We start from the raw sequence: 57,671 nt of genomic DNA, 5'->3' as shown, positions 1-57,671 counted from the left end.
AGGCCGATGGGGTTATTGTCCTCAATCGAATAAAGCCACACACCTCCTTTCGCGGTGACTATGAGAGCGGGCTGTTGAAAATGATTACGGTTGGAATGGGCCGGGCACCGGGCGCCAACTCCTTCCATAATCTGGGGGCAGGCTTGTTGGGAGCTATGATTCCGCTGATGGCAAAGGTTCTCTTGGACCGTTCACCGATCCTTGGAGGAATAGCTATTGTGGAGAATGCGAATGAGCAGACAGCCCTAATTGAAGGGATTCCGGCCGGGCATTTATTTGCAAGGGAAAAGGAACTGCTGGTTTATGCCAAGGAGCTGATGCCCAAGCTCCCAATGAATCAGGCGGATCTATGCATCATCCGGGAAATGGGCAAAAATTTCAGCGGTACCGGGATGGATACGAATATCATAGGCCGGATGAGGGTCGACGGAATGGCGGAGCCTGACTCGCCTAGATTGACCTATATCGGAGTATTGAGATTATCCGAGGCTTCGAACGGAAATGCCAACGGAATTGGATTAGCAGACTTTACAACGGACCGCCTTTTCAATGCGATTGATCGCAGGGCCACTTATTTCAATGGGTTGACAACCGGCTTTGTTAACCGGGCGGCGATTCCGATGATATTTCCGACAGATTTGGAGCTTCTGGAAGCAGCTATGCAATCTTTGAACTGCAAGGATGTACATGCTTTGCGTATGGTGCTTCTGAAAAATACGCTGCATCTCGACCAAATCTGGGTAACGGAACCGATTTACAGAGAAATTGCCGATATGGCAGTGGTTTCACTAGCGGGAGAGGCTTCAAACATAGCATTTAGTCCAGAGGGAAGCATAATTTGGACGGAGTAGCGAAAAGGGGGTGGAAACATGGAGTTGCGACATATCGATGAGATCCGTACCATTATAGCTACGGGTAGAGTATTTACGGATGAAAGCGATCGGTTCAGCTATGCATTCGATGCCTCGTTTGGTACTTATTTGCCTGATATTGTGATCCAAACCAAAGATGTGAAGGAAATTGCCAATCTTGTCAAGTTTGCTAACCGGGAGCTGATCCCGATCACACCGCGGGGTCAGTCTACTTCGTTGAGCGGTGGCCCTTTGCCAGTAAAAGGGGGTATCGTGCTTGATTTATCTGTGATGAGAGATCTATTGGAAATAGACGAGGAAGACCTGGTAGCGATCGTCTCGCCAGGAGTGTTAACCGCGGAAATTCATAAGGCGGCTGAAAAAAAAGGGCTATTTTATCCCCCTGATCCAAGCAGCTCACATGTTTCCACGATCGGCGGCAATTTGGCGGAAAATTCAGGGGGCCCCCGCGGCTTGAAATACGGGGTGACTAAAGATTATGTGATCGGGCTGGAGGTCATTACACCACAGGGTGAAATAATCCATACAGGCGGCCGAACAGTAAAGAATGTGACAGGCTACGATTTGACCAAGCTGATCGTGGGCTCTGAGGGGACACTTGGGATTATTACAAAAGCGACCCTACGCCTGATTCCGAAACCACCTGCTTCGACTACGGTTATGGCTATATTTGATAATTTGGTCGATGCGGGGCGTGCCATATCGAAGGTATTATCTTCGGGCATTCTCCCTTCCAAAATGGAATTAATGGACCAGGCCTCTATCTTGGCGGTTGAAAACTACGAGCCTACCGGCCTTCCTTTGGACGCAGAGGCTTTGATCCTTATTGAGCTTGACGGCCACCCCGCGGCGGTTAGCGACGAGGCTATGCAGGTGTCGGCCGTATGCAAGGAAATCGGAGCGAGAGAGGTACGCGTCCCTCAAACACAGACCGAGATGGATGAGGTATGGAGAGCGAGAAAGCTTGTATCTCCAGCAATAGCTCGAATTAAACCGACCAAAATTTCGGAGGATATTACGGTGCCGCGCAGCCAAATTCCAGAGATGTGCAGACGGCTGCAAGAAATCAGGCAGAAATATCAGGTGCATCTTGTCGTATTTGGCCACGCCGGGGATGGGAATCTTCATCCCAACATCGTGTGTGACAAATCGGATCATGAGGAAATGTGCCGGGTGGAGCAAGCTGTGACCGAAATTTTCGAAACCGCTGTACAGTTGGGCGGAACCTTGTCGGGAGAGCACGGGATTGGAACGATGAAGTCGCCCTTTATGGAGATGGAGCTAGGAGCAGTGGGGCTAGATATGATGAAACGGATCAAGCAGGCCTGGGATCCGAATCATATTATGAATCCCGGTAAAATATTCCCTGATCCGGGCCAAAAGTTGGTGTTGACTGATGAATGAGCATCTGGAGGCGCTTCGTAAGGAACTTAAATACGACAAAACAAAGGCGTGTGTGCAGTGTGGTTACTGCCTTCCGGCCTGTCCCACCTATGTCACGATGGGCAAAGAAACACACTCTCCACGCGGCAGGATCAATCTGATCAAGATGGTCGGGGAGGGCAAGATTAAGGATCTTTCCGTTCTGGAAGAACCGTTGGATCTTTGCCTCGGCTGTCGCGCCTGCGAAACCGTTTGTCCAACGGGTGTAGAATACGGTTCGCTTCTTGAAGCGGCGAGAGCAGCGATCATTCGACGCAAGAAATCCTCGCTTCCGAGCCGAATCGCACGTAATTTTGTATTCAAAAAGGTATTTCCAAGCCGTAGAGCCATGAATTTGGTCGGAAATGCGATGTGGCTGTACGAAAAAAGCGGAGTTCAGAAGGCAGCCAGAAAATCCGGGTTGACCCACAAGCTGCCTGGCCATTTGGGTGAGTTCGAGGCTATTGCACCTCCTGCCGTATCTCCGTTCGAACGTGCCAGTCTCCCTAAGTTTAGCAAGGCTAAGGGTAAGCTAAAATATAACGTTGCCTTTTTTGTTGGCTGTGTGATGGATGCGATGTTCCGGAGAATTAACGAGCTTTCCGTGAAGCTGCTCGCTGAGGCTGGCTGTGATGTGACGGTTATCGAGAAGCAGACCTGCTGCGGGGCACTCCATGCCCATTCCGGTGAGCTCGATGAGTCCAAGGCGTTGGCCAAAGCCAATATTGCTGCATTTAGTAGGGGAAGCTTCGATTTCATCATTAATAACGCGGGTGGCTGCGGAGCGATTATGGTGGAATATGGCCATTTATTGGAAGACGAGCCGGATTGGGCAGAACGAGCCCGGCAATTCTCAGCGAAGTCGAAGGATTTCTCGCAAGTAATCGCCTTATGCGGCGGCATTCAAGGAGAAGCGCGGCAACCGGAAAGAGTAACTTACCAAAGATCCTGCCATATGACAAATGTCCAGAAAGTAACTCATGAGCCGCTCCAGTTGATTCAAGGCGTGCGCAACGTGGAGCTTATTGAAATGAAGGATGCCGATATGTGCTGCGGCTCAGCGGGCATATATAACATTGTCCATTACGATGCTTCAATGGATATATTGGATCTGAAGATGAAGAGCGTAAAACAAACCTATACAACTACCATTATAACAACGAATCCGGGCTGTTTGCTGCAGATGAAGCTTGGGATTGAACGGGAGCAACTACAAGAAAGCATGCGAGCCGTCCACCTGGTGGAATATTTGGCGGAGGCTGCGGGAATATCGTGAACTAACTAAAATGTTAGTTAGCCCAAAAATGAACAGGTTTGATAGGGAGGAGCTTTATTATGTTATATATAAACGGTGAATGGTCAAAAGCAATTTCCGGTAAAACATTAGCCGTTACCAATCCGGCTACCAAACAGCTGATTAGGTCGGTACCTTCAGCAGGGGCAGAGGAAACCAGGCAAGCTATTGCCGCGGCTAAGCAGGCATTTGCCATCTGGCGAAACCTGACGGGCAAAGAACGTAGCGTCTACCTACAGGCTGCAGCCAACAGCCTTCGGGAGCAAGCGGATGCTTTAGCTGAGCTCATCACCATGGAGATGGGCAAGCCGCTAAAGGAGGCAAAGGGCGAAGTTGGTCTCTCGATCGACTATTTCGAGTGGTATGCGGAAGAAGCAAAACGCATATATGGGGAAACGATCCCCTCCCAGCATAAGGATAAGCGGTTGCTTGTCATTCAACAGCCGGTCGGCGTTGTTGCAGCAGTTACTCCTTGGAACTTTCCGGTAGCCATGTTCGCCCGTAAGATTGCACCGGCCCTTGCGGCAGGCTGTACCATTGTGCTGAAGCCAGCTTCTGCTACACCGCTTTCGGCCATTAAAGTGTTTGAGTCCTTTGTGGCTGCAGGCATTCCCAAGGGAGTCGTTAATCTTGTCATCGGTTCGGCAACAGAAATCGTCGGTGAAATGACTAGCAATCCAGATGTACGAAAAATCACTTTTACAGGATCAACAGAGGTCGGCAAAAAATTAATCCGTGATTCAGCGGATACTGTAAAAAGAATGTCGATGGAGCTCGGAGGCCATGCGCCGTTTATTGTCTTTGATGATGCGGATATTGATGCTGCAGTCGATGGTGCCATTGCCAGTAAATTCCGCAACGCCGGACAAACCTGCGTTTGCTTGAACCGTATTTATGTTGCCGAGAGTATAGCCGATGAGTTCGGTCGTAAGTTTGCCGGGAAGGTTTCACAGCTCAAGATTGGCAATGGTCTGGAAGAGGGAGTCGACATTGGACCCTTGATTGACGAGGAGGCCGTCTTGAAGGTTGAGGATCATGTGCAAGATGCGCTCCAGCACCAAGGCCAGCTGCTGTGCGGTGGAAAGCGGGCGCAGATTTCGTTGGACGGTTACTTTTATGAACCAACCGTCATTAATCATGCCAATGACCAAATGAAAATTGCCCTCGAAGAAACATTCGGGCCTGTGGCTCCAATCTTTACTTTCAAAACGGAGGAGGAGGTCCTAGCCAAAGCCAATCATCCGCAGTACGGCTTGGCTGCTTACTTCTATACTCGAGATTTAGGGCGGGCATTTCGTGTAATGGAACAGATTGAATATGGTATAGTGGGAATTAACGATCCCTTGCCGACGGTTGCCCAGGCACCCTTCGGAGGCGTGAAAGAAAGCGGAATGGGCAAAGAAGGCGGAAAGTCCGGATTAAAGGACTACTTGATCGAAAAATACGTATCCCTGAACATAGGCTAACCGAAAACCGAGCAACAACCAGGATAACTGCAGACTCGATTAAATAGGCGTAGGTGATCTTCATGGAACGTTCTATAAAGAAACAGCTCATTATTTTTTCTTGCCTGTCTTCGATGCTGTCTTTCATATTCAGCGGTATGGATGTCGTTTATACGACTTTTGCCATAAACGACATCCATATCAATACCGAAGAGCTGTCACTGATGAGGTCGTTGCGTTTGCTATTATCCATATTTGTTGTCTTTATTATGGGTAGTACGATTAGCAGGATAGGAAATAAAAGTTCTGTAATGTTTTCAATACTATTGTTGTCCTTTTCAATCATTCTGCTTATTTTATATCCGACTAAACAAATCTTGTTTATCGCATTTCCTTTGTACGGTGCGCTAAGTGCTGCATTAATGGTGAATATGAACGTCATGGCACAAAATACAACCAAGCCTTATCTGGAGCTATCCAATACAACCTACCGGTCTACATTTATCGCCTTTTCCATTATCGGCCCTCTCATAGTGGGTTTGTTATCGAATGTGGACCATAAATGGGTATTCACCTTTTTTAGTTGTATGCTGGGCCTGAGCCTTATCGCTGCCTGGGGGTATCCCTCCGGGGCATTGGCTCGCTCCCCGAACCAGAGGGCCGTTTCCTTGAGCAGTATATTAAAGCAATGGCTCAAGCTATTGAACAACAAGCCGTTTATTTATTTTGCTGTGTTGACCGGGTTCCTCAATCAATTGGGGATGATGAATTTAATTCTAATCCCTTATAAATTAATGAATCATAACCAGGTCACGGAGCAGCAATACAGCTATCTCATTACGCTAAACGCTATTGTCGGATTGATTTTCACTTTGGCGGCAGGCTATTTTTTAAAAAAGTATTTGAATGCCTTTATCGTCATCCCCTATTTTCTATGTATGGCAGGCAATATCGCGATGGGTCTATTTTCGAACCTAATTGTTGTTGCTGTGCTTTTTGTTGTCTCCAATGCCATCTATTTTATGATCATGGCTCCGCATAGCTTATGGATCAGCACCAAGCTGGCGGGTGATATGGGAAATGCTTTTAGCCTGACCAAAATGATTTCGTCATTGATAGGTTTTCTCCTTACCTTAATCCTGTCCTTTGTCCAGCCTTCTTTGGGAATCGATGGTTCGATGGTTGTGTATAGTGTGAGTGGATTGTTTTTCAGCTTCTTTTTGTACCTATTTTTATTCCGGGAAGAGAAGGCAAAACATTTGGCATCGCCTTATAAAGATTGACCCAATCACTTGGTGGGCAGCAAGGCAGCGAAGCCCTTTTTCGCCCGATGAATAGCGCGGAATATCCAGAATGTCGGCAACCATCATACAAAAACACAGAGACCGTTCCCCGCTATATAACCGGGAACGGTCTCTGTATTGAACTTATTACCGTAAGAAATGCTAGGAACCGATTTTTACCCATGCTTGCTTTTCCGACGACTCTACAATAGCATCGCAAATTTTAGCGATCTGATATCCGTCTCTGAAATCAGGGGAGCAATTCGTTCCTTCCATAATGGATTTCACAAAATCATAGCACTCGATAATTTTGGTTTCACTATAACCGAGGCCAAGAGCGGGAATCGGCCACAATCCATCTCCATAAGGATGGGACGGTCCCGTATAAATGGTGCGGAACCCTTTGGTATCGGACGGATCATCCGCAAAACAAACCTGGAGCTCATCTCTACGTTCATAGTTAAAGAAGATCGATCCGCTCTCTCCATGAATTTCGAAGGTGATAAAATTATTCCTTCCATGGGCGTTTCTTGTCGATTCAATACTTCCAATGGCCTCATTATCGAATTTGATCATAAACAGTACTTCATCATCGACATCCACTTTTCCCTTAGGAACGTCCCCGGCAGATTTCACCGTTCCCAAACGGTCCAATCCACCTTGCTGTAAGGGCCGTTCCGGTATCCATGTTCTCATAAGCCCATTGACGCTATCGAACTCGCCAACCAGGTAGCGGGCCATATCAATCACATGCGCCGCAATATCGCCTAGGGCGCCTGAACCGGCTATTTCTTTGCTGAATCTCCATGATAAGGGTGAGTTTGGATCTGCCGACCAATCCTGCAGGTAGGTGCCTCTGAAGTTCAGGATTTTTCCGATGCGGCCTTCCTCGATGAGCTTTTTGGCTAGTGCTATGGCAGGGGTACGGCGATAGTTAAAGGCAACCATATGGCGAACGCCTGCAGCTTCAACGGCCTCCAACATCGCTTTAGCTTCTGCAGAAGTACGGGCCAAAGGCTTTTCACATATAATATGCTTCCCAGCCTTGGCTGCCTCAATAGCCATTTCGGCATGCAAATGGTTTGGAGTAACAATGTCCACGATATCTATTTCTGGATCATGAATGAGCTGTCTCCAATCTGAATATGCTTTTTCATAGCCAAATCTTTGTGCTGCCTCTTGGGCAAGCTCCAGATTGGCATCAGCAATGGCCTTACGGTTAAGCAAAGCAGGAGCCGGCCAGAAAAACATGGGCATGGCCGCATAAGCCAGAGAATGGGCCTTCGCCATAAAACCGCCGCCGATGAGTCCTACATTTAAAGTTTTCATAGTGTTAGTCCTCCCAGACAATAAATTATTTGTTTCGCAATACGGAATCCAGATATTGTTTGCTAATGACGGCCGCATCTTTGGGATGTCCGTCATAAGCGTCGAGCTCAACTGTTATCCAACCATTGTAACCGTTTGCTGTAAGTAAATCGGTCAATTCCTTAAGCGGCAATGCCCCTTTGCCCAAGGGTAGAAAGGAACCGTCGGCATAATCTTTATAATGTACATATTTGATTCTATCGATATATTTGCGGGCTAAATTGATGAGATTGGCTCCCCCTGCGACAAGATGGGCCGTATCCGGACAAAAATGGATGGAGGTATATTCAAAAATTCGTTCTATTTGCTCCGGCGCTTGTCCAATCGTGCCCAAATGCGGATGATAACTGGCTATCAGGCCGTGATCCTCGGCAATTTTGGCAACCCGTTCTAATCCTTTTGCCAGCTCCAAGTAATCCTGATTTACAATACCGCTAGCCCTGATGGCGCCTCCACCAACAACCAAATGCTCCGCTCCAAAGAGCTTGGCCATTTTGGCTGCCTCATTGATTCTCCAAAGCTCGTCATCAAGAATGTCCTTATAAATAAAATTCGCTCCGCTGTAGACAGCTACTAACTCCGTTTGATTTTTATCCAAAAGCTCTTTAAATTTTTCAGGCTCGTTAACGTATTGAACCAAATTTCCGTCAAACAATTCAACTCCGGTATAACCGGCTAAATGAATATCCGTAAGCGCTTCCTCATTCGACCCATTCGTTAAGTAAAAAAGATCCTTTATGGAGGTAACCCCGGCAGGATGCCCGACCACGCCACCCCAAGTATTAGTGTGATATCCCAGCTTCATGGAAAAGCCTCCTTATGCTTCATTTTTGAAATCCTTTAACTCATTTGTGTTCATATCTATTAGTTTCTCGGAAAAAAGTTGTTTTCCTCCTTTTTAGCTTCCAATCACAATCCCGACCGAATCGGTATTCATTAGCATCAGATGGCCAATTGATGTCTTAATTTGCAGAATTTTGTCGGATTTTGGTGACAAAAACAAATAAGATAAGCTATAATTACTATATATCAATTATATTAGGTATATATGACTATTATATAAATTCATAATCGAGAGGCACACTCATTGAAAAATGGGGTCGCAAAACTATAGGGGCTAATTCGTGTTTATGGAATGCCAGCCAGTTGCCAGCTTAAAGGAGTATCCTTTTACACTGGGGACTCTTTTTATTTATATTTATCTGGAGCTCGTTTACCTTGTTTCTAGGGAAATAATATAACATTTTGTTTGGAGCGAAGGCTATGTTTGTAAAATTACAAGAATCTCTACTATCTTTATTTAAGTACAATCCGGATCCCTGCTATCTGACAGATACCAATGGGATCTTCGTTGCTTTTAATGACGCAGCTCTAGAATTAACGGGTTATTCCCAGGAGGAACTCCTTGGGAATTCCTTTGAGCTTCTCATTATTCCCGAACAAATGGGTAAAATAACTTATATTTTCGAACAGATTGTGTCTACGTGTCTTAAAGCTGATTTTGAAATTGCTATTTACAGAAAAGACAGGGAACGTCTGGAGCTTGGAATAACAGCTATGCCGATAAACATAGAAGGACAAATTACAGGTATTATCGGTATAGTAAAAGACCTGACCCAAAGTAAACAACTCGAACAAACCCTTTTCAAGACCCAGATGCAGCTTAAAAACATCTTTGATTCTATTGAAGTGTGTTTGTGGTCGCATGATCTGACAACAGGTCTGATCCAGATATCCCCTGCTTGTGAAGCCATTTACGCTTACTCGCAGGAAGAATTTATGATGGACCCGGACTTATGGAATAAAGTTATTCATCCTGATGACCAGTTGGAAGTAGAAAAGCGCCAAAAAGAGCTTGGACGCGGCAAAAAAATAAAACATGAATACCGGATTTTGCGCAAGGATGGGGGTATTCGATGGATCTATGATTATACCGTACCGATTCTGAATAGGAGTGGAGATATTGTTCGACTCGACGGAGTCATCACCGACATTACAGAACGTAAAAAAACAGAAGAGCGGCTTCACATGCTTGCTTTTCACGATGCGCTGACAAGTCTTCCGAACCGGAGGCTTATTCGGGAACGGATAAAGTTGGCGATTGCGAAGGCAGGGCGTAATAAGAAAAAAGTAATCGTCATGTTTCTCGATCTTGACGGATTCAAGTTTATTAATGATTCGCTTGGTCATTCGGTGGGTGACCGCTTGCTACAAAGGGTCGCTAAACGGATCTCGCGTTGTCTCCAGACAGAGGATAACATTGCTCGCATGGGCGGGGATGAGTTTGTAATTATTTTAGAAGATCTGAATAAATTTGATGTTGAAATTATTGCTCGCAAAATATTGGAGACGCTTGCACAACCATTTAAAATTATAAATCAAGAATTTATCATAACAGCAAGTATAGGAATTAGTTTGTACCCGGATGACGCGAACGATCAGGAACTATTAGTTAAACTTGCTGACCAAGCGATGTATGACGCTAAAGCGAAAGGGAAAAATAGATTTCATTTTTATAACCAACAATTGGACAAGTTTCAGCGACGGTTGAAGCTCGAGCAAGGATTAAGAAAAGCGCTTCAAAATCAAGAATTTATGCTCCACTATCAACCCATTGTTAATGTAACAACCGGGGAAATTATTGGCACTGAAGCACTTATTCCATGGGAACACTCGACATGTTTAATTTCTCCATTAGAGTTCATTCCGATTGCCGAAGAAACGGGGCTTATATCCCCGATTGGAGAGTGGGTACTCCGAAGCGCTTGTGCTCAAAATAAACATTGGCACAATCTTGGTCATACGGCATTGTTTGTTTCCGTCAATTTGTCGGTGCGGCAGCTCGAGCAAGAAAATTTACTCAAGACGATACAAAGTATATTAAGGGAGACAGGACTTGATCCCCGATTTTTGCATATTGAGATAACAGAAAGCACAGCGATGACAAATGGGGTAATACCAGCGTCGCTGACATCAGGGGCAATCGTATGGGTACAATTGGTAATTATCTAATATATCCGTTTTTAATGTTTATTGTTTTAAATCATCCCATCTCACCTTCTAATGGTAATCTTTCCTTCATATTTAATCGGAATGTTCCATATGGATTTACGTGTGTATAAATCAGAGGTGTTAAAGCACGAAAATCTTCTGGTGCCATCATGTCAAACCATTTTTTTTCTGACAAAATATTTTGATACATAATCGTGTTGATGTAAACGAGACAGTTTTGTAATAAATGTAGTGATAATACGGACATTTCTTGATCTTCCATGCGATTTGTAGCGATCTCTCCTCCCTTTCCATAGAAGATAAAACTGTTCGCCGAATTCCAGTTTTCTACTACATTTAAACCTGAATTAATTTCGCGGCGAATTTCTTCGGAGTTAATGTATTCGCAGAGAAAGATGGTCTTTACAGCTTTACCTAACTCTCCAAATGCTTGATATGTCGGATGTTTGAGATTATTTCGTGTAAAACGCTTCAGAATTGCCTCCGTTTCCGCAGTACCTAAACGAAGAGCTGTAGCATATTTCATCATTTGATCGTATTGTTGACGAATCAGTTCCCAGTTTATAGGACGCGTGAGAATAGATTTTAGATTTGGGTAAGCATCCATCATCCCAGCTTCCGGACGATACAACTTTTGAGAATGAATCGCTTTTAAACGAGGCATTAACTTAAAATTTAGTAGATGACAAAAGGCAAAAGCAACCTCACTTTGCCCGTGCGAATCCACATAGTTTTTCTCCACTTCCATATCCGTGCAATGACGCAACAATCCTTCAATCATAGCAGCGATTTCCGAAGATGAACATGATTTTAGTTGTGAATAGATACATGTAGAGTTCTTTTCCACATGCCAATAAATCATGACTCCACGGCCATGATAACGTATATGCCACTCTGTCATCAAATTTTGATCCCATGCACCGAACTTTTTGGAATCCGAAGCACAAGAGGTTGTTCCTTCTCCCTAAATTCCCTGCAATTTGATCTTAAAAATAGCATTAACCACTTCTGCAATGGCGTTTCTGAGATTTTCCTTATGGATAAATTTTCGACGGACATATAATAGATCTTTGTAACTTTCTCCATGATCACCTGCTGTTACCCGTTTTAATCCCGTGTTAGTACCCAAACCATATAAAGATAAAATCAAACGTTTTTGTAATGTCTCTCGATCTAATATTTCTCGATTCGCAACACTCTTAAATTGCTCTGTAAAAGCCACGCGTAAATCCGTTTCTTTTAATATATCCATGAGGCTCGTCATAGACCAGCGTCGCAATATTTCTGTTTTTATTCGTGATAAATTTAATGGTTCTGCTTGAGGCTCTAGTGGACTAACGGAAATCCAACCGTTATTTTTTTCAGTAATGCGCACCTTTGGGTTTTTCGGCATTCCTGCATTTAATTTTTCTAATCCTTGTATCATTTCTTGTTTAAGTTCAGATATAAATGTATCTGCATCCAACGGTTGATTTAATGCCTTATAATTTTCTTCTCTGCGTTCTTCAAAGTCAGTCGGAAGATCCTCATCTGGATTTCGGTACCTATTTGCCCCAGATACCCAAATTTCTTTACAACGAAGTTTATCCCGAAGCATTTGTAGCGCACTGATTTCGTAATTAATACGGTTGATCCGTTCTTTACCTTTTTCATCCTTTTCAATAATAATATCTCTATAATTGGAGCGAATAACGCCTTCGATTGGAATGTTATCCGTTAAAGGAAAATAATGAACACCGGTATCAGCATACTTTTTAATTAATTCCAGTGCTAGGATCAATGGACGGTGAACATCGTTATTGGATTTGAAATCAAGAATACGTAATATATCCGGAACTACACGACGATAATGGCTGCCATACGAAGCTCGGATAACTGTGTGGATTTTTTCGCGATAGGCAAGGCCAGTATGTTTAAATTCTTTGATTAAATCTTTTAAAGTTTGTTCACTGACCACGGGATAAAGTACTTCTTTGATAATGCCTTCTGGATAATCAATGGCAGCTTGTGCTAAGTTGAATAAAATACCATATTTATTGCTTACTTTTTTAAGATCGTTTAGGATTTCTTTCTCTATCTTTTTTTCTGCACGAACACCAATCCGATGAATAATTTGAACAAGGAGATCAACAAGATTGTCCGTAATCTCCATGCTCCGTAGCCAAAAGAAGGCAGATAAAAGCGTATATCGAATTGGGTCTGGATGACGGCGCAATTCGCGAAGATCTTCGGTAGATACTCGCTGTCGGTATTTTTTAAGTATTTTAGGTGGAATGTCTTTAAAGAGATTGTACGGTAGTTCCAAATTACGAATGGTACGCAATTTACTTAATTCCTTTAATACAGTATCGACGCTTGCACGACCAGGATCTGATTTCAACTCATTAAAAGTTATTTGATCATAGCTATCCGGGGTAGGTTCTTCTTCATCTGCTTCTAAATAAGAAATGCTATCAATGAGGGAATCTAACTTTGCTGAAGTCTGGGAGGGCAGTAATTGATATGTGGCTTGAAAAAATGTTTCTTCATATGTATGAATTGCTGACCGTATGAGTCGCTCAATTCGATCTGGAGATGGCGGCACAATCTTTAATTCGCGGAATTGACGGTAGACATTTGCTTTCAAGTGTTCAAAATCCTGGTCATGGTAAAGGACATTTTGGCATAACCATTCGGTTAATTCTTGAACATCTTCTAATGTATCTTCCCGGAATCCATAAAACTCTCGTATTTCTGTGCGATGATATTTAATCATTCGGCCAGACCAATCATATTGTGCATACAATCCAGGCTCAGAAAAAATTTGTTTGGCTATGTATGCAATCACGGCTTTAGGAACTTCGTACTTATGTATCGGAAATCGAGCTTCATTTTGGAAAAATTTCAACAGAACAGCAAAACCAATTCGCGTTTCACCTGTTTTATTTTCGATTAACCTCATTTCATTCGGAAGTATCGTAAAATGCTCAATCAATTCATCCAATTCCCAGTTCCGCTTCAAAAGTATCCCCTCCAATGGTTGGATCTGACAATGATTAAAATACTTTATAAATTCAAGTTAAGCACGACATTATCAAGTTCATCTTGAGTTATACCGATATAAGCTAACGTAACTCGAGGCGACGAATGATTTAACAACTTTTGAATGATCGTAATATCCACACTTTGTTGAAACGCATGATATCCAAAAGTCTTCCGGAGTGTATGAGTCCCAATCTTGTCTTTGATCCCAATTGCTCGCGCTGCTGCATTGATGACAGTATACGCTTGCCATCTTTGAAGCGATGCCAGTCCGTTCGTTGCTTTACGAGACAGAAATAATGGTTCGTGTTGATTGTAACTTCCTCGCTCTACCAAATACTCCTTGATAGCTTTTGCAGCGATTTCGCTAATTGGAAAATCTTTTGTTTTACCCGTTTTTTGTTCGCGGATAGAAATACGATCCAAAACCTTCCCTTTCTCGTCAATCACATCACGTACAAGTAAGTTAAGTAGATCACTAATCCGAAGTCCACAATTAATTCCTAACGTAAACAAACAAAAGTCACGAACACTTGTCGCTTTCAAAATCTTTTTCATTGCATCGATCTGTTTTTTGTCTCGAATCGGTTGTACAAATTCCATAAAGCTTTCACCCTTTCTATAAAATACATAAATATATATTATCATACATTATGTGTGATTGAAACAACGGCACACTTTTTTTAGAATAAAGAAATACTCAAAAACCCAATACTGGCACGGGTTTACGCCATTTCCCCAATCACACACAATGCTATTGTGTGTGATTGGGGTTTCCTTATTTTGGGTTGCGATAAAAATCACTTTTGTTAGACAAATTTTAATTGCGTATGATATATTTATTTAAACAAGAGAATAAATAGGAGATGATTTAAATGGAACATGTCATTAAATCTGAAAGTGAAATACGCACAAGGTATCAGATAACAATACCAGAAGAAATCAGAACAAGGGCAAAGCTAAATATTGGCGATTCATTACTATGGCAGTACGATGAGTTGCGACAAGAAATTATTGTTATGCCCAAACCAAAATCTTTCTCAGACAAATTATGGGGACTTGGTAAAAATATATGGGAGCAAGAATCGACGGATGATTACATTCGCAAGGAGCGTGACGAATGGTAACATCCAACTTTTATACAGGTATTAAAAAAATAGCGTTAGACACCAACATGTTCATTTATGTTTTTGAGCAGCATCTCGAATTTGGTGAGAAAGCCAAAGCGATTTTAGAAGAAGTGGAAAATGGAGTGATTTCGGCAGTAGCCTCTGCGGTTTCCCTAACAGAAATTTTGGTCAAACCCATTCGAGAGGGTAACTTGAATCTGGAAAAGCAATATAAACTTCTTTTTACTCATTTTCCGAACCTAAGTATTATACCTATTGATAATTCCATAGCGGAACGTGCTGCATATTTACGTGGGATATATGGCTTAAAAACTCCAGATGCATTAATTGTAGCTAGTGCGATCGCTGCTGAAGCTGAATTATTTATAACCAATGATTTACGATTGGAACAAGTGAGAGAAATAAAATGTGTGTCTCTTGGACAGGTATAGATTGTAAGTTGGCACTTGAGGTAATACCAGCGTCATGACAGTTATCGATGAAAAAGCCACTTGCCAAGTGGCTTTCAATTTAAAGTATCTACCCGTTAGATCATTTAGGGAGCATATGAATTAATTTTTGTCTCTTCCGATATCTCATAAACAAAACCGCCCTCAGTGCGTTATCAGCGGCGATACTTGCCCAAACAGCGGGAAGACCTAAGCCCAATTTCCAAGCAAAGATATAAACGCCAAGTGTACGAACTCCCCAGATACCTATAGTTGTCACAATCATAGGATATTTGCTGTTTCCTCCTGCTTGGATGGCTGAAGTGTCCACTAAAGCTGATGCTAAAAACGGTTGTGATAGCGTGTCAATAGCAAGGACAATAAGCAACAAGTGAATCACATAACTGTTATCCGTAAACAATGAACCAATCCAAGGTGAGAAGATACAAATCAGGGCAGTTATCAACGTCATGGAAACAGCAGATTGGATATAGCTCCATCGTCTGTAGGATTGTACATCAGAATCATTCTTACTTCCGATTGCCTGTCCTATAGTTACGCTGGCTGCAATAGCAAAACCTGAACCAATGGTTGAAGCGAATACAGTCAATGTGCCTGCAATATTATGTGCGGCATATACATCAACACCCATTCTTACAATTAGACCAAAGTATACAACTTGTCCAAGTCTCATTGATAATCGTTCCACGGATACAGGAATAGCGAATTTCATCATGTTCAACAAGAATGATGCCCGTATTCTAAAGTCTTCTTTAAGTAACGAGATTGCTTCAACGTTCCTTGACTTCCACCACAAACGTAAAGACGCATACAAACGTGCAAGCACCATTGCCCACGCTGCACCTGCTAAGCCAAAGCCAGGGATAAATCCAACTCCAAAAATCAACACGTAGTCAAAAATAACGTGAATCACATTCATCTCTAGTCCAACTTTAAGGGGCGTTCTTGTATCTCCTGTGGCGCGAAATGCTGCCGATTGAGCAGTGAATAATGCTATCAGCGGGGAAATACCCAACACAATACGAAAATAAGGTAAAGCTGTTTTTTGTAGTTCTCCATAGGCCCCCATTACGTGCAAAAGGGGTACAGCAAAAATAACTGACCCCATTGAGAACAAACAACCTATAACAAAAGCAACCACGAAACCATGCCAAACAGCAGAACGTCCTTGTACCATATTTTTAGCGCCAATGGCTCGGGATAAATAAACCGATATTGCGGTTGAAACAGCAGTGAAGACACCAATAAACGTCAAGCTATAAATATTGGTCACTCCAACGGCATTTATGGCAAGTAGTCCGAGCCTCGCTACAAAAAATGAGTCAACCACGCCCAGAAGGCTTTGTAAATAAGCTTCACCAATCGCTGGTAATGCAATGGCAAAGACGCGCTTTGCAGGAATAGGGAACATATTTATCTCTTTTGGACAAACAAACCTTATGTGAAAAATTTATAGCAGACGTTCCCAATCCAAATCGCTAATAAAATCCAAATAATAATGAATAATGTACCTGTTACCCAATTTTTCGGCTTTCCGTTCTTACGAAGTTCCTCCGCTTTTATCCTGCAATCTTCAATAACTGATGCAGGAATCATTTTAAGCGCAATCGTTATTCCAAGGGGAACGATAATTAAATCATCAAGATATCCTAAGACAGGAATAAAATCAGGAATTAAATCTATAGGGCTAAAAGCGTACGCAACAACCAAAATCGTAAATAGCTTCGCATACCACGGTACTCTCGGGTCTTTATAAGCAAGATATAATACAAAAATGTTCCGTTTTATCTCCCATACCTTATTCTTCGCTCTTTCCAGCGCCTTCGCTTCTCCCATAATTACCTCCGATACTTTCGAATTAATCTTTTGTAATTTCCCCTTCAACATTACCTTCCGAAGCATAAACACTTTCTATAAATTCGCCAAATTTTTGTTCGCATTCATCTAACATTTGTTTTGCATGTACTGAATTTGGACAAGAGAAAAAATCTCTTTTCATGATTTTTTTATGCCATCTTTTCAGTTTGCCAAACTCCGCTTCATTCTCTTCAACTTCATGGTAGGTAAACTTTCCTTTCCTTGTTTCTGTCTCTATTTCATTTAAAAAGTTTTTACAGCCTTCCAATAATTCTTCATACTCCGCTATTCGCTGCTTATTAAAAAGCTCAAAAAGCTGTTCTTCTGTTTCTGCCGTAAATTTATTTATCTCAAGAAACAGCGATTCGCCTTCATTTGATTCAATGAGTTTTTTTATGGATTGTATTTTCTTTTTTACTTCCACAGTATCTGGGGCAACACAAACGGACTGCTGAATATAAACGACCCCAAGCGCTTTCAATGTGCGCCAAACTCGCACTCGAATGGTGGATGGTTCATTAGGTGCTTTATAAGAGAAAACAATCCATGAATAGTCCTTATTCAAAGAATGCTAGCCCCCCTTGTTCTATTTGATGATTTCAGATTACCATTCGTAATATAAAAATGCAACGTATGTTTCATTTTTAATTAGGGAATGTTAATTTTATACAAAAGTTTATTATTGAAAGTAGAGGGATATTGATGGCTCATCTAGGTTGGCTTATTACCCGTTATGGTTATATAGGTATTTTTCTGCTTTAGCTCTTGGTATTGTGGGATTGCCTGTGCCGGACGAAGTGCTATTAACCTACGTAGGATACAATGTGTTTCAGGGAAAAATGATGTATCTGCTTGCTTTGGTTAGTGCCTTTTTAGGCGCAGTTACAGGAATTTCAATCAGTTATGCCATCGGTTTAAAATTGGGATTACCATTCCTAAAAAAATTCGGACCCAAAATACATATCACCCAAGGGAGAATTGAATACACACAAAATCTTTTTAAAAAATACGGAAACGTTATGCTCATCGTAGGTTATTTTATTCCGGGAGTTCGACATATCACTGCCTACTTAGCGGGAATATCGCACATGGACCTTCGGAAATTTATGATATTTGCCTACAGCGGAGCATTTTTGTGGAGTATTACGTTCATAAGCCTGGGGCATGAATTGGGGGAACGGTGGTTTATAGTCGAAGAGTATATCCATCGATACGGATTTTATGTCTTTGCTGCTGTTATTCTATTGATATTAGGGGCTGTTTCTTATTTTAAATTTAGGCGCACGCAAATGAAATGGCACCGAATGGGTTTGCCTACAAAAAGATATTTGCTTAAATCCGCTTTGATACTATTCTTTTTCGTTTTCATATTCGACCGGTTTGCAGACGAATTAATCGAACACGAATTAAACAAATTTGATCAAAATATTATCAATTGGGTACAGGGGCTTATTTACCCACAGCTTACAACCATCATGAAGATTTTTACCGTTCTCGGATCCACAACCGCACTGATTCTGTTTCTAATCATTTCGGTTGCGTTGATGATTTGGCAAAAGAAACGATGGGAAGCATTATTTTTGGTCATTGCCATAAGTGGAGGGGCGCTTTTCAACCAATTGCTTAAATGGGTGTTCCATCGCCAGAGACCCACACTACATCGATTAATTGAAGAAACCGGGTATAGTTTCCCAAGCGGACACTCCATGGTTTCTTTTATTTTCTATGGAATGCTGGGGATGTTATTTTATATGTTTTTAGTTTCCAGTTTACCAAAAGTGATCATTACTTTAATCTCAATTGCCCTGATTTTGATGATCGGTATCAGCCGCATTTATCTTGGTGTTCATTATCCAAGTGACGTTTTAGCTGGATTTGCAGCAGGAGGAGCGTGGCTTGTGATTTGTCTAATGGGATTAAGACTTGTCCTAGAGTATAGAGGAACAAGCAACAAGGGGTAGTAAGTACCAGCGTTAGCTGACATTATCTATACTAGCAAATTCCATACTATTCATAGTACACAAGGTAAACTCTGTTCCTTCACTTGCTAAATTTCTAAGTATTCCTGTCATATCAACTACATTCTGTAAAATAACTGCATTAGCAACGAGATCAAGGTACTTAATACGTTTTTCTTGTTCTTCCGGATCTTTTACTTTGTTGTGGTTGCGGTAATCTGTTCATGCAATAGTATGTCCGAAATGCGGGTGGGGATTTATTTTTACGGCAGCTTAACTGTATATTCAATTGTCAATCCATGTTACGTTAATAAACGAAATCAACTTGGACAAGGTATTAAAGGAAGTATTTTACACATACTAACTACGAATCTAAAACAATTACAACTAATATGCGAAAAGGAGTAAGATTTTTATATGATTCGAGCTACGCAAGACAGAACGAATTTGCTAATGAATCACAACATTCCGTTTTCACAAAATAAATTGTTGCATTTGCTTATCGTTACATTTGCTATATTTTGGGGTATTTTGGCTATTTCACCGATTGACCGCATGCAATGGCTTATAGAAAATTTACTTCCTGTTGGGACTATTATAGCCCTTGCTTTATCTTATAAAAAATTCGCTTTTTCCAATTTGTCATACTTATACTTATTGATATTTATCTTTCTTTGCCTTCATACTTATGCAGGACATTATTCATACGAAAAAACTCCATTTGACATGTGGTTGAAGTCCTCGTTTCACACTCAAAGAAGCTTCTATGATTGTATCGTTCACTTTACGTTCGGACTTTTTTGGACTTATGTTTTCCGGGAGATATTAATTCGGGTAGCAGTGCAGCATCGTTTCTGGTCTTACACTATTCCTGTGGCGATCGCTCTCAGCTTTAGCTCAACATTTGAAATCATTGAAATGTTAGCCGCTATTCTGGCAGGGGGGCAGGCTGCTGGCGAGAAATATGTTGGACTGCAAGGAGACGTATTTGACACTCAGAAAGATATGGGACTTGCTCTAATTGGAGGAATGATTTCAATGGGCATACTTGCATGGATTGCTTGGAGAAAAAAGAGCAGGGTGGTCACTCATGAACGGGTTATTTGAAGTTTTATTGAGAACATTAGCAGCATTTATCCTAATTATGATCATTACCAGGATGTTAGGCAAACAGACCATTTTTCAAATGACTTATCATGATTTTGTTGCTGCAATTACGTTAGGAGCGATCACAGGAAATTTGGCTTTTAACACAAAGTTAAATCATTGGAGCATTGTAGTCTCCTTATTGCTATTCAGCGGAATTGCATATCTGGTAACAATAATATCGTTAAAGAGCAGGAAATCACGGAAATGGTTATCAGGTAAACCAACGGTACTCATTGAAAACGGAAAAATTCTTGAAAACAATTTAAAGAAGCAGCGCCTAACATTAGATACGTTAATTCAAGAATTAAGGGAGAAAGACATATTTGATATTCAGGAAGTCGAATTTGCTGTTCTAGAATTAAACGGAAGAGTATCCGTATTAAAAAAACCTGAATTCAGACAGGTTCTTATTAAGGACATACCTAAATTTACCGGACAAATTCAATCGAAAACGACATTTCCAGTAGAACTTATTATGGACGGGGTAGTGGTGAAAGGAAATTTAGAACAAAATCAAATAAGCGATAGTTGGATACATAACGAATTGAAAAAAAGAAAGTTAACTTTGTCAGAGGTTTGCTATGCGGTAAAGGGTACGGATAGTAAATTGTATTTTGATTTATACACTGACAAAATAAAAAATCCAATTGATAAGGAGTAATTACAAAAAAACCACAGGAATGGTCATACCCCTGTCAAGTAGACAAAAGAAAAAAACCAAGCAGCCAGAAGCGTGCCGATACTCAATCGGGCCGCGCTGTTTGAGTTTTGCTTGAAACCGCTGGTAATTGTAAATGTAGATGTATTCCTTAATTGCTTGATGAATTTCGGATTCTGACTTACGAGATGCGAAAAGAAGGATTCGATACAGGTGGCGCTTTCCAGGCAGGTTGCTTTGCGAAAGTGGCTGCCTTTGACGCTGAATGCTTCCAATCGTTTGTTGTATACCTGAGACGTGTATTGGAAGCCTTGATCCGAATGGAGCACGGCTTCAGAGACGTCTCTTTTTCTTGTCCACTGATCAATCGTATCCAGCACAAGTTGAATATTGTTACGTTCGGATAATTGTCAAGCCACAATCTCGTTATTAAACAGATCCTGGATCGCTGACAGGTAATAAAAGCGTGTGCCACGGCCGTCATCATTCGAGGATAGCTAAAATAGGGATGAGCAAGGCCTAATAGGCGTTGGACAATCACATCATGCCCCATATGGTGAGCCCATCCGCATCCCTCTTCATTGATGGTAATAAGGGCATAACGGCAACTGTAATCTGAAAGAGCAAAATCATCATTTCTTCTATGCCCTCCATGTCACTTCCAAAATCATCAATCACAATAGCGACATTTTGAACGAAATATAGATCGTTTTCTGCAGCTGATTTTATGTTCGGCAACAAAACAGTCAAAGCAACAATGCAAAAGAAAATCTTTTTTTCATGTTTCACCTCTGTCATGAAATCATTTCAATGAAATCAATTTTCCAGGGTTCCTTCACCGATGTTCTTTTCATTTTAAATGTAATGGTGATTCGTTCTTCATGCTGACCTTTTCGATAAATGCTTGATTCAATCGGGATATCCAAAGTCAATAAACCAGAAGTATCCTTTTTGTCATAATTCGATTTTTTTTTAATTCCTGTGATTCGGTCTTTCTCTTGAAGAAAATATTCAATCTGATTATGTTTTGCATGTGTAAAGCTCATTTTGATGATTTGCGATTCCTTATGGTTTAAGGCAAGTAAAAATGTATCAACAATATCAAATGGCGATGCGTTATCCAAATACTCACCGATTTTTCCGGCAGCTTTTCGTACCATTAACTGATGTTCAGGATCTACGCTGCCTGAAACATGAGTGGAGCTCCCCAAAAAATGGATGCAGAAATGTCCTGAGAAACCATTATTCGGAATGCCATCTCCACCATGAGGCATACCATGCATAGATGCGGCCAAGGAGTTGATTTTCAGTTTGCACCAATATAGCCTTTCGCTTCCAACTCCATTTTCCGTTATAAATTTGCTTCATAACGGCTGTATCTTCTTTTGTTAAGGGCTGTACATCAGCGTGATTCTTACCGGCTCTTCTTTGCACGTTAAACACAAACCCTGTTTCCATATCGATGACTTTAAATGTAGCTTTCTTCGTATCAGATCTGAAGCTTTTTCCCATTCAATCATTTTTCCAAAATGTTTCAAGCGCAAATGTTCGATATACCTCACAAGTTCCGTTTTAATTCGTTCATTGATTTCAATCATTTCATCCGTCTTTTCATCAAACAAATTACCTTTCCGATCCACCATAAAGGTTGAATTTGCATTGTTATTTATTAGGGTTAAATAAGTATCTGAAACAGGAATAGCTTGAACAGGTTTGCGAACTTCTGTTTGAGCAATATCATCAATGGTTTTATTGTTCATAATCATAAGCTGGGTTTCCATTTCCGAATCATCGGAAGATCTTATAGCTAATATGGCTTTATTCATGCTATTCGCATGTACGTTCTGATCAAATGAAATGAAAGAAACAAACAACGTAATAATGATTAAAAAATACGTACGAGTTTTGTACATTTTGATTTCCTCCAAATTATTATTCGAACTCATTTTTTGCTTAAATAGGGAAAACAAATACAGGAAAATTAAAGCAGAATAATGGTTCAAAAATAGGGGGATTATATACTTACTGGTTTGGATTGGAGGGGTTATATTGCGAATATTTTGCTATCCAATTATCGTGATGCCAACAGACGAAAAGATAATTGCTTTAACTTTTGATGATGGTCCTACGGATACCCCGGAAATTCTAAAATTTTTAAGGATATATGAAGCTAAAGCGACATTTTTTGTCATTGGTAAGCGTGTTGAAGAATATCCAGATTTAATTAAAAGGGAAATTATCGAAGGTCATGAAATTGCAAATCATACATATAGCCATAGGTATTTCAACAAGAAAATGCCAGTGGATAGAATCGAAGATGAAATTCTAAAAGCGGAACAAATGATTTTAAATGTTACGGGAGAAAAACCGAATCTATTTCGCCCTCCGGGTGGGTATTACGGGGAAAATCTTGTCGATGCTACAAAAAAATCCAGGTATCAAGTGGTGATGTGGTCATGGCATCAAGATACGGAGAATTGGGATACACCCGATTGAGCAAAATCATTAATAAAATATTGAAAAATGCCCGAAATGGAGACATTTATCCTGTTCCATGGCTATGTTGAAGGAAAAACACAAACTATTGATGCTTTGAAACAAATCCTTCCTGAATTAAGAGAAAGAGGTTATAAATTTGTTACGGTATCAGAGTTGCTTAAACATCGGAAATCAATTACTGTTGAAAATTAGATTTTGCAAGGAGCAAGGGAAGATGAAGAAGTACAGCCGGATAACTTTTATAACTTTGTTTCTTCTTATTTTGCACATAACAAACGTAGATGCTCACGAGCACCAGATAAAAAAGAACCGCAGAGAGAGGTTTCTATTCAGATTAATCCCTTGAAAAATGAATTGACTATACTGATCGATCAAGTTCCTTATAAAAAATACCCGATAGCATCAGGAACACCAGAAACTCCGTCTCCTGTCGGAGACTTCAAAGTAATCAATAAATATAAAAATTGGGGATCAGGATTTGGAACCCGGTGGATCGGTCTTAACGTGCCTTGGGGAACTTACGGCATTCATGGTACCAATAAACCTCATTCCATTGGACAAGACGCAAGTCATGGCTGTATTCGGATGTTAAATCGGCACATTGAAGAAATATATGATTTGGTTAATGTCGGAGCAAAAGTAACAATTCTCGGACATGTCCTTAGGGAACCGCTTTGGGACCCCCGACGTCTCGCCAAGGGAGATAGTGGCGGCGATGTACAATTAATCCAGAGCCGCTTAAAGAGCGCAGGTTTTTATAAAGGAAAATGCAATGGGCGGTTTGAATCACTTACCGAACAAGCCCTTAAGGCATACGAAAAAGCAAATCATTTACCAATAGACGGGGTTGTAAGCATTCATGACTACATTTCATTAGGATTGGTGGAGTAAATTGATCGAGGATGGGTGAAAGAAGAACAGGAGTAGCGTACTGGAGCTGTCATTTTAGAAAAAACTCCATAAAATACCTTTGGAAAATCAAGGTTTTTATAAGGATATGTTCAAAGGTCTTGAACAATCATTATTTTGCGGTGCATTGGATAAAACCATTCAAGAAAGCTGTTCCCAAATTTTAAAATTGTGTATCTTCCAACTTCAGCATATTATGGTATTCCCGCAGACAATCTAATGATAGTGAGATTCCATTCGGCAAATAAAAACCGAATTCCAGGTTAAAGAGGTGACCTTTATGCTTTGTTCTTCTGAAAATCTTCTTCCTACACGGTCACTTAAATATCATGAAACTGATTCTAGATAGAAAATGGAGGTTCACTATAATGCCTAATGAAAAAGTCCTAATTCTTTATAGTAATTATGGGGATGGACATCAACAGGCAGCTAGAGCCATTCACGATTCATTATCAAAGAACCATCCCAGTGCCAACATCTTTCTTATGGACTTCATGCAGTTAGTTCATCCGTACACGCATCCGATAATTCGTTATTTGTTTGTTCAAGGGATCAAAAATTTTCCTGATGTGTACGGATTTGTTTACAATAAAACAAGGACCCTCAACAACCTTTCATTATTGCTGAAAAAATTCAATCGCATGGGAATGCGACGATTATTGAAGCTGATTCAAACGTTAAATCCCTCTGTCGTGGTGTCCACCTTTCCGCTTGCGGCGGGGGCTATGTCCATATTGAAATCGAACGGGCTTACGAATGTCCCGACAACCACCGTTATTACCGATCATACCGATCACAGCTATTGGGTATACCCCTTTACAAATCGTTACATTGTAGGATCGGAAACGGTGAAGCAAGGATTATTAAAATATGATATTCCGCACAATCGGATCACTATAACCGGTATTCCTATACGATCAGAATTTATGGAAGGCTATGACCGCATAGCTCTAATCAAGAAACACGGATTGGATCCGCAACTACCAACTTTGCTTTTAATGGGTGGAGGTTGCGGCATCATTAGGGACAGCGCGACGCTTGCAAAAGCCTTTGAAGCTTTGCCGGTGACCATTCAATGGATTGTTATATGCGGACATAATCAAAAATTAAAACAACATCTTGAGGAAATATGTTCCTTGTCCAAGCATTCGGTTCATATCAAGGGATTTGTAGAGTATGTACATGAGCTCATGGCCGTTTCTGATGTTATGGTCAGTAAGCCCGGAGGACTGACGATCTCCGAGGCTTTGGCTATGGAATTGCCGATGATCGTTTTTAACCCTCTACCCGGTCAGGAGGAGGATAACACCCAATTTTTAATGCAGTCGGGAGCCGCTTTTCAAGTAGAGACGGCCCAGGATTTAGTAAGAGTCATTACCGAGACCATGCAAGAACCGGAAATGCTGAAGTCGATGAGAGAAAGAATCCGACAGGTTCAAAAAAAGTGTGCCGCTTTCGATGCGGGCGAGGTGATTTGGCAATCCCGGTCGGATCATATCATGAATAATAGTTCGAAGCCGTTAATTCCATCTTTGCAACATTAAGCCTGCATGAATAGGGGATAACATGAAGGATAAACAAAAAAAACCACGCATTCGCAATAATGCTGTATGGCTTGACGTATGCTTCCACGCTCTGGCAAGACATTTTGCTTGCAGCCGGAATGGGGTGGGGGCTGTATTCAAGCGTGGAAGGTATTGGTGTGATTATTGGTCCTGTTCTAGGTGATGGATCGCCGATATTGATTAACGAAAGAACTGCTTTTGGGTGAGTGCAGCTTTGTTGGTATTGATCGCAGTGTATTACATGGTAGGGTGTTCCCTGAAGGGGAAAAAGAGCTAGCATGTCGCTTTTGTTGAGGAGGATGGGGGTATGAATCGTGCATTCTTGTTCATTATCGGCATCTTTTGCGTTTATACGATAATTCCAACCCTCGTTGTCCGTTTATTCGGTATCGGTGTTTATAAAAAGGGGACAGCCGGACGCGGAATTGCCTTGACCTTTGACGACGGTCCAGATCCCCAGTATACACCTCTCTTACTGGATTTATTAAAGCAGCATAAGATAAGGGCAACCTTTTTTGTTCTTGGTTCGAAGGCGGAGAAATATCCTAAGCTTATTGCTCGAATGCATGAGGAAGGACATCTTGTAGGCCTTCATAACTATGTGCATTGGGCAAACGCTTTGATGACCCCACAGAAAGTAAGATTACAGTTGAACCATTCTGTCAACGTTATCGAGAGTATTATTGGGGAAAAACCAGTTTATTACCGCCCGCCCTGGGGGATTATCAATGTATTTGATTTCTTGTTGATGAAGCGCTTTCGAGTCATCCTTTGGTCCATTATTGTTGGGGATTGGAGAAGCTATGGCGGCAAGCGTAGAATCAAACGAAAGCTGCTTTCTAAGCTGGGAGATGGCGCTATTATCGTTCTTCATGACAGCGGCCAAACCTTGGGAGCCAATCATGATGCTCCGACATTCATGTTGGAGGCGCTGCATGAATTTATAGTTAAGACTTTGTCTAAAGGATACTCATTTCTAAGAGTTGATGAAAGGATGTCGCTTGATGAACGATTCGACTACGTGAAATTAAGTATGAAAAAACGTATTTTCGTATACTTGTGGTTTAAATGGGATAAGTTGTTTCATGTTTTGTTTGGAGTGAAACCTGTTGATCCGGAAAATCCTTTACTGTTTTACAGAGTGCGTCCTTACCATGGAAAGACTATTTTATTATCTGATGGAGAAAAAATAGTAAGCGGAGATCGCGTCATTGAACTGCATTTCAATAATGAAATGTTATTTCGTATGGCCATCGGCTCCCATTCCATAGTTCACCTTGCAGTGCAAATAATTCGGTCTGTAAAAGAGGTTTTACCCCACACGGTAAAGATATCGAATGATGTTCATTACAGCAATATTAAAGCTATCTATGGAATCACCATGATCCATCGCGGGGCTAACCAGCTTGGATTTACGTTAACGAACTTGCCGCGCGGATGGTTTTCCTACGTAACAAGCTTATATTTGAAAGTACTTCTTTATACCATTCATCCGAAAGGGAAAACTAGACTGAAGGTGAAGTCCGATGCTCTCACCCCCAAAGTTCTAGCCATCTCTATACAAGAGCTTAAAAAAAGACACCTGAATGGTTTAATGAAAACATAATGGTGCAATCCGCGTTTCAATTACAGGGACTTGTATACTCGATAAAGGATCCTATCGCTGAAAATACCAAATGGAGGATGCAAGCCAATATCCGCTTGCCAAGTAACCACCTAGAACATCACTCGGAAGATGAACGCCTAAATATATACGGCTTACGCAAATTGGCAATAATCATAATCGAACTAAATAAAATTAATATTCCACGACCAAAGGAAGTTGAAATATGCCGCCAAAGTAAAATAGTGAGTATCACGTATAGACTAATTCGGGAACAGCCGACATACGAAAATAGTTCATAGGCTGGATACTAGTTCCACTATAGAAAAGACCTATTACATCAAGAAAAAGAATACTGGATTTACTGAAAAAAATCCGATTCTTACTGTTATAGGAACAGATTACGATCACTTTACATTGAATACATATTAACAAAGTGGAAGCCCTTGATAAATAAGGACTTCCACTTTATAAGTTAAGATAATGACAGCTACGCTGGTGCTACCCCGAGTAGCGTGAACTCTGAATTTGGTGATATCCGGTGACCAAACAATTATATATGTAATTGCGGTACCTCTGGCACTTGGTGACAGTCATGAAGTGCCAAGCACCTTTGTTGGCCAATCAGAAGAATTTATGGAAAAGTAGACCACCGGAAGTTAACAGTTCCGGTTAATCTGGACCCTTTGTCAAGGACACTTAAAAAAAGAGTGGTTTTGAACATTTAGGCAGCAAACAAGAGATGATTTCTGTATTGCACGAGGCCACTGAAAAACTTGCGTTGTTAATTAGTTCAAGACATCTTTCAAATCAAAAAGGCGACATTTCGTTCAAATTAGAGCGGAATGTCGCCTTTCTCTTTATTCTTTTACTTCGATTCTTTCATGAGGGTAATGATTCGTTTGAGATTAACAGAAAATATCGCCATGGCACCTTGTAATTGCATACCAATTAGACCCGAGGAAGATGCCACATCATACCCGTGTCTATGTTTGAGTTCACTATTTTTTGCCTCGATTTTATACCGCTCTTTCGATTTCTCTTTGAAATCATCGCTGTTTTGAAATGCTTCTTGTTCTTTATGCTCTGTTGATTTTATGGTTACAGAATACGTTTTACTTTTCGCACCTTCTTGATAACACCCTTTCCTCATCGGGCATATTTTGCATTTTTCAATATCAAACATATAGGTATCTTTTTGGTTGTCATTGATACCTTTCTTCCCTGTTCGCGCTTTGCGGATCGCCATATGTCCTGCTTTACATACGTACATTCCAGCATCTTTATTGTACTCGAATTCTTCTTCCTTTTTTCGAATGCCATGTGTAATATTAGGATTTAACTTAGCCACTAACTGTAACTCGTTTCGATTAGCATACTGAATATTATCCTTTTCTGAATAGGCTGTATCCCCAATCACTATGTCAATTTTCATTCCTGTTTCACGGCTTTTCTCTATCAGTGTTTGGAGCTGTTTCCCATCCGTTTTTTCGCCAGTTGTAATTACAACAGCTGTAATAATACGTTCTTCGTTCATTGCAATATGTGTTTTATAGCCAAAGAAAGAGGAGTCAGCAGTTTTGTGACCCACACGTGCATCTGGATCATTCGAGAGTTGAAGGTGCTCCTGGTGATCTTCTAAGATTTCTTTCAGGTGGTTCAGTTTCTCTTTCACCTTTGGATATTCGCGGATTGTTTCTTCTTTTTCCACGGCATCAATGACTTTTTGGCAATAGTTCAATTCATCGGCCAATTCGTTCGACGTTGTTTTTGGCGGGAATTTATCTTTCATTGTTTCATCAATTTGATATACGACTTTTCGTAGCAGTTTAGATTTTTCCATCAAAATCTCTTTGGGTGATTGTTGATTGAAGCGTGCTTTCGTGTGGGTAGCATCCACAATAATAGCCCGGCTCTTGATGATTTCTTTTTCCAATGCGATTTCCACTGTTTTTTGAATGAGCATGTCCAGCAGGTTTACATCTTTCAGGCGAAGTTTACGAAACTTCGTTAGTGAACTAGGATTGATGACCTCGTCTTCTGGCGCCATATCTAGGAAGTATTTGAGGGACATGTCATACTTAGAACGTTCTACGATATCCACATCTGATAAATCAAAGATTGATTTCAATAATAAATATTTGAACATTCGAATGGGAGGCGCGGCATTGCGACCATTGTCGAGGCAATAGTTATTCTGTAATTCTTCATGGACAAACGAAAAATCTACGAGGTCATTAATTTGACGTAACATATTATCTTTAGGCACTACGATATCATAAATGGCCATATATGGACTGAGGATAAGAGTTTGTTGGTTTGAGATCATCCGAGACACCGCCTGAAATCTTTTATTATACAGGAAAACAGGATACCCTTCCTCATAAATAAGGTTAAAGTATCCTGTTTGTAGAGTTTGGACTTTTTCAGTGGCCTCGTATTGCACAGGGGTCATCTTTTTTAATCCCCATTGATATCTGTGGTTGTTGTAATAGCGAATATAACGGTCGATTTCACGTTGCAGCTCTTTTAAAGATGTGCAACTGCGGCTGTCTACATGGTCCTTCATATGGCCGAAAAACGATTCCTGCGGAGCATTGTCCCAACAATTCCCACGCCTAGACATGGACTGGCCTAGCCCTTTCTGTTTCAGCAACTCTTGGTATTTCGGACTCGTGTAATGGCTTCCCTGATCCGAATGGATGAAAGCATTCTTGTGTAACTTCAGGCGTCTTTGTTTCACAAGTGTATCAATCGTGTCAGTTGCAATCTCCAGTGTGAGTCGGTTAGATAGGTTATGGGACAAAACCTCGCCTGTGGAGGCATCTAGTATGGTCGACAAATAGGCCATCTCTGAGCGGCCATAGGGGAGATAGGTGATGTCGGTAAGCAATGCCAGACCAGGAATGCCCTTTCTAAAATCCCTCTGCAGGCTGTTGGGAAGGGTTCGATGTTCCAGTGTGGCCTTGGCCATGCGCTTGTATGGGTTAGGTTTTCTATGCGGACATATGATGTTAAATTTCTTCATAAGCCTGCGGATTTTCTTTAGGTTATAAATGACGTCGAACTCGTTCTCAAGGATCATTTTGATGGAGCGAGAGCCCTTTTTGTACCCTCTTCGTTGGAAAGCCTTCTTAATCAGTTCACCAGCTTCGGCATCCGAATGGGCTCGCTCTAAGCGCGATCCTGCCGCTTGTATGTAGCTGTAGTAACCCGAGCGGGAAACATTAAGCAACTCACAGAGGTAGCGCGTCATCCGCCCTAGACCTTGATCTACGGCGTTCTTAATCAATTCGAATAGCTTATCTTTGCTTAGATTCATTCTTTTTGCTACCAGCAACCTTTCTTTCATGTCGAGCTTTTTTAACAGTTCTACTTGCGATTCAAGAAGCCTGATTCTTGCTTCCTGCTTGGCAATGAATTCATCTTGTGATAGTTCACGCCTTAGAGGACGCCCAGAGGCTTCTTTTCGGGAGTCGACTAGTCCGATAATTCCGCCTTGTTCATAGGCTTTCTTCCAACGGTCTGCACACTGCTCTACACGCTTCATACCGATTACGTTTACATCAAACTCGTTAGCTTCAAAGATTTCTCTCGGGTTTTTACCTGTCATATATTGATCAATGAACAGCTGCTTGAATTCATCCGAATAGGTTATCGCTTTATCACTAACTCTGATCACGTATTTGTTTCTTGATAGGTTTTCACGGTCTTCCTCATTAAATCGCTTCTTGCTCATGCAATCCCCTCCGATGCTTACTCCAGTATACAAAAAGGTACCCACAGCCTAAACACCTCTTTTCTAAGTGTCCAGTCTATGGGTACCAGTTTACCGGGTGAGTTCCTCTTTTTTTAATTATATTACACGCCAGAATTTATATGTTTAGGGTAAGCGGAGCTTACCCCTTATTTAAATTTTTGGTAAAATAGAGGTATGGACGCTAATATCTTAAAGCAAATCTTTTTCGATAAACATCGACATTGGGACTCATTTGTAGAAAAACATAAAGAGCATATTCGGCCAAACGTCATCAAAGAGGTGCAAAAGTTCCGTGGCTGTGGCGATCCGAGAAATGGATTTAAAATTTTAGTCTGTGAAGGATGCCATGACATACGGCGAGTGCCCTACCGCTGCAAAGGCCGTTTCTGTACAACATGCTCCTGTGGTGAAACCGAAGAATGGAGCCGCGTGTTGATGGAAGATGTCTTCCAAGTCCATCATCGTCACGTGGTTTTTACCATCGATGAAGGGCTATGGAGCGTCTTTTTGTTGCATCGAAAAATGCTGAAAGAATTTATGGACGAGGCCGTACGGATCATTAAAGAACATTTTGAAAAGAAACATAAGATTACGCCTGGCATCATTGCAGGGTTGCATACCTTTGGTTCGCGTCTAAATTTCAACCCCCATGTGCATATGCTGGTGACGATGGGTGGAATGAAATCAAACGGAGAATGGAAAACATATGATTACGTGCCGTTTGAAATGCTTAGAAAACAGTGGCAAACCGTGGTGTTAAAGCTCATTCGAAGAAGCTTGAATGAAGAAGAAAAGAAGCAAGTACAGTCCAGATTACAGCAAGCCTACTCCGCGAATGGAGAAGGTTTCTATGTGCATGCACCGAAGCAAAGAGGAAATATAAAGAAGCAATTAGGCTATATAGGGCGTTATATAAAGCGGCCAGCTCTTGCGTTAAAACGAATCCAGTCGTATGACGGAGAGTACGTTGTATTCAGCTACCCCGACAAAACAAGTGGGGAAGAGAAGACGGAAAAAGTAACCGTAGAAGAGTTCATAGCAAGGGTCATACGCCATATTCCAGATGAAAACTTTAAAACCATCCGGTATTATGGGGTCTATTCGCGAAGACTGAAAAAGGTAAGTAAAGCGCTGGTGACAAACTGGCAAAAAGAAGCAAGAAAATGGATTGTCCGTGCCCAAAGGCAGCTAAAACGCAGGAATTGGAGGGAACGAATTCAACGAACAACGGGAAAAGACCCACTAGTCTGCCCAAAGTGCGAATGTTACTATGAGTACAAGGGAGAAGTCTGTCTAGAAGCAGGCCAATTAACGATTAAATATGCAGCTTGCGAGAAGACGCGAGGCTGTTTAGAAAGGATGATTCGAGATCTCACAGGGAAGCAAGAAGACAACCAACAAAAAGAAAAAACGGCCATTTCCAGTAAGCAAATATCTGCTGTTCAAACAGGCAGTGAGGTATATATGCCTGACCTGTTCGGAGAGCGAAAACATACCGCTTGATGTAGTAAGAGAATTTGATCGGATGGATCATGGCGATCTCACAGTGCCTCCGCAATTCACATGTGAAAGCTGTGGTGGAGCTATGTATCCTGAGTACTACAAAGGTATTTACGGTTATGAATACCGGATCCTAGATAGATTTGAGGGCTAAAAAGAGTGGAAGGTAAAACCAAAAGAAGGACAGAGGACATGGGTGTGGGGTGGAAAGTTTACGGACCGTCTTTGAAGTCGTGTTCCCACCGCTGTAAGCGATAAATTCAAGGAACACGAACTTCAAGAACGGCTGGAACCCATAGCTATGTCCTCACCAACGCACAAACGTATGGGTTTGCCCAACAGAGGACCGTCCGATGAACTTCGGACGGTTTTTCTTATTGATATATAAAGGAGAGAGAAAAATGAAAATGACTTATATACAAACGGGTACCGAAAAAGAAATAAGGGCTAAGCTATATGAATTTGCAGAATCATTGCAGGGCTTAACTTTATTTTCAACAGGACTAGAAATGCTCACTGTATACCATCAACAATTTATTGGCGTTAAATCAGGTGCATACATCATATGCACTGGAAATCTGACGCATATTGCAATAACTATCATAAGTAAGCAAACAAAGGTCGGTTATGGATGTGTGCTTTCCGGTCAGCCTAACCATTTAATTAAAACAGCAGTCGAGTTAATGGTAAATGGAATAGCTGGAACAGACGAGGTGGATATTAAAAATGAAATTATAATGGATGTAATTCACTTGGTAGTACGCACTTTCAAAGAATGTGACTATAACTATTATCCTGGTTTAACTTAACAATAATTATTTTATAAAGCGCAGCTCGCTCGTTCGAAATTTGGCATGCAGCATCCTGGATGTCATATACCGTTATACGATATATGAGTAAGAATGAAGTGCTCATATTTATCAATTGCATCAAAGATGACCTACAATTTTTTTCAGCAACCTCAAAAATATTTCTAGCAAAGTAGTAAATGTCAGTGGGTTTATTTCATCAATTATGTCACAAAATTCCGGATGAGTGGGATGTTTTGTATATTTTATGTTTTTTAGAGGAGTGACCTTGCCCCAATAAAGTAGACACAGAGAAAGCCTCGGTGACACCCATTAGTCTACTGCTTACAGTTCTTCCCCGACCTTGAATGGCGGGACATAATCGTTGGAGGAATGCGTTCTCCTGCGGTTATAAAAGAGCTCAATATATTCAAATACAGCCTTTTTAGCCTCAGCACGCGTCTTAAAAGTGTAGTCATTGAGCCATTCCATTTTGAGCTTACCCCAAAACGATTCCATCGGAGCATTATCATAGCAATTACCTTTGCGACTCATGCTGCAGACGAATTCATGCTTGTTGAGGAGCTGCTGGTAGCCCTTACTGGCGTATTGTACACCCCGATCGGAATGGACGATGAGTCCCTGTGAAGCGCCTGTCCGTCCAATCGCCTGCTTTAACGCAGCGCAAACAAGTTCCGTCTTCATTCGACTGTCCATAGCCCAACCCACAAGTTTACGGCCATATAAATCTAACACACCAGCCAGATATAACCAGCCTTCGGCTGTTGCGATGTAGGTAATGTCACTAAGCCACTTCTCATTGGGTTTGCTCGTTGAAAAGTTCTGGTTCACAATATTGTCTGCAACCGGCAGATTGTGACTGGAGTTTGTGGTCGCTTTATATTTTTTTACTACTTTTGATCGGATGCCATGGGCCTGCATTAACCGCGCAACACGGCCCCGACTTGCCTTCTGCTCCGAAGGTAAGTTCTTGGTAATCTGCGGCGAACCGTAGATTTTTCGACTATTGCTGTGGATCTCTTTGATCGTATTTAATAGCTCTCGGTTCGCTATACTGCGTCTGCTTTCTGGTCGACGAATATGAGCATAATAGCCGCTTCTGGACACATGTAGAACCTGGCACATCTTTGCAATCCGAAATTCGAAGCGATGTTCATAAATGAATGTGAACGTGATTACTTCAGATTTTTCGCAAAGTAGGCCGCCGCCTTTTTTAAGATTTCATTCTCTTCTTTCAAGTCTACGAGCTGCTTCCGTAGCTTGCGCATTTCCTCATCTTCAGGTTTTAGATTCCCGCTGCCCGGAAATGCACCTTCTCCATCTCGTTTATACGTTCTCACCCAGTCTCGGACTGTGGTGTGGTGAATATCCAGTTCCTTGGCCACGTCGCCTACTGTTGATTCATTGGCCAAGATTCGTAGTACAACTTGTTCCTTAAATGCCTTGTCAAACTTCTTTCGCTGCCCCATAGTAAATCCCTCCACGTATATTATAGAGGTTTTCTATGTGTCTATCTATTCGGAGCAGGGTCAGAGTGTCAAAAAGCATGCTTTTAGGCATGACGAAAAAGGGCTTGTTTTTACGTGCCAAAACATCATAAAATAACTTTAGGCACTAGCGCTTCGCGTCGTCTTCTTCACTTCAATTACGGCAAGCGGAAGTCCGGTATCTGACCACAGCACATAGTCGCAATATCCCAAGAGGGAAAAGACCAAGCGGTAAAATACGCGGATCTTCTGCAGGAGAAATATGGTCAACGTCCGATTATGTTTTTATACCAACGGATACCAGACGTGGATGTGGGATGATACGTTTTATCCGGAACGTCGGGTATCATCGTTCTTCTCTAAATCGGATCTCGAGTGGTTAATTCAAAAGCGAACTGAGCGTAAAAATACGACTGAATATAAGCCTAATGCGCTTATAGCAGGACGTATTTACCAAATTGAGGCGATCACCAGAGTAGCGGAAACATATGAAAAGAGCCATCGCCACGCGCTTCTCGTCATGGCAACGGGAACAGGAAAAACACGGACTGCGATTGCCTTTGTAGACTTCCTTAAACGAGCAGGATGGGCAAAAAACGTATTGTTCCTTGCTGACCGTAAGGAGCTTGTGAGTCAGGCATGTGGGGAGTTTAAAAAGCATCTTCCTAGCGCTACCACGTGCAATCTTATCGAGGATAAAGATGATCCATCAGCTCGAATTTACTTTTCTACGTACCAAACGATGCTGGGCTTGCTTGAGCTCGATTTACAATAAGTTCGGGCTTGTGTTCCAATACTTTGATGCGTTGCTTTTGGGGCTCACGGCAACTCCAAAAAGTGACGTGGACCATGACACCTACAAGTTCTTTAATTTACCGGATAATATTCCGACATTTGCTTATGAATACAATCAAGCCATTGAAGACAAAAACTTGGTCCCGGTAAAACCGGTATCGATGTTCTTTAAGTTCCTCCACGAAGGGGTCGATCGTGCGGAACTTTCACCCGAGGAGCAAGACGAATACGATGCCAAAATCCGTCCACTTAAAAAGGAAGATAAGGTCAAAGCTCAAGAGTTGTACCAGTTTCTGTACAATCGAGATACCATTCGGAAAGCTTTGGGGCTTGTATTGGAACATGGGATCAAAGTTGAGGGCGGGGACCGGCTAGGAAAGACGATTATTTTCGCTCGTAACAAAGACCATGCGGAGCTAATCGTGGAAGTTTTCGATTCGATGATACCTCATCTGAAAGGGAAGTTCGCTGCGGAGATTCACTATGGAATTCCATACGTGAGCACGGTGATCTCGAACTTTAAACAAAGTGACAAGGATCCGCATATTGCGGTATCAGTCGATATGCTAGATACCGGCATTGATGTACCTGAGGTTGTAAATCTTGTGGTATTTAAACCGGTGCTATCCTTAACGAAGTTTTGGCAGATGATCGGGCGCGGCACGCGTCTATGCGAGAACTTGTTTGGACCGGGTCAGCATAAAACACATGCCCTGCTGTTTGATTTATGCGGAAACGTTGAGTATTTTAAATTTGGTAAAAAGGAAGATCCTAAGCCGACACCGCTGCATATCACGGGTCAACTTTTCCAAGAGCGTGTTCACTTGGTTAGGGAGTTGTTCGGATCAGGGGATACTTACGATGCTATTCGGCATGAAGTGATTGAAACACTGACGCTTCAGCTGACCAGTATGGATGAACATCATTTTGCCATTCGTCCTCATATTCCGACGTTGCTTAAGTTTCGAAAAAAGGAAAGTTGGGAATGGATTGAAGATCTTGATGTGCACCAGTTAACAAGCGATTTCGCCAAACTAGTGTACGACATGGAGCCTGAGGATAAAAAACGGGTGGATCTTCTACATGTCAGACTGCAGCGTGCTGTACTTGGGGTTACCCTGATTCCAGGAACTGACTTCAAAAAAAATCAACTACAGGAAATTGCGAAAAAAATCTTTCAAAAACGAGTGATTCCACAGGTAGCACAGCACGTTGAGATGCTAAAATCGATCATGGATGTCCGTTTTTTTGAGAGGACTTCAGCAATTGAGCTTAATGATTATCGTAAGGTTATCCGTGAACTGATCCGGCTGCTGGACAAAGATCAGAAGGTGATCGTGCATATTGATTTTCAGGATGAGCTGATTAGAGACATTGACTTTGATGGTGAACTCCCTTCATTCGGTGATTTTACGGACTATAAGAGCCATATCAGCGATTATATTCGCAAGCATCAAGATCACATTGCTATTCAAAGAATTCGGCGTAATAGGGAAATTACGCTGACGGACGTTGAATCGTTTGCGGAAATGCTCGAGAAAGAACAGGGAGGGACCAAAGAGCAATTTAATAAGCTCTTTATCTCGGACAGTGAAAATTCGTTTGGTATCTTTGTTCGAAGCCTACTGGGACTAGAGCGATCTGCAGCCCAAGATGCATTTGCTGAATTACTGCAGCGAGCGAATTTGAACGCAAACCAAATCAATTTCATCAATATGATCATCGATTATCTGACGGTAAACGGCATATTGGAACCAGGTAAACTCCTCGATCAGCCGTTTGTTTCGCTCCATCATGAAGGTGTATATGGATTGTTCGATGAAAATACAGTCGATGATATTGTGAATGTCGTTCAGTCTCTAAAAGAAGGTGTTCGCATAAAGATTAGTTGAGCAATTGGAGTTATGAAAGCTAGATTCGGATTCAAGAAATCCCAATCCTAGCTTTTTGTATGTGTTGGTCATAGAACATTTTTTGTGTGTGAGCTCTTGGAGCGTTGGACCGACTGGGTCGCGATTATGACGGCATCATTTCGGAGTGGAAAACATTACGCGGGAGCTTCAAGCGGATATCGTTGTGCTGGAAAACGAAACATTGTTTGACAGCCGGAAGTTCCGGATAATGGGTGATTTTGGAAAAGTGGTGGAAGACCAGTTTTTTAGCTTGCTGGCTTACGTGGCTGAGCAGGAGAGAAAGAAGAAGCGGCAGCGTCAAACCGAAGGCATTGAGGTTGCCAAGGCGGACGGCGTAAAGTTCGGACGTCCAAGGTTGGAAATTGATGGAGCATTCGTTCGGGTATATCAAGAAAGGAAATCCGGTGTGATTACGGCCACGTTGGCCATGAAACAGTTGGATATGAAGCATCGAACGTTTTATAGGCGCGTAAAGGAATACGAGGAAGTTTTATCTTAAGTGGAGTGGCAAGGCCCAGGACTTATGAAAGAGTACAAATAAAGAGGGGGAGGGACGGAGCTGTCCTCCGGTCTAATGGGGAAGTAGTGACATCCGCTAAAGCATTTTTCATTTTCGCTCATATTCAGCCTTGAACAGCGATTTACTTTCCGTGGAACAATGGCAAAAGAATGGCTCTGTTCGCATCAAAAGCGAAAGAGCCGTTTTTCGTTTTTCTCCGGATTGCTTCAAATATCTGGCAAGGTTCCTAAAAATGGGGGCTGGACATCTGCACAAAATAAGCGATTTTATACATATGTTTAATTCGAAAACCAGGTTTAGAAAACCGGGAGTCGATACCTATCACCGTTTACAGTATGAACGATCGCTTCTGAACCATATAGTTCAATAAGAGAAGGTTCTTCCATTCGGCTGACTGTAAGCTTACTTTGTTTCAAGGCAGAAAGAAGTGCTGGAATTTGCTTTTCATTAGAACCAAGAAATTGTACAGGAACCGTACGTTCATTAAATAAGACAACGGTTTGTTGCATAATGATCCTCCAAAAGCAAATGTACCCCTTAATGATCCCCGGATTGAAGGATGATCTTGGAATCATATTTATATACTCTAATTTGGAACAAAATATTCCGCCATATTGAGGGGACCATTCATCTACATCCTAAAAATATCGCTTAGGTAATTTAAAAGAGCAAAACATTTTCATGGTGGGAGCAACTCGTCATCACCTATCTCCTAATCCATTAATTGTAATAAAGGACGTATAATTCTACGAAAGTTGAAAATACGTCCTTTTTTTAGTGCCCGCGATCGGGGCGAGGGCTTTTTTGGATTGGGCAGGGAGTGTGTCTAATACCCAAATTTATTATAATTCACAAAATAGTATGTCGTTAAATTACTAATCCAGTCGAATGCATCTTATTTTCGGGTAATAATGCTTCATACCACTTTCCCCAAATACGTCACTGGCATCTTTTGAGTTATTTAGCTTTACAAATTACATGGCAATCCCTACTTTCATACATTCAACATCGATTAATAGCTCCCTCGTTTTACCTTTTTATACTGTTGAATGGATTCACTTTTTCCAATTCCCTGCAAATACCATCATACGCGTCTGCAGATGATTCTGATATAGAATATCTAACGAGAAATTCATACCAAAAGTCATCAAAAGAAGTTGTTTCCCCATGAACCGCACGATTGGTTATGAAGCGATCCCATAATCTTATCCGGAGTTTTTCCAAGTCATTGCGTGACTGCATCTTCTGGTCGTGGAGATCCATGATGGGATGTCCCTCCCATCAGACCCTGAAAATGTTTTGCCCTTTCCAAGTGATAGTCACGTAATTGCTGGTGGTAATGGTGCATCTTCATGTGCCATTCGTGCATTTGCTTCCAGTAGGTAGCGTGGTCATTCGTATACATAGGCATTTGATAATGAGTAAAAGACATTTCAATTACCACTCCTTGATTTTGCGATTAGCTTACGACAACAGTCTATGGGGGGATAACCATAGGAAGCACGGCGATAGCCTAAAGTAGGAGAAAATCATTTCATAAATACTACAAAATCATCACGAAAATACTCATAAAAATCACTTTTTGTTTTTTTAATTATTTTCCTAAAATAAGCCGCTTTATCTAAATGAAATGACCTTAATTGTTCTGTCATCTGAAGGTACCACTCATACATCTGCCTCGTACAAGAATCATTATCTTTGATAAACACTGGTTTTGGATTGTACATTTAGAAGTTCCTCCTTTTTATGGGTCTACCCGACATCAGTCTATGAAAGCCGATAGACACAACACAGCAAATGCCTATAAAGACTTTTTTTCTTTAGACCCAAAACAATCAAAAAAGCGCTCTATCCCGAAGGAAAGAGGGCTTTTGATCATATTGGAGGATTTAGGGTCTAACTACTTATCCGTCCTTACGCATCTTATCCTCGGACAAAACTGCTTCATTCCATCCCATTTACCCCAAACGCACCCTAAACATTTCTTCGGCTGTCTCGGCTTAATCTCAATAGTCAATATTCAATACCTCCTGCATTCATTAGAACGAACGTTATTTTATCCCAAGAAGAGAATTATATTCCAAACCGCATATAATCTGGCCTCTCGGACATTAAGTAATGGATGGCGAAAAGTGCAACCAGGATACTTCGTAAGAAACGGGAAAAGTGGTAAAATAGGGCCTTTCTGTCTATGTATCGCGGATTTTTCCAGTCTTAATTGTATACTTTTGATCAGTTTTGGTATGAATTTCTGAAAAAGACATGTAGTATGAATCTCTCTGAAAGCTCTTCAAATCAATGGCAGATACGAAAATCCACCGTAAATGATCTTACGGTGGATTTTCTCTGACATGGACGCAACGGGGGGGCCAACCGCCGATGCAAATGTAAGTATAATCCAACAGACAACAAAAGCACCAGAGAGTTCTCGGACGAGGGCTTTGTTTTGGATACTCGTTTTTTATTATATCCTCATTTACAAAATATAAACGAGAAAAACCTCGCGATTGGTTAAGTATCAATCCCATAATCTTATGCGAAGTTTTTCCAAGTCATCCGACTACTTCTTCTGGGCGGGAATATCCATGATGAGCCGGGTGCGAATACCGATATCATGTACTCGTTGGAGAAGTAGCGCAACGATCACGAGAGTTAATCCGACAAGCTGTATGAGTCGTGGGATCACAATTGTCAAAGGAAGCGTAGGGAAGGATCCTATCCATCTGTTGCTATCATGCCCGCCGACCATGGCTCAAAGCGAAGGTGTCCAGTACCTTAAGGGCAGATCATCTCGAATGCTGCAGGATGAATTCTCCCATCTGAAAAAGAAATAGTGGGGCCACTTATGGGCTAGGGGTTACTTCTGTGCCACTGTAGGAGCAGTTAATGAAGAAAAGATTCAAGATTTATAGAACCGAAGGCGACGATGTTTTTGACATTGAGGATTAGCCTACTAGGTTTCCGAGTTGAGTCGGAAACTTCAGGTGGCTTCAGCCACAGGTTGCTTTTCAGCAGGCTTTAACCTCAACGGCGGCTTTCAGCCGCGTATGGAAACCTACCCTTTAAAATAAATAAACAAGGATTCCCCGGAAGGAACCCTTGTTTCATATTTTTTGAACCCTTTATATTGGGGTTCCTCGTTTGCGATTTGCTGTAAAGGAGGGCTAACTTGGTCGAGAATATTTTGAGTCTTTTGTGCAACGTTAGTAAACATTGTTTTTGCTTGTTGTTGATTCTGGGTACTGAGCGCAATCTTGTCTAGAACGAAGAGACACCCTATATATACCTGGCCATTCAAAAGCAACTCCATGATGCGCCTACTAATGTGGAACAAAATCCAAATGTAATATATAAATATCAAAAACCTGATCCACTAAAAAATGGAACAGGATTTTGTCTTGACAAACTCTTTAGAATCCTTTATATTGCGGTTCTTCTTGCTCAATTTGGTTCACACGAGGAGTAACTTGGTCGATAACATTCTGCGTCTGCTGAGCGGCGTTAGTGAACAATGTTTTTGCTTCCTGATTTTGGGTACCCAATGCAAATGTTTCAAAACTCGCTTGAGCACTTTTCAATGAAGCTACTGCTGTTTTTACTTGTGAAGCAACGGTCATTCTTATCACCTCTCCATTTGTGAAATACACTGCTTTTTTAATATGCCACACCGGCTAGAAATAATGAATGGGAGTTAGAGGGGCTGATTTAAGGTAAAGCTTATAGATAAAACGCTTGGAGAGTCTGCCATGGAACTAGCCCTCCGCCGGGGCGATGGTTGCGTACTGAATATCCGTGCTTTATCTCATAATTTTAGGAATGATAGGATAAACATTGTTTGGGATTCTTTTTTCTTTTCTTCACTTATTTTTTATCTTTATGAATCTTGCCAATATTTGAAGAAATAGTGCTAATGGACATGTTCTTGCCGGCAATCCCACGATAGCTCCAATGCCATAGCTTCGCTTGTGATGCAGAACTGTGTCTCGATCAGCTCAGTGGGAGAACAGTTTTGTTCAGGGGTTTTTCCCCTAAAAGCCGCTCGTTCTCCCGGCTACCGCCAACTTATACCGACCATAAAAAAGGGCTAACCAGATAATACGAAAAAAGCCTCGATCCCGAAGGAAAGAGGGCTGGGCTGATCATAGAGAGAAGTTATTACATTTAGATGAAGCACTTAATGCACATGCTCGGTATGTCTGGCGGCGTGAAAATAAAGTGTTAGAGATGCTAAAGAACCGAAATGTAAACATTACAACAGCAGTTAAGTGCTGCGTTTGAAAAGGGGTACGACACGCCGCAGGATTGCTGGGAGACGCAAGCAACAAGGGGAAGCAAAATGGAGTACTCGGGGCGAGAGATTACAAGCCGATTTTGCTGACCCAAAAATTGAAAAAGCCCTCGATCCCAATGGACAAGGGCTAATACTAAGGGAAATAGGGAGCATGACCAATATCCCTCAGTCATTATATCCAATTTCACAAAATGATATTCCCAAAGCATGGGTAAAGGTAATGAAAAGGTTTCTTTGATAGACAAAATTTAATAAACCACGACACGATCCCCAAGGATGAGGGCTGGCATAGGATATTGGGCAGCGAGACAATTATCCATGGCGAATGCATCTTATCCCCGAGCAAATGTTTCGTTCTCCCTGAGTATCCCAAGAACATTCTTAGATATCATTTCATTGGTAATAAAATAATCTCATTCGGAGTTTTTCCAAGCCAGCAGCTGGCTCCATGTCATACACTTCCCTCAAACTGCCTCTTCCTGGTGCATTAGACCTTGAAAATGTTTTACCCTTTCCAGGTGATAGCCACGTAATTGCTGTTGGTAATGATGCATTTTCATGTGCCATTCATGCATTTGTTTCCAGTAAGTAGCGTGATCCTCGGTATACATAGGCATTTGATGATGAGTAAAAGACATTTTTGATTACCACTCCTTAATAGTTGACGATTAGGCTTACGACACAGTCAGTCTATGGGGAAAAGTCCATTGGAGACACGGTATTTGCCTAAAGAAGGAGAAAATCTTATCTTAAATACTTCAGAATCATCATGAAAAACTCATAAAAACCATTCCGAATTCGATTGTTTGATCAAAAAATCACACCAAAATTGATCGAAGGGAATACAATATTTCTTACTGTCAACATGGGTATACAAATCAAAAATCATCAGCCTTATTTGTTCCTATTCAGATTCTCGCTCCATATTTATATTTTCCTCCAAAGCTATGTTGTGCCGTTTCCCATCACCACATCAATTGTTGTTTTGTTAATCATTTTCCTAAAATAATACGCTTTATCTAAATGAAATGACTTTAATTGTTCTGCCATCTGAAGGTGCCACTCATACATCTGTTTCGGATAAGCTTCATTATCTTTGTTATAAACTGGTTTTGGATTATACATTATTCGATAATTCCTCCTTTTTTTGATATGTTCTACATGGCATTAGTCTATGGATGTTGTTGAAGATATATCACGGCACCTGCCTATAGAACCCAACAAATAATATTTTAGTGAATGAATTTCATAATTCACAAACCCTTGGTAGGCTTAAGTTTTTAACGCTAGAAAAAAGGAGTATCTCCCCAAATCCCTGAAAGATTCTTGGAGATGGAAGCCAAGGCGAGGCTTTACGTTTGGAGATGTGGACGAACCGGGAACTTGACGAAGCATCAACCAGGCACAGGCCAGGACGCGAATAAGTTGTGCATGATTGAAATGATGGTAAGTGACCCGATGGATGCGCCGGATTATATTTACAAGATGTGCAAGTATCTGGAGGAGCAGGAGAACCAACAGAATTAACGGGTTTCAGTACTGTACGGAATACTTTTGTTTATGGGAATCTTTTAAGGGCAAAATAAGATAGTGGCACCCAATCAAAAGGAGTGAAGAAGCTATGAAGAAAGTCGCTTTCCTGCTGACCAACGACTTTGAAGATTCGGAAATGCAAAAACCTTACGAAGCAATCAAAGCGGCTGGTCATGAAACGGTCATTATCGGGTTGAAGAAAGGCGAAAAATTGACAGGCAAGAACAAGCAGACAACGTATACGACTGATGCTTCCATCGACGAAGTTAAGGCCGACCAGTTGGACACGGTCGTCATTCCCGGCGGATCGTCACCGGAAAACCTGCGTCTCAATAAGCAGATACAGCAGTTCGTCAAAGACATGGACAGTCAGGGTAAACCGATTTCGGCGATCTGCCACGGGCCGCAAATCTTGATCAGCGCGGGTTTTGCCAAAGACAAGACACTGACGTGCTACCCTCCTTTGAAGGATGACCTTATCAATGCGGGTGCCAACTACGTCGACCAAGAGGTGGTCGTCGACGGCAACTGCGTTTCGTCGCGTATCCCAGCCGACGAACCGGCGTTCATCCGCGAAACACTGAACAAACTGCGCACTCCCGTCCCTCAGTCTTTACGATAACTGCCAATTAGTTCCGAAAGCCCCGGACTACCGGGGATTTTGTATGAAAAAAGGTTCGGATCTCTATCCGGTACTTCTTTTGATTCTCAATTATTTCAGCTAAGATTTGTTGGACCATACGGGTGGCAATCCCAGGTAAAGAATCTTCCTGATCAGAGCTGACTCTACCGGCAACTTCCTGGTCTAGAGTTTCAATATGTCCAGTTAGAAAGTCAATGTGTTGTAGAATCGTTATAAGCATCATGCGATGATAAGGATTGACATAGCCTCTAAGATAAGAGCGAGCTCAAGCTCTTCTTTCTTCTTTATTCATGGATCTTCGAGCGAAGTTTATTCACCATCTGCGATGGCATGAAGCATATCTTTAGAGGAAACGCCCATATATCCGAAACAACGGAGCTAAGCTTGATGTAGGCTCCTTCTAAAACCTTTTGAATCCGATTACGGGCTCGTTCTTCAATGATACTTCGGCGATAACGAACAAGTAGTAGAAGTTCTCGTTGATTTCGGTTTGGAATGAAGCTAGCTTTCAATAGTTCATGACGAAGAAGTTGGGCAATGGGTGCCACAGTGTAAGCTTAACGAGATACAGGGATGCTAACAATCCCAAATCTATGAGTAACGAGCAAAACAAATAAATAATTTGCATAAAGGATTGGGATATTTGGAACAATAGTAGGGTGTTTCTAAAATCTGCCTAGGCTCCTTATTAAATTTATGGAGGATTTTGACTCATGACTGTTGGTTCCGACTTGAAAACTGCTGTTGCAACACTTATTAACTTTGAACAATTTGCATTAGGGACTCAAAATCAACAGGCTATAAATTTATACACGAATTTGGTTCAGTCCACACAACAACTTGTCTATCATGCACAGTATAAAGGAGTCTACAATGGAAAAAAATAGACGTGAAACGGTTATCCATTCTGAGGGTCAAAACGTAATGAATGGCGATGAAGCAGCGATAAGTTCGAGTCTGGATGGACAGGAAGGTATACAGGATGAAAGTGAGCCAGGTCCAATGGAACGAACAAAAGAAGTTATGGAGAACATAGGAATCAAGATAAACAGTTTTTGAGGCAAGGCTTGTTCAAATGTAATGAGGCAAATAGGCCACCGACCGTATTGATAATCGGTAGCCTATTTGTATTTAACTGAATTTAGGAGGGGGACTGTATACTCGAAAATAAATTAAGAGTTTTTATTTTTAGCTTGCTTTAAGTTTCCGCAAAATTATGATTCAAGTCACAATGTTTTTTTTGAAACAAATCGGTAAGTTTCCTTGGATATTACTTCAGTGGGGGCACAATGCATTTACAACTCAGATAGAGATAAGATGAATAAGATCGTTGAGGCATATGAAACAGATCCATGCTTATTGATAAGGTAGCAACCCAGTAGAGGAGACTGAAGTAATTATTTATACGCTCCATACGCTTGGTATGCCGTGTATTTGTCGAACTTAATCGTATCGAACCAATTGCGTTACCTTTGTGTCCATCGGCGCTTGATAGTTAGGGGCGAATGGACCTGATGTCGAAGCAGAAACTTGATCAGGCGCTGTCTGGCTTGAGCAGGTCTTGTCTTGCATCTGCTCTTGTGCGAACAAGATCACGCAGTGCCGGAACGAAATAACCGAGCCAATTTGAAGGGAATCGCGGAGGTCGTTTTGTGATTCCCCGCCCGCTTAGGAATGAGAGAGAGCGCCTTCTTCCATGGACTCGATCCAGCGGTAGGTTGTAGCAAGACATGTGGTCTGCATTTTGTTTTTCAAACTGTATCACTTGTTCACAATGAATAAACCCCTGCTAAATTACACCCCCACATGCACCGTTTCACATCGGTATTAAGAATAAGGTACGATATAAATCCCTTCGTTTTCTTTCCACTCAGCATATAACACATTTTTCACTTCATCTATCCCCTGAGACTGGATCTGCAGTTCCAGCCATTTATTATCATAACCTACAACTTTTAGATTGTCCCAAATGATTTCCCCGTCAGTGATCAACGTAGTTGGCAATATACCTGTTGTGGTGGTAGATTCAAATCTTTACGTTTTACGGTATCATAGTCTGCTTTTTTAAGAACGCTTATACTTCCGTTTGGCTCCAATAGCGCATATTCTACTTCGCGAACCGAAAAGGCATTATTGCCGCAACATATACATCAAATCGTGTTCTTTTTTAATTCTCTTAGGATGATCCTTCCATTTCGAATGACGATAGATGGCCTCCCGTCGATCCAACCTCTTATTTTTAAAGACCTCTGCCCCAACATTTTAACGGCCAACATGAGCAAGCCCCACAAGAATAAAGAATACAGCAACGTTAAGACGCTTGCTTTTTCATCATATAGAGCACTTCCCACGACCTCTCCTAAAAAAATAGCCGAAATAAAATCAAACGGTGTTACCTGACTAAATTGTGTTTTTCCTAACATCTTGGTAATGATCAACAAGCCCACAAAGCCCAATAATAGTTTAATCGTTATATGGAGAAACAAGATTTCTTTCTTCCCCCTTTCTATTGCCGGATATGAAGGATTGCAAAAAATAAGCTTTTTTTGTTTCAGGTTATATCATCGGTGAAAGTAGGCGCGCTCCTTGCTCCATTATGCGCTGTGGAAGTGAACGATGCAGCAAATCCCCGATGCGCAACGGTACAGAATGGGTGAGATCACGCTCGAATTGCTCTGTGAGTTCCCTCGCCACATCGGTACTGTATATGACTTCGCACACCTCGTAATTCAGTCGAAAACTTCTCATATCATAGTTCGCCGCACCTACCTCGGCAATCTCTCCATCGATGATCATTACTTTTGCATGCAACATCCCTTTATTGTACTGATAAATATGAACCCCGGCTTCCAACAGTTCTCCGAAATAAGTACGGCTTGCAAGGTCCACGAATTTTTGATCCGAATGGTGAGGAACCATCAATCTCACACGCACCCCGCGCGCCACAGCTGTCTTTATCGCCATGATGATGTCTGCATCGGGCACAAAATAAGGGTTTGTGATGTCCAGTGTCTTTATCGCTTGTGTCAGGCAAATAAAATAGACCTCACGGATCACTTGAGTAGGAATTCCAGGATTGCCTTCAAACGATTGCATGTACGCGTTCCGCAACGCTTCTGTATTCGTGGCGGTGTCAATAACGTTGCCACTTAGTGTGCCCAACTCAGAGGCCCATTCTGCCGCTTGTCCGGAAACAGCAACCCTTAGCCCCTCAATGGGTTTTTGTGCGTTCTCAACTAGGGTGTTCTTGTGTGCTCTCACCTTTATCCGTTCTGGTGAAGCAACATTCCAATGGATGTTGAAAATAGTGTGCAGGTCGACAGCAGCCTCACCTATGATTCGCAGGTGAGTGTCGCGCCAGAACCCCACGTTCGGATTTAAGCCGGTATACTCATAACCAATGTTGATACCACCAGTGAAAGCTTCCTTTCCGTCGATCACAACGATCTTACAATGATCCCGGTAATTCCAATTGGATAATACCCAAGGGAAGCGCACGGGAAATACCGTACGGCATTCAATCCCCGCATCCATCATCCGAATGATCTGCGCTCGTGGAAATTTTCTGCTCCCCCAACCGTCTCTCACAAAGCGGACTCGTACACCAGCCTTGGCCCTTTCGATCAATAGATCCGTAATGCATCTGCCAATCTGGTCATCCCTATAGATGTAATATTCCAAATCAATCGAGTTTAACGCGCTCTTTATGGATTCCATCAGTCTCTCATAGGTTTCAATGCCGTTCATAAGCACTTGGACTCGGCCGTTTCGAAGGCCATATACGGACAAATGCCGTAAAGAGTGAGCGATAACCAAGGCTGAGCGGCTGAATGAATCAGGCAACGTGTCCGATTCATTATGCAGAGACGTTAGTCTTTCACGAGAAATACGTATGGGATTTGTTATACTGAGATAGAATACGAAACCGATGACAGGAAAAACGAGGCAAATAGCTAGCCAATTCAAAGCCTTGGCCGGTCTTCGCACCTCGCGGATCGCTACGATTAAGATCAAAAGTGTATTGATTAGATACAACCAAAGAATCCACACCAACTGAAATTCCTCCTTTATTTATCTATATAATGCGCAACTAAGAGTTACATATACGCACAAATAATCAACTGACCAATCAATTTGATGTCCGTCCATGCCGAAAGGAAAGTCGAATCATAACGGAAAGTAATCTCGCCATTTTTCTGCAGATTTGCCAGCGGTTTACCGGTATGATAAATGAAATTCGCCTCAAACTATTATAGTTTGACTTCGAACACAAATGAGCCCATCACGGGTGGTGAAAAATGTGCGTGGGTGATGTCCCTATTTAGAGGACGTAAGAATCCCTATGCAACTGGCCGAAGGGGAGCTTGGGTAATCTCTGCACTGGCACTGGCGATTGGCGCGACAGCATTTAGCAAAAAGAGAATACACGGATAAAAAAAGATCAAACCCAACTGCTAATGTAGGGTTTGATCTTTTTTCTAGATCAGTGCACACAAGGGGCAAACAGCCATGCATGTTCAGTTGCATGGCTGTTTGATTCTTAAAAACCCTTGTATTGGGGTTCTTCATTCTCTAACTGCTGTACGCGGCTTTCCACTTGCTGAAGGATTTGTTGGGTTTGTTGGGACGCATTCGTAAAGAGCGATTTTGCTTCTTGATTTTGTGTTTCCAAAGCAAACTGTGCCAGACTGGCTTGGGCACTTTTCAAAGAAGCTACGCAGGTTTTGACTTGAGAAGCTACTGTCACTGGGTTCTCGCCTCCTTTTAAAAGGATAGGCAAGAAAAGTATGGGTTCGGAGGTAAAAGGAAAGATGCTTACTTACTCCCATACCAAAATATAATGTTTCCGTCTCCCGCCTAAAAAACATACACTCAATTATCCAATATCATAAAATCAAGACTTATACTTTTACATGGTAATGCATGAATATTATGGAAACGGGGTATCTTTATATTTGTCGATTAATGGAACTTAGAAAGAAGGGAAGCAGTCATGCCAGAATGGTTAGAAATTGCCTTGCGCACGTTACTAGCAGTTGTGGTTCTTTTTTTAATGACGAAGCTGCTGGGAAAACGACAGGTAACCGAGCTCTCTTTGTTTGAGTACATCACCGGGATCACGATCGGAAGCCTCGCCGCCTACGTATCCTTAGAATTGGATACCAACTGGTATCTGGGCCTTGTTTCGATCGCAGTTTGGGTCGGTGTTTCCCTAGTGATGGAATTTTTGCAATTGAAAAGCAAAACCGCAAGGGACATCCTAGACGGTAAAGCAACTGTACTTATTAAGGACGGTAAAATTATGGAGGACAACCTAAAGAAGGAAAGGCTCACCACGGACGAGCTGATGGAACAGCTGCGAAAAAAAAGTGTGTTCAAAGCTGCTGACGTTGAATTTGCAGTCATCGAGCCAAGCGGCGACCTCAACGTTCTATTAACGAAAGAAAATCAGCCGTTAACCCCCAAACATTTGGGTATTAAAGTCGCTCCCGAACAAGAGCCTCAAGCCGTAATCATGGATGGGGAAATTATGGACGAACCGCTAGCCACTATAGGTTTGAATCGGGAATGGTTGGATACGGAACTGGAAAAATTGGGCGTTGCAATTGAGAATGTATTTCTTGGTCAGGTCGATTCCTACGGCCAGTTATATGTCGATTTGTTTGACGACCAGATCAAAGTGCCTGAGCCCCAAAAGAAAGCCGCGCTACTCGCGACATTGAAAAAATGTGAAGCCGATCTTGAAATGTTTGGCTTGTCAACGAAAGAACAAAAAACGAAGCGGATGTACGAACAATGCTCGATAGCCTTAGAAAAGGTTATTGATGAAGTCAAACCGTTACTGATTCGTTAGCCAAACGCATGTTATGGTTTTGTTGAAAATCGAGGAGGATGTCCATGGCCAACAATATAAAGAAAAAGTTAACGCCTGTGCAGCAGGAATATAAAGAACTAGTCCAAAGTGTGGAGCCCCCAAGGCCGTTGCTGAAAAACTTCTTTCGTGCGTTTATAACCGGCGGATCCATTTGTTTGGTCGGACAAGCAATTCAGGAAATGTTCATTCATTGGGGCGGGTTTGATGAGAAAAAAGCGGGGGATCCTACGGTCGCGGTTTTGATACTTATTTCCGTCATCCTGACCAGTTTAGGGGTGTATGATAAATTTGCCCAGTGGGCCGGTGCGGGTTCTGCCGTGCCTGTGACCGGATTCGCGAATTCGATGGCCTCTGCGGCGATCGAACATCAAAGTGAAGGCATGGTGTTAGGCGTCGGCGGCAAGATGTTTAAGCTGGCAGGCCCGGTCATTGTATTCGGAACCGTCGCTGCTTTTATTGTTGGAATCGTGCATCTATTGATTAAAGGCGGAGGGGGATCCTGATATGTTGAAAGGACACCAGAGTTGGATATTTGAAAACAAACCGGTCATTCGTTCAACGGCAACGGTTGTAGGTCCTTTTGAAGGTAGGGGGCCGCTTGCCAATGATTTTGACATTATCCACGGGGACTCCATGCTTGAAGAAGAAAGTTGGGAAAAAGCGGAGAAAGTATTGATCGAAGAAGCAGCAAAATTGGCGATCGAAAATGCGGGGTTGACCAAGGAACAAGTGCATTTTTATATCGGCGGCGATTTAATGAACCAAATTATTAGCAGCAGTTTCGCCGCCCGAACCTTAACAATCCCTTTCATAGGTGTATTTGGTGCCTGCTCGTCATCGATGGAAAGCCTGGCGTTAGCGGCAAATCTTGTGAATTCCGGTTCGGCCAAATTTGTGTTGGCAGGGACATGCAGCCACAATTCCAGTGCGGAGAAACAGTTCCGCTATCCGTCCGAGTACGGCTCGCAAAAACCGCCTACCGCCCAATATACCGTAACCGGAGCCGGAGCTGCCATAGTATCTACGGAAGGTGATGGACCTGTCGTCACTTCTGCGACGATTGGCCGTGTAATCGACATGGGAATTAAAGACCCGTTTAATATGGGCGCGGCGATGGCTCCCGCAGCGGTGGATACGATCCAAGCGCATTTTCGCGACTTGGAAATTGAACCTGGTTATTATGATCTGATTGTAACCGGTGACCTCTCTAAAATCGGTTATGAAATCGCTTGTAAATTGTTTAAAAAACATAACTTCCCAATCGGTCAAACCGAATATTCCGATTGCGGAATGATGATTTACGATTATGAAACTCAAATGGTTCAGTCTGGTGCAAGCGGCTGTGGGTGTTCCGCGGTTGTTACGTATGGACATTTGCTGAAACGTATGCGAAAGGGCGAATTAAAACGAATCCTCGTTGTAGCCACGGGTGCACTTCTATCCCCGATCTCCTTCCAACAAGGGGAAAGCATCCCCTGTATTGCTCATGCCGTATCGATAGAAGCTGGGAGGAGTTTGTGATGATATTTGTATGGGCATTTCTGGTTGGTGGCGCAATCTGTGTCTTCGGTCAATTTTGTTTCGATGTAGTTAAGCTTACACCGGCCCATACAATGAGCTTGCTTGTTGTGTTGGGGGCGTTTCTCGATGGAATTGGATGGTATGATCCGTTAATTGAATTTGCCGGCGCGGGAGCTTCAGTGCCGATTACGAGCTTTGGTAACGCGCTCGTTCATGGTGCGCTTGAGGCATTAAAGAGCGACGGTTGGATCGGGGTCATCACCGGAATTTTTGAGGTGACCAGTGCCGGAATTTCTGCAGCGATTATTTTTTCGTTTTTGGCTGCATTGTTCGTAAAACCAAAAGGATAATACGGGGAATCTAATGGAAATATAAAAAGGATTCTACTAAGCAGAAAAAGGAGAAGGTAACAATGGTAAACAAAAGATGCATGAAGATGGTTATTGCCTTAACATGTGTGGTGCTTCCGATCGTTGCAACGGGATGTAATGATAATAATGAGGTGAGGCAACAAGGAAATCGAACAGATCGGATAGATCGAATACAACAACAAACGGATACGAATCCTGCGGATAATCGCATTCTAGTAGCAGACCAAACGGCGCAAAAAATCGTTTCGATCCCTGGAGTGAAACAAGCCAATGTGGTGGTTACACAAAGAAATGCTTATGTCGCTGCGGTATTGGATGATGGGCAGGGCCAGTTAAGCAGGGAGATTGAAGATCAAATCGCTTCCAAAGTCAGGGAAACCGATCCGACCATCCAAAATGTATATGTTTCCACCAATCCGGATTTCATTGACCGAGTCAATGCGTACGTAAGGGATGTGCAAGAAGGACGGCCAGTCGCAGGTTTTATTGAGGAATTTAATGAGATGGTGCAACGAATATTTCCGAATGCCCGGTAATCCTGTATCCCCCGTCTTTTGTATGGTGCGAAAGACGGGCAAAAAATTAACATTACGGCAATAAATAGTGCAGGCGTTAGCTCAATAATTGAACTAATGCCTGCATTTTTTTTATCGCTCAAAAACCTCATTCAACAGCAATTTTACTTTTCTAAGATCAGATACTTTCATTTCAATAAGTGAATCAATAATTTGATTAATGAGTATGTCTTTATCAGACTTTCCAGTAATCCGGACTTTATCAAAGACAAAAAGTTCACTTAAGGGAACATTCAGTGCATCAGCAATTTTTTGTAAATTTAAGATAGTGACATTTTTCTCCGCTCTTTCAACTCCGCCAATGATTGTTTGGAGAAAAGAATGGATAAATGCTTTTGAAACACCATGTGTAGCAATTCGGGTACATCAGGTCCGTATTGGTCAAACGCAGTGCAGGCAGGGCTCAGTAGCACAGTGTCACCCGGTGCGGCCAGCTTGTGTGCCTGCGCCACTGCCTCGGCCAGGCCTTCGCAGCGGACAATAGGCGGGCAGCTCCACACTCTGCTGGCCACAGCCTCGATTTGACTGGCCTCTTCGCGGTCCATTTTTGAAAAGGTATGCTTTTCAAATCACATTACACGGACAGAAATACTACGTTCTATGGGCAACAATGAAGTAAAGACAATCAAAAACAGTAAAATTGGGCAAAGTAGGAGGGAATTGATTCAATTAAGCGGATTTAACCAACTTGTATTACAACAATATTTGGAATGTGATCTTGTCGAACATAATTCAAGCACAATATCTAAAATTTTAAAGCCAATTGAGAACCTTAATGAACGAGTAGATACTTGGTTTCCCTTGAATCTTAAATGGTGTGAACAATGCATTAAACATGGGTACCATAGTTGGTTACATCAATTTACATTAATTCAACATTGTCCATTTCACTATAAAAGATTGAACGACACTTGCCCGAGATGCTACAAAAACATTCCATTTTTATTAAGTGATGAAATACTTGGAGATCCATTTACTTGTCAATGTGGATTTCAATTAGCTGCCTTTTCAGAAACTCAGTGGAAGGACTGGGCCTTGCCTAATGAAATATTGGATCCTTCTGTCATCAACTGGTTAGAAACGGGAGGAGAGGGAGTTAAGGATTCCACCCACTTATTGTTCAATCCACGATCGACATCACTTCATATGTTTACTCAAGAACCGTTGATTACTTACAGAACCCTGGGAAAGAACACTACGAGTATTAACCGGTGGAGTGATGAGATTCTTCAGGAAATTAGCATCATAAATAAAAACTGTTTCAGAGCTGTGGACAGATATATCAAGAAAAAGATCGTTTTCAAGCACAGGAAATGTATACAAATACTCCAGGAGTTATTAAAGAAAGAAGATGATCCTGAATTTCCTCGCATATGCCCATATGCATATGCTTATGTCTTTTGGAAACATACATTGCTTAAAACTGACCATTTCTACAGTTCGTCAATGAAGGGGAGCGATATGATACAACCCAAGGGAATGGATTTGGTAACAAAGTTAATGGAACCCCATATTCTTTATCTAAAGGAACGACTTTATCGGCAAAAATGCTTTACAGAAATTAGTGATAGAAGATTATTCCATTGGATTATCAGTCGATACACGATAGAACTCTGCTTAAAATTCTTTTATAATTGGTTAAGCATCGCAAAACAAAGTTCTGAAGATAAGCGAGTTCCTACATGGAATGAGGTCAACAAAATGGCCGACGAAAGTCTGCCGAAAATCATCTTCAAGCATCAAAAAGATGATGGAATAACTGAGCAAATTGCAGTGATATTAAATGAACAAGGATTGTTAAGACTACTGACGAACAAAGATATGAAATGTGAAACCAACCCAAAACGAATGAAAAAGGAATATCGCTTATTGAAATCTTACACACCTTTGAGCATTGCGATGAATGAACAAACAGTAGAAAATAAACAATTAGGTGATTACGTGGGAGCGTAAATTATTTTGTGTAAATGGTTTTTTAGCGACAAACTGTTCATCCAGAGGCTTTACATGGAGGGGTGGGCATGATAGGCTAATCTGCCTTAGCGATACGAGTTTACGAGCTATCGCCCAATCGCAAGGAATCATGCCCATAGAGGCTCCATGTCAAGCCGGCTCTCAAGTCCCTCATCATGCAGACAGTTCCGCTTGCAACCGGTCTCCAAAATGGATGGCAAGCTGTGATATACATTCTTTCCAAGAACGAAGCGGCATAGTCCATTTTCTGGATGCATCCATGGTGGCGAGATAGATAATCTTCCGCAAGGCATCATCCGATGGGTATGCCGTTTTTGTTTTGGTGACTTTTCGAAGCTGACGGTGGTAGCCTTCGATAATATTCGTGGTATAGATCATTTTACGAATTTCAGCTGGATAACCAAAGTATGCGGTCAACTCCATCCAGTTCGTTTCCCAAGAACGAATGATGATGGGGTGTTTCTTGCCCCACTTCTCTTTAAATGAAGAAAAAGCAGCCTCAGCCTCTTCTAAGGTCAGGGCTTGGTACACCTTTTTCAGATCAGCTAAGACCGCTTTTTCTTCCTTGTACGTCACATATTTCATGGAGTTACGGATCTGGTGAATGACACACAACTGGATCTGCGTCCGTGGAAACGCAGCGTTAATGGCATCCGAGAAGCCGGAAAGCCCATCCTTGCAAGCAATGAGGATGTCTTCTACGCCGCGGATTTTGAGGTCTGTGCATACGCCTAACCAGAAGCTGGCACTTTCATGTTCCCCAATCCAGATGCCAAGGATTTCTTTCTGTCCGGACATGCTGATGCCCAATACGCTGTAGGCAGCCTTGTTAATAATACGATTTTCCTGGCGAACTTTAAAGTGGATTGCATCCAAGAATACGATCGGATAGACCCGGTCTAACGCTCTGCATTGCCACTCTGTAACCAAGGGCATGATCTTGTCCGTCACCTTGCTAACCATCGTAGGTGATACGTCTATACCGTACAGATCCCGCATATGATCCTCAATGTCACGGGTAGACATGCCTTTCGCGTAGAGACCAATAATCTGCTCCTCTAAGCCATTAAGGCTCGTTTCGTGCTTCTTGATAACTTGAGGCTCAAACTCACTGTTTCGATCACGTGGTATCTGCAGTTCGGTGTTGCCAAACTTGGTTTTAATGGTCTTTTTACTGTAACCATTTCGACTATTGCCTGTATGGTCGCCTTCAGAACTGTGTTTGCTGTAGCCTAAATGGTCGTCTATCTCCGCTTCAAACAAATGCTGTAAGGTGTCGCGAAACATACTCTTTAGCATCTCATGAACATCTTCGACCGTCCGGCAATCCTTAGCTAATTCCTTCAATGTTTTGTCTTTTACATCTTGCATAAATGATCATCTCCCTTAATGGAAAGTTTAACCATTTACACAAAACTTAGTACGTTCTCGATTACGTTCAAAGATATGTAACCAGGTTGACTGTTTAAATAAGTACAAAAATTACTAAAAACATCGCCAGAAATTTTTGACGATGTTTTTTTGTCGGGAATGGGATAAAGTTCTTGTCATTTATGACATCAAGTTCTTGTCACTTGTAAGAGGACAAAAACATAAATGCATTATCAGCCGCATATGACGCGGTTTTTTTATTTTATGAATACAACTTCTTGTCTTTTCCAAAAGACAAGAAGTTGTATTGTTTTCCATTAATATACATAATGATGATGTGTTCTCCGCGGTAATTGAACGATGTATTTTTAAAAAGGAAAATAGTTGGGGATAGGAAGTCTTTAAAGATAATTTAAGGAGGTCCACAGTCTCTTTTTTGATAAATAAAGGAACTTTTCCCAATGGAATTGCGTCTAAGCACTAGGACCACTTTAAAGAAGAGATAAATAAAATGAATAGGAGAGGACTACTAATGATTAAAAAACTAGCAATCTTTGTTTCTATCCTGACCTTGTTTTTAGTACTTGCAATACCCAATTCTACTAAAGCTGCAACCGGTAATGTTTCAGTAACTTTACCAGCTTTCGAGGTAGAACTTAATGGCATTAAACATAATTCAGAAACGATGAAATACCCTTTTCTTACTTACAAAGATATTACTTACGTACCCATGACTTGGACGATGAGCTTGGTAACCGGACTTCAATTACAGTGGAGTGGAGAGGAGGGGTTATCGGTATACAAATCCCGTAATCCTTTTGCAATTAAGCCGGAGCTGGAAACCGGAGGGAACTTTAAAAAAGGAAGAGCCTACAATGCGCAAGTGGTACCCTTTGCCGTTACTGTGAATGGGCAAAGCGTTAACAATGCTTCACAACTCTATCCGCTTCTCGTGTTTCAAGATATTACGTACTTTCCCTTGACATGGACTTATGCAGTGGAAAACTTTGGATGGAATCTAAATTGGGATGCTATCCAAGGCTTTAAGGTTGGGTCTGATCAACGTTCTTATATGGGTTCTCTTATTCATGAGGATGAACAACACTATTATGTTGGACTTCTGTCAAGATAGTAGACACAGATTTTATACTCACACAGCCAGATCCTGAAACGTACGTTCATAATCAGAAGGCGTGTTGTACCCAATCGAAGAATGGATACGTTGGTTGTTGTAAAACA

57 protein-coding genes, 5 pseudogenes and 1 riboswitch (1 of these 63 running past the window's edge) are annotated in these 57,671 nt (G+C 41.8%); of the genes and pseudogenes, 34 read left to right on the top strand and 28 right to left on the bottom strand.

From position 1 onward, the window contains the following. The 5 genes from G9U52_RS35515 to G9U52_RS35495 form a co-directional block, all read left to right on the top strand. A protein-coding gene (locus tag G9U52_RS35515; protein WP_166157114.1) for a nickel pincer cofactor-dependent isomerase, group 22 crosses the window boundary here: on the top strand, window positions 1–851 show its 3' portion. 433 nt of this gene lie to the left of the window's left edge; 851 of the gene's 1,284 nt are visible here — the last part of the coding sequence; its start codon lies off the left edge, out of view; it ends in the stop codon at window positions 849–851. Between the two features lie 18 nt (window positions 852–869). Then, window positions 870–2,276, top strand: coding sequence for an FAD-binding oxidoreductase (locus G9U52_RS35510; RefSeq protein WP_166157112.1), 1,407 nt, complete (start codon window positions 870–872; stop codon window positions 2,274–2,276). Continuing rightward, window positions 2,269–3,570 carry a (Fe-S)-binding protein gene (locus G9U52_RS35505; protein WP_166157109.1) on the top strand — a complete coding sequence of 434 codons (1,302 nt, stop codon included), beginning with the start codon at window positions 2,269–2,271 and terminating at the stop codon, window positions 3,568–3,570. Before G9U52_RS35510 ends, G9U52_RS35505 begins: the two co-directional genes overlap by 8 nt. 59 nt (window positions 3,571–3,629) lie before the next feature. Next, entirely contained in the window at window positions 3,630–5,054 is a 1,425-nt protein-coding gene (locus G9U52_RS35500; RefSeq protein WP_166157106.1) for an NAD-dependent succinate-semialdehyde dehydrogenase, read from the top strand. A 62-nt stretch (window positions 5,055–5,116) separates the two neighbouring features. Next, a complete protein-coding gene (locus tag G9U52_RS35495) occupies window positions 5,117–6,316 on the top strand; it encodes an MFS transporter (protein WP_166157103.1) in 1,200 nt (399 codons plus the stop codon). A 162-nt stretch (window positions 6,317–6,478) separates the two neighbouring features. On the opposite strand, the gene G9U52_RS35490 is transcribed toward G9U52_RS35495, so the two are convergent. Then, window positions 6,479–7,645 (bottom strand): levoglucosan dehydrogenase, encoded by a 1,167-nt coding sequence (locus G9U52_RS35490; protein WP_166157100.1) that lies wholly within the window; start codon window positions 7,643–7,645, stop codon window positions 6,479–6,481. Between the two features lie 25 nt (window positions 7,646–7,670). Then, window positions 7,671–8,489 carry a sugar phosphate isomerase/epimerase family protein gene (locus tag G9U52_RS35485; RefSeq protein WP_166157097.1) on the bottom strand — a complete coding sequence of 273 codons (819 nt, stop codon included), beginning with the start codon at window positions 8,487–8,489 and terminating at the stop codon, window positions 7,671–7,673. A 262-nt stretch (window positions 8,490–8,751) separates the two neighbouring features. Next, a riboswitch (cyclic di-GMP riboswitch) is annotated at window positions 8,752–8,838 on the top strand. A 109-nt stretch (window positions 8,839–8,947) separates the two neighbouring features. On the opposite strand from G9U52_RS35485, the gene G9U52_RS35480 reads away from it, so the two are divergent. Continuing rightward, window positions 8,948–10,696: a bifunctional diguanylate cyclase/phosphodiesterase gene (locus G9U52_RS35480; protein WP_166157094.1), complete on the top strand. Its 1,749-nt coding sequence runs from the start codon at window positions 8,948–8,950 to the stop codon at window positions 10,694–10,696. Window positions 10,697–10,727: 31 nt separating this feature from the next. Here G9U52_RS35480 and G9U52_RS35475 read toward each other — a convergent pair. Both G9U52_RS35475 and G9U52_RS35470 read right to left on the bottom strand, forming a co-directional pair. Beyond that, window positions 10,728–13,697 (bottom strand): annotated as a pseudogene (locus tag G9U52_RS35475) (Tn3 family transposase). Window positions 13,698–13,741: 44 nt separating this feature from the next. Continuing rightward, on the bottom strand, window positions 13,742–14,320 hold the full coding sequence (locus G9U52_RS35470) for a site-specific integrase (RefSeq protein WP_166157091.1): 579 nt from the start codon (window positions 14,318–14,320) through the stop codon (window positions 13,742–13,744). Window positions 14,321–14,592: 272 nt separating this feature from the next. Here G9U52_RS35470 and G9U52_RS35465 point away from each other — a divergent pair, with 272 nt between their 5' ends. Beyond that, window positions 14,593–14,844, top strand: a complete 252-nt coding sequence (locus tag G9U52_RS35465) for an AbrB/MazE/SpoVT family DNA-binding domain-containing protein (RefSeq protein WP_166157088.1) — start codon at window positions 14,593–14,595, stop codon at window positions 14,842–14,844. Continuing rightward, window positions 14,838–15,278, top strand: coding sequence for a type II toxin-antitoxin system VapC family toxin (locus tag G9U52_RS35460; protein WP_166157085.1), 441 nt, complete (start codon window positions 14,838–14,840; stop codon window positions 15,276–15,278). The genes G9U52_RS35465 and G9U52_RS35460 overlap by 7 nt, the downstream gene beginning before the upstream one ends. Window positions 15,279–15,378: 100 nt before the next feature. Here G9U52_RS35460 and G9U52_RS35455 read toward each other — a convergent pair whose 3' ends face one another. From G9U52_RS35455 to G9U52_RS35445, 3 genes are read right to left on the bottom strand one after another with little or no spacing between them, the layout of a single operon-like run. Continuing rightward, window positions 15,379–16,707: an MATE family efflux transporter gene (locus G9U52_RS35455; protein WP_166157082.1), complete on the bottom strand. Its 1,329-nt coding sequence runs from the start codon at window positions 16,705–16,707 to the stop codon at window positions 15,379–15,381. A gap of 26 nt (window positions 16,708–16,733) precedes the next feature. Continuing rightward, a complete protein-coding gene (locus tag G9U52_RS35450; protein ID WP_166157079.1) occupies window positions 16,734–17,132 on the bottom strand; it encodes a YkvA family protein in 399 nt (132 codons plus the stop codon). Window positions 17,133–17,154: 22 nt separating this feature from the next. After that, window positions 17,155–17,718: a Chromate resistance protein ChrB gene (locus G9U52_RS35445; protein WP_166157076.1), complete on the bottom strand. Its 564-nt coding sequence runs from the start codon at window positions 17,716–17,718 to the stop codon at window positions 17,155–17,157. 151 nt (window positions 17,719–17,869) lie between these two features. Here G9U52_RS35445 and G9U52_RS40560 point away from each other — a divergent pair, with 151 nt between their 5' ends. Beyond that, window positions 17,870–19,114, top strand: a complete 1,245-nt coding sequence (locus G9U52_RS40560; protein WP_243767756.1) for a bifunctional DedA family/phosphatase PAP2 family protein — start codon at window positions 17,870–17,872, stop codon at window positions 19,112–19,114. A gap of 12 nt (window positions 19,115–19,126) precedes the next feature. On the opposite strand, the pseudogene G9U52_RS40555 reads toward G9U52_RS40560, so the two are convergent. Then, window positions 19,127–19,303: pseudogene (locus tag G9U52_RS40555) on the bottom strand (Tn3 family transposase); the annotation flags it as partial. A 225-nt stretch (window positions 19,304–19,528) separates the two neighbouring features. Between G9U52_RS40555 and G9U52_RS35425 the strand changes: the two are divergent. Further along, window positions 19,529–20,218, top strand: coding sequence for a DUF2238 domain-containing protein (locus G9U52_RS35425; protein ID WP_243767755.1), 690 nt, complete (start codon window positions 19,529–19,531; stop codon window positions 20,216–20,218). Beyond that, entirely contained in the window at window positions 20,202–20,921 is a 720-nt protein-coding gene (locus tag G9U52_RS35420; protein WP_166157073.1) for a DUF421 domain-containing protein, read from the top strand. The genes G9U52_RS35425 and G9U52_RS35420 overlap by 17 nt, the downstream gene beginning before the upstream one ends. Here the strand turns inward: G9U52_RS35420 and G9U52_RS41990 are convergent, their stop codons facing one another. The 4 genes from G9U52_RS41990 to G9U52_RS35400 form a co-directional block, all read right to left on the bottom strand. Next, complete coding sequence (locus G9U52_RS41990) at window positions 20,922–21,056, bottom strand: hypothetical protein (protein ID WP_375790317.1); 135 nt, start codon at window positions 21,054–21,056, stop codon at window positions 20,922–20,924. 399 nt (window positions 21,057–21,455) lie between these two features. After that, window positions 21,456–21,716 carry a divergent polysaccharide deacetylase family protein gene (locus G9U52_RS35410; protein WP_166157070.1) on the bottom strand — a complete coding sequence of 87 codons (261 nt, stop codon included), beginning with the start codon at window positions 21,714–21,716 and terminating at the stop codon, window positions 21,456–21,458. Then, the gene (locus G9U52_RS35405) at window positions 21,713–22,213 is read right to left on the bottom strand and encodes a hypothetical protein (RefSeq protein WP_166157067.1); all 501 of its coding nucleotides are present in this window, start codon (window positions 22,211–22,213) and stop codon (window positions 21,713–21,715) included. Before G9U52_RS35405 ends, G9U52_RS35410 begins: the two co-directional genes overlap by 4 nt. A gap of 93 nt (window positions 22,214–22,306) precedes the next feature. Next, window positions 22,307–22,831, bottom strand: coding sequence for a hypothetical protein (locus tag G9U52_RS35400; protein WP_166157064.1), 525 nt, complete (start codon window positions 22,829–22,831; stop codon window positions 22,307–22,309). Between the two features lie 166 nt (window positions 22,832–22,997). On the opposite strand from G9U52_RS35400, the gene G9U52_RS35395 reads away from it, so the two are divergent. From G9U52_RS35395 to G9U52_RS35380, 6 genes are all read left to right on the top strand, one after another. Then, window positions 22,998–23,414, top strand: a complete 417-nt coding sequence (locus G9U52_RS35395) for a polysaccharide deacetylase family protein (RefSeq protein WP_243767757.1) — start codon at window positions 22,998–23,000, stop codon at window positions 23,412–23,414. Between the two features lie 27 nt (window positions 23,415–23,441). Further along, window positions 23,442–23,609, top strand: a complete 168-nt coding sequence (locus G9U52_RS40545; protein WP_243767753.1) for a hypothetical protein — start codon at window positions 23,442–23,444, stop codon at window positions 23,607–23,609. 3 nt (window positions 23,610–23,612) lie between these two features. Beyond that, entirely contained in the window at window positions 23,613–24,308 is a 696-nt protein-coding gene (locus G9U52_RS35390; protein WP_166157061.1) for a L,D-transpeptidase family protein, read from the top strand. Window positions 24,309–24,694: 386 nt separating this feature from the next. Further along, the gene (locus G9U52_RS35385) at window positions 24,695–25,870 is read left to right on the top strand and encodes an MGDG synthase family glycosyltransferase (protein WP_166157058.1); all 1,176 of its coding nucleotides are present in this window, start codon (window positions 24,695–24,697) and stop codon (window positions 25,868–25,870) included. A gap of 59 nt (window positions 25,871–25,929) precedes the next feature. Then, window positions 25,930–26,097, top strand: a complete 168-nt coding sequence (locus G9U52_RS39565) for a hypothetical protein (RefSeq protein WP_207953410.1) — start codon at window positions 25,930–25,932, stop codon at window positions 26,095–26,097. Between the two features lie 101 nt (window positions 26,098–26,198). Continuing rightward, window positions 26,199–27,497 (top strand): polysaccharide deacetylase family protein, encoded by a 1,299-nt coding sequence (locus G9U52_RS35380; RefSeq protein WP_166157055.1) that lies wholly within the window; start codon window positions 26,199–26,201, stop codon window positions 27,495–27,497. Window positions 27,498–27,548: 51 nt separating this feature from the next. On the opposite strand, the gene G9U52_RS40540 is transcribed toward G9U52_RS35380, so the two are convergent. The 3 genes and pseudogenes from G9U52_RS40540 to G9U52_RS35365 form a co-directional block, all read right to left on the bottom strand. Then, window positions 27,549–27,665 carry a phosphatase PAP2 family protein gene (locus G9U52_RS40540; RefSeq protein WP_243767752.1) on the bottom strand — a complete coding sequence of 39 codons (117 nt, stop codon included), beginning with the start codon at window positions 27,663–27,665 and terminating at the stop codon, window positions 27,549–27,551. A gap of 697 nt (window positions 27,666–28,362) precedes the next feature. After that, entirely contained in the window at window positions 28,363–29,823 is a 1,461-nt protein-coding gene (locus G9U52_RS35370) for an IS1182 family transposase (protein WP_166157133.1), read from the bottom strand. 108 nt (window positions 29,824–29,931) lie between these two features. Further along, window positions 29,932–31,233: pseudogene (locus G9U52_RS35365) on the bottom strand (IS3 family transposase); the annotation flags it as partial. A gap of 195 nt (window positions 31,234–31,428) precedes the next feature. On the opposite strand from G9U52_RS35365, the gene G9U52_RS35360 reads away from it, so the two are divergent. Together G9U52_RS35360 and G9U52_RS35355 are read left to right on the top strand one after the other, a co-directional pair. Further along, window positions 31,429–32,757: an IS91 family transposase gene (locus tag G9U52_RS35360; RefSeq protein ID WP_166157052.1), complete on the top strand. Its 1,329-nt coding sequence runs from the start codon at window positions 31,429–31,431 to the stop codon at window positions 32,755–32,757. Between the two features lie 398 nt (window positions 32,758–33,155). After that, window positions 33,156–33,563 (top strand): hypothetical protein, encoded by a 408-nt coding sequence (locus G9U52_RS35355; RefSeq protein WP_166157049.1) that lies wholly within the window; start codon window positions 33,156–33,158, stop codon window positions 33,561–33,563. Window positions 33,564–33,887: 324 nt separating this feature from the next. On the opposite strand, the gene G9U52_RS35350 is transcribed toward G9U52_RS35355, so the two are convergent. Continuing rightward, a protein-coding gene (locus G9U52_RS35350) for an IS3 family transposase (RefSeq protein ID WP_279538804.1) occupies window positions 33,888–35,032 on the bottom strand; the annotation gives its coding sequence in 2 pieces (ribosomal slippage) (window positions 33,888–34,768 and window positions 34,768–35,032; 1,146 coding nt in all). A gap of 280 nt (window positions 35,033–35,312) precedes the next feature. Between G9U52_RS35350 and G9U52_RS35345 the strand changes: the two genes are divergently transcribed. From G9U52_RS35345 to G9U52_RS35335, 3 genes and pseudogenes are all read left to right on the top strand, one after another. Further along, window positions 35,313–35,825 carry a DEAD/DEAH box helicase family protein gene (locus tag G9U52_RS35345; protein ID WP_166157046.1) on the top strand — a complete coding sequence of 171 codons (513 nt, stop codon included), beginning with the start codon at window positions 35,313–35,315 and terminating at the stop codon, window positions 35,823–35,825. Then, the gene (locus tag G9U52_RS35340; protein WP_166157043.1) at window positions 35,806–37,737 is read left to right on the top strand and encodes a type I restriction-modification enzyme R subunit C-terminal domain-containing protein; all 1,932 of its coding nucleotides are present in this window, start codon (window positions 35,806–35,808) and stop codon (window positions 37,735–37,737) included. Before G9U52_RS35345 ends, G9U52_RS35340 begins: the two co-directional genes overlap by 20 nt. 95 nt (window positions 37,738–37,832) lie before the next feature. Further along, a pseudogene (locus G9U52_RS35335) lies at window positions 37,833–38,257 on the top strand (recombinase family protein); the annotation flags it as partial. A 317-nt stretch (window positions 38,258–38,574) separates the two neighbouring features. Here the strand turns inward: G9U52_RS35335 and G9U52_RS35330 are convergent. From G9U52_RS35330 to G9U52_RS35320, 3 genes are all read right to left on the bottom strand, one after another. Next, window positions 38,575–38,787 carry a hypothetical protein gene (locus tag G9U52_RS35330; protein ID WP_166157040.1) on the bottom strand — a complete coding sequence of 71 codons (213 nt, stop codon included), beginning with the start codon at window positions 38,785–38,787 and terminating at the stop codon, window positions 38,575–38,577. 716 nt (window positions 38,788–39,503) lie between these two features. After that, window positions 39,504–39,710, bottom strand: a complete 207-nt coding sequence (locus G9U52_RS35325) for a hypothetical protein (RefSeq protein ID WP_084160532.1) — start codon at window positions 39,708–39,710, stop codon at window positions 39,504–39,506. 97 nt (window positions 39,711–39,807) lie between these two features. Beyond that, window positions 39,808–40,005 (bottom strand): hypothetical protein, encoded by a 198-nt coding sequence (locus G9U52_RS35320; protein ID WP_029198909.1) that lies wholly within the window; start codon window positions 40,003–40,005, stop codon window positions 39,808–39,810. A gap of 874 nt (window positions 40,006–40,879) precedes the next feature. Here G9U52_RS35320 and tnpA point away from each other — a divergent pair. Continuing rightward, window positions 40,880–41,190: pseudogene (tnpA, locus tag G9U52_RS40535) on the top strand (IS200/IS605 family transposase); the annotation flags it as partial. A gap of 498 nt (window positions 41,191–41,688) precedes the next feature. On the opposite strand, the gene G9U52_RS35305 reads toward tnpA, so the two are convergent. After that, window positions 41,689–41,895 (bottom strand): DUF1657 domain-containing protein, encoded by a 207-nt coding sequence (locus tag G9U52_RS35305; RefSeq protein ID WP_166157031.1) that lies wholly within the window; start codon window positions 41,893–41,895, stop codon window positions 41,689–41,691. A 648-nt stretch (window positions 41,896–42,543) separates the two neighbouring features. On the opposite strand from G9U52_RS35305, the gene G9U52_RS39560 reads away from it, so the two are divergent. Continuing rightward, window positions 42,544–42,807 carry a hypothetical protein gene (locus G9U52_RS39560; protein WP_207953408.1) on the top strand — a complete coding sequence of 88 codons (264 nt, stop codon included), beginning with the start codon at window positions 42,544–42,546 and terminating at the stop codon, window positions 42,805–42,807. Between the two features lie 707 nt (window positions 42,808–43,514). On the opposite strand, the gene G9U52_RS35300 is transcribed toward G9U52_RS39560, so the two are convergent. After that, window positions 43,515–43,694, bottom strand: coding sequence for a hypothetical protein (locus G9U52_RS35300; protein ID WP_166157028.1), 180 nt, complete (start codon window positions 43,692–43,694; stop codon window positions 43,515–43,517). 258 nt (window positions 43,695–43,952) lie between these two features. Here G9U52_RS35300 and G9U52_RS35295 point away from each other — a divergent pair, with 258 nt between their 5' ends. The 3 genes from G9U52_RS35295 to G9U52_RS35280 all read left to right on the top strand — a co-directional run bounded on the left by G9U52_RS35295 (window position 43,953) and on the right by G9U52_RS35280 (window position 45,804). Further along, on the top strand, window positions 43,953–44,096 hold the full coding sequence (locus G9U52_RS35295) for a hypothetical protein (protein WP_166157025.1): 144 nt from the start codon (window positions 43,953–43,955) through the stop codon (window positions 44,094–44,096). A 94-nt stretch (window positions 44,097–44,190) separates the two neighbouring features. Then, window positions 44,191–44,724: a type 1 glutamine amidotransferase domain-containing protein gene (locus tag G9U52_RS35290; RefSeq protein ID WP_166157022.1), complete on the top strand. Its 534-nt coding sequence runs from the start codon at window positions 44,191–44,193 to the stop codon at window positions 44,722–44,724. Between the two features lie 894 nt (window positions 44,725–45,618). Further along, complete coding sequence (locus G9U52_RS35280; RefSeq protein ID WP_166157016.1) at window positions 45,619–45,804, top strand: hypothetical protein; 186 nt, start codon at window positions 45,619–45,621, stop codon at window positions 45,802–45,804. 768 nt (window positions 45,805–46,572) lie between these two features. Here G9U52_RS35280 and G9U52_RS40525 read toward each other — a convergent pair. The 5 genes from G9U52_RS40525 to G9U52_RS35265 all read right to left on the bottom strand — a co-directional run bounded on the left by G9U52_RS40525 (window position 46,573) and on the right by G9U52_RS35265 (window position 49,492). Next, window positions 46,573–46,749, bottom strand: coding sequence for a YetF domain-containing protein (locus G9U52_RS40525; RefSeq protein ID WP_243767759.1), 177 nt, complete (start codon window positions 46,747–46,749; stop codon window positions 46,573–46,575). Continuing rightward, the gene (locus G9U52_RS40520; RefSeq protein WP_243767751.1) at window positions 46,734–46,841 is read right to left on the bottom strand and encodes a DUF421 domain-containing protein; all 108 of its coding nucleotides are present in this window, start codon (window positions 46,839–46,841) and stop codon (window positions 46,734–46,736) included. Before G9U52_RS40520 ends, G9U52_RS40525 begins: the two co-directional genes overlap by 16 nt. A 54-nt stretch (window positions 46,842–46,895) precedes the next feature. Then, window positions 46,896–47,192: a DUF421 domain-containing protein gene (locus G9U52_RS40515; RefSeq protein ID WP_243767750.1), complete on the bottom strand. Its 297-nt coding sequence runs from the start codon at window positions 47,190–47,192 to the stop codon at window positions 46,896–46,898. 109 nt (window positions 47,193–47,301) lie between these two features. Beyond that, window positions 47,302–48,798, bottom strand: coding sequence for a phospholipase D-like domain-containing protein (locus G9U52_RS35270; protein ID WP_166157013.1), 1,497 nt, complete (start codon window positions 48,796–48,798; stop codon window positions 47,302–47,304). Between the two features lie 487 nt (window positions 48,799–49,285). Next, on the bottom strand, window positions 49,286–49,492 hold the full coding sequence (locus G9U52_RS35265) for a DUF1657 domain-containing protein (protein ID WP_166157010.1): 207 nt from the start codon (window positions 49,490–49,492) through the stop codon (window positions 49,286–49,288). 246 nt (window positions 49,493–49,738) lie between these two features. Between G9U52_RS35265 and G9U52_RS35260 the strand changes: the two genes are divergently transcribed. The 5 genes from G9U52_RS35260 to G9U52_RS35240 all read left to right on the top strand — a co-directional run bounded on the left by G9U52_RS35260 (window position 49,739) and on the right by G9U52_RS35240 (window position 53,048). Continuing rightward, window positions 49,739–50,599 carry a DUF421 domain-containing protein gene (locus G9U52_RS35260; protein ID WP_166157007.1) on the top strand — a complete coding sequence of 287 codons (861 nt, stop codon included), beginning with the start codon at window positions 49,739–49,741 and terminating at the stop codon, window positions 50,597–50,599. Window positions 50,600–50,643: 44 nt separating this feature from the next. Continuing rightward, window positions 50,644–51,123 carry a stage V sporulation protein AC gene (spoVAC, locus tag G9U52_RS35255; RefSeq protein WP_127527687.1) on the top strand — a complete coding sequence of 160 codons (480 nt, stop codon included), beginning with the start codon at window positions 50,644–50,646 and terminating at the stop codon, window positions 51,121–51,123. Between the two features lies 1 nt (window position 51,124). Beyond that, window positions 51,125–52,141, top strand: a complete 1,017-nt coding sequence (spoVAD, locus tag G9U52_RS35250) for a stage V sporulation protein AD (RefSeq protein ID WP_029198998.1) — start codon at window positions 51,125–51,127, stop codon at window positions 52,139–52,141. After that, complete coding sequence (gene spoVAE, locus G9U52_RS35245) at window positions 52,141–52,491, top strand: stage V sporulation protein AE (RefSeq protein WP_166157004.1); 351 nt, start codon at window positions 52,141–52,143, stop codon at window positions 52,489–52,491. Before spoVAD ends, spoVAE begins: the two co-directional genes overlap by 1 nt. A gap of 62 nt (window positions 52,492–52,553) precedes the next feature. Next, window positions 52,554–53,048, top strand: coding sequence for a YhcN/YlaJ family sporulation lipoprotein (locus tag G9U52_RS35240; protein ID WP_166157001.1), 495 nt, complete (start codon window positions 52,554–52,556; stop codon window positions 53,046–53,048). 299 nt (window positions 53,049–53,347) lie between these two features. On the opposite strand, the gene G9U52_RS40510 is transcribed toward G9U52_RS35240, so the two are convergent. After that, entirely contained in the window at window positions 53,348–53,632 is a 285-nt protein-coding gene (locus G9U52_RS40510) for a hypothetical protein (protein WP_243767749.1), read from the bottom strand. A 55-nt stretch (window positions 53,633–53,687) separates the two neighbouring features. On the opposite strand from G9U52_RS40510, the gene G9U52_RS35225 reads away from it, so the two are divergent. Continuing rightward, a complete protein-coding gene (locus G9U52_RS35225; protein ID WP_166156998.1) occupies window positions 53,688–55,040 on the top strand; it encodes a hypothetical protein in 1,353 nt (450 codons plus the stop codon). 174 nt (window positions 55,041–55,214) lie between these two features. Here G9U52_RS35225 and G9U52_RS35220 read toward each other — a convergent pair whose 3' ends face one another. Next, window positions 55,215–56,432, bottom strand: coding sequence for an IS256 family transposase (locus tag G9U52_RS35220; protein ID WP_166156995.1), 1,218 nt, complete (start codon window positions 56,430–56,432; stop codon window positions 55,215–55,217). Window positions 56,433–56,964: 532 nt separating this feature from the next. On the opposite strand from G9U52_RS35220, the gene G9U52_RS35215 reads away from it, so the two are divergent. After that, window positions 56,965–57,564 (top strand): hypothetical protein, encoded by a 600-nt coding sequence (locus G9U52_RS35215; RefSeq protein WP_166156992.1) that lies wholly within the window; start codon window positions 56,965–56,967, stop codon window positions 57,562–57,564. Window positions 57,565–57,671 lie beyond the last annotated feature (107 nt).

Source organism: Paenibacillus agricola (assembly GCF_011440305.1).
Taxonomy (GTDB): Bacteria; Bacillota; Bacilli; order Paenibacillales; family NBRC-103111; genus Paenibacillus_S; species Paenibacillus_S agricola.
The sequence above is the reverse complement of the archived record's forward strand: the minus strand, read 5'-3'. Positions and strand labels throughout refer to the sequence as shown.

Coding starts and splice junctions, on each gene's coding strand:
- G9U52_RS35260 (WP_166157007.1), top strand. CDS start 49,739: ATGCCAGAATGGTTAGAAATTGCCTTGCGCACGTTACTAGCAGTTGTG.
- G9U52_RS35500 (WP_166157106.1), top strand. CDS start 3,630: ATGTTATATATAAACGGTGAATGGTCAAAAGCAATTTCCGGTAAAACA.
- G9U52_RS35460 (WP_166157085.1), top strand. CDS start 14,838: ATGGTAACATCCAACTTTTATACAGGTATTAAAAAAATAGCGTTAGAC.
- G9U52_RS35470 (WP_166157091.1), bottom strand. CDS start 14,320: ATGGAATTTGTACAACCGATTCGAGACAAAAAACAGATCGATGCAATG.
- G9U52_RS35455 (WP_166157082.1), bottom strand. CDS start 16,707: ATGTTCCCTATTCCTGCAAAGCGCGTCTTTGCCATTGCATTACCAGCG.
- G9U52_RS35505 (WP_166157109.1), top strand. CDS start 2,269: ATGAATGAGCATCTGGAGGCGCTTCGTAAGGAACTTAAATACGACAAA.
- G9U52_RS35355 (WP_166157049.1), top strand. CDS start 33,156: ATGAAAATGACTTATATACAAACGGGTACCGAAAAAGAAATAAGGGCT.
- spoVAE (WP_166157004.1), top strand. CDS start 52,141: ATGATATTTGTATGGGCATTTCTGGTTGGTGGCGCAATCTGTGTCTTC.
- G9U52_RS35220 (WP_166156995.1), bottom strand. CDS start 56,432: ATGCAAGATGTAAAAGACAAAACATTGAAGGAATTAGCTAAGGATTGC.
- G9U52_RS35225 (WP_166156998.1), top strand. CDS start 53,688: ATGGGCAACAATGAAGTAAAGACAATCAAAAACAGTAAAATTGGGCAA.
- G9U52_RS35465 (WP_166157088.1), top strand. CDS start 14,593: ATGGAACATGTCATTAAATCTGAAAGTGAAATACGCACAAGGTATCAG.
- G9U52_RS35495 (WP_166157103.1), top strand. CDS start 5,117: ATGGAACGTTCTATAAAGAAACAGCTCATTATTTTTTCTTGCCTGTCT.
- G9U52_RS35425 (WP_243767755.1), top strand. CDS start 19,529: ATGATTCGAGCTACGCAAGACAGAACGAATTTGCTAATGAATCACAAC.
- G9U52_RS35420 (WP_166157073.1), top strand. CDS start 20,202: ATGAACGGGTTATTTGAAGTTTTATTGAGAACATTAGCAGCATTTATC.
- G9U52_RS35300 (WP_166157028.1), bottom strand. CDS start 43,694: ATGTATAATCCAAAACCAGTTTATAACAAAGATAATGAAGCTTATCCG.
- G9U52_RS40545 (WP_243767753.1), top strand. CDS start 23,442: ATGCCCGAAATGGAGACATTTATCCTGTTCCATGGCTATGTTGAAGGA.
- G9U52_RS35395 (WP_243767757.1), top strand. CDS start 22,998: ATGCCAACAGACGAAAAGATAATTGCTTTAACTTTTGATGATGGTCCT.
- G9U52_RS35215 (WP_166156992.1), top strand. CDS start 56,965: ATGATTAAAAAACTAGCAATCTTTGTTTCTATCCTGACCTTGTTTTTA.
- G9U52_RS35450 (WP_166157079.1), bottom strand. CDS start 17,132: ATGGGAGAAGCGAAGGCGCTGGAAAGAGCGAAGAATAAGGTATGGGAG.
- G9U52_RS35280 (WP_166157016.1), top strand. CDS start 45,619: ATGGAAAAAAATAGACGTGAAACGGTTATCCATTCTGAGGGTCAAAAC.
- G9U52_RS35485 (WP_166157097.1), bottom strand. CDS start 8,489: ATGAAGCTGGGATATCACACTAATACTTGGGGTGGCGTGGTCGGGCAT.
- G9U52_RS35240 (WP_166157001.1), top strand. CDS start 52,554: ATGGTAAACAAAAGATGCATGAAGATGGTTATTGCCTTAACATGTGTG.
- G9U52_RS35320 (WP_029198909.1), bottom strand. CDS start 40,005: ATGTACAATCCAAAACCAGTGTTTATCAAAGATAATGATTCTTGTACG.
- G9U52_RS35305 (WP_166157031.1), bottom strand. CDS start 41,895: ATGACCGTTGCTTCACAAGTAAAAACAGCAGTAGCTTCATTGAAAAGT.
- G9U52_RS35290 (WP_166157022.1), top strand. CDS start 44,191: ATGAAGAAAGTCGCTTTCCTGCTGACCAACGACTTTGAAGATTCGGAA.
- G9U52_RS35370 (WP_166157133.1), bottom strand. CDS start 29,823: ATGATCTCAAACCAACAAACTCTTATCCTCAGTCCATATATGGCCATT.
- G9U52_RS35400 (WP_166157064.1), bottom strand. CDS start 22,831: ATGTACAAAACTCGTACGTATTTTTTAATCATTATTACGTTGTTTGTT.
- G9U52_RS35480 (WP_166157094.1), top strand. CDS start 8,948: ATGTTTGTAAAATTACAAGAATCTCTACTATCTTTATTTAAGTACAAT.
- G9U52_RS35385 (WP_166157058.1), top strand. CDS start 24,695: ATGCCTAATGAAAAAGTCCTAATTCTTTATAGTAATTATGGGGATGGA.
- G9U52_RS35510 (WP_166157112.1), top strand. CDS start 870: ATGGAGTTGCGACATATCGATGAGATCCGTACCATTATAGCTACGGGT.
- G9U52_RS35330 (WP_166157040.1), bottom strand. CDS start 38,787: ATGCAACAAACCGTTGTCTTATTTAATGAACGTACGGTTCCTGTACAA.
- G9U52_RS39565 (WP_207953410.1), top strand. CDS start 25,930: ATGCTGTATGGCTTGACGTATGCTTCCACGCTCTGGCAAGACATTTTG.
- G9U52_RS40510 (WP_243767749.1), bottom strand. CDS start 53,632: ATGGACCGCGAAGAGGCCAGTCAAATCGAGGCTGTGGCCAGCAGAGTG.
- spoVAC (WP_127527687.1), top strand. CDS start 50,644: ATGGCCAACAATATAAAGAAAAAGTTAACGCCTGTGCAGCAGGAATAT.
- G9U52_RS35325 (WP_084160532.1), bottom strand. CDS start 39,710: ATGTCTTTTACTCATTATCAAATGCCTATGTATACGAATGACCACGCT.
- G9U52_RS35410 (WP_166157070.1), bottom strand. CDS start 21,716: ATGACAGAGGTGAAACATGAAAAAAAGATTTTCTTTTGCATTGTTGCT.
- G9U52_RS35345 (WP_166157046.1), top strand. CDS start 35,313: ATGGTCAACGTCCGATTATGTTTTTATACCAACGGATACCAGACGTGG.
- G9U52_RS35490 (WP_166157100.1), bottom strand. CDS start 7,645: ATGAAAACTTTAAATGTAGGACTCATCGGCGGCGGTTTTATGGCGAAG.
- G9U52_RS35360 (WP_166157052.1), top strand. CDS start 31,429: ATGGACGCTAATATCTTAAAGCAAATCTTTTTCGATAAACATCGACAT.
- G9U52_RS35380 (WP_166157055.1), top strand. CDS start 26,199: ATGAATCGTGCATTCTTGTTCATTATCGGCATCTTTTGCGTTTATACG.
- spoVAD (WP_029198998.1), top strand. CDS start 51,125: ATGTTGAAAGGACACCAGAGTTGGATATTTGAAAACAAACCGGTCATT.